The organism is Erwinia rhapontici (assembly GCF_012271765.1).
GTDB classification, from domain to species: Bacteria; Pseudomonadota; Gammaproteobacteria; order Enterobacterales; family Enterobacteriaceae; genus Erwinia; species Erwinia rhapontici.
The window spans coordinates 56302-113824 of sequence record NZ_VRKO01000007.1 but is presented as its reverse complement, the minus strand read 5'-3'; the positions used below and the strand labels follow the sequence as shown (position 1 = coordinate 113824).

Sequence of the window (57523 nt, the reverse complement as noted above, 5' to 3'; positions counted from 1 at the left end):
CGGCCGGAGTCCGCTCGACAGTGCCTGCGGCCACATCTTCGCCACCCAGCAGGCGCAGGCCGCGTAACAGACGGCTCTGGAAACTCACAAACGCCACCAGCTGTGACAGCGTCACGATAGCGGCGGCTGACCATCCTGCCTGCTCCAGCTCGCGCAGATGCTCAGGCTCTGCGGCTGCGGGTTTAAACGTCAGCCGCTCCGCGTGTGCCAGTGCGCTTTGCCACTTTGCTTCCGGCTGCGCCCCTGCCTGGCGTGCGGCGTAATGCTCTGCCAGGCGCGATTCGCCGTGCCAGTGGGCAACCTGCTGGGCAATCGCCAGCCGTGCGATCAGGGGGAAGTCATCGCCGTTGTGTGCAGAGAACAACACCTCGTAGCTGCCCTGAGTATGTTCAGTGGCGGCATCACGCGTCTGGCGTGCGGCGGCCAGTGCACTCTCCGGGGCGATCCCGGCCAGCTGTTGCAGTAAATCAATGGACTGTGTCATACGGTTTCCTTGTGGGAGAAGGCGTTAACAGGGGCGCGCCAGCCAAGCGCCGGGGCGACGTCAGTGGCCAGCAGCTCAATGGAGGCCAGGATCTGCTCGTGCGGTGGATCGATCGAATGCACCTGGAACGACACGTCAGTGACACGGGCCAGGGCGGTGTCGCGCTGCAGGGATGTGACCACCTGTTGCGGCGTGCCGAGATGTACATCGAAGGCGGCAATATAATCGTCCAGCGTATTCCCCGGCACCACATGGCCTGCTGCACGATGTTGCGCAGCCTGTGCCGTCAGGCCCGGCAGTGCCAGGCGGCCCGCTTCTGCCCCGTCGCGGCTGACGAAAGCCGTACGCGAGGCAAGAATGCGGGGTGTCGTCCCTACGGGGAGCGCCGCGAGATAGGCATCGATCATCGGATTCTGTATCTCATCCAGCGGCAGAAGAGGGGGGCCGACAGGCCGCGGCTGCGTGCGCGACAGCATCAGGCCATGCCCGGCTGCACCGGCGCGGGCGGCACCCGCCACGGAGAAGGTCGCCTGCCAGATGCGTTCTGCCAGCTGTGGTGCGGCCGGGTAGAGGCGGTTGTCGTCATGGCCCAGGGCATCACCGCCCCAGGCCTGCAGCAGGGTGTTCAGCCCGGTATTAAAGGCGGCGGCGCGCTCATCAAAGGTCAGCCCGAACGGCAGAAATGACGTGTGCGTTCCGCCGGAACCCAGCCCCAGCTCCAGACGCTGGTGGCTCAGCAGGTCGAGCACGGCGGCGTCTTCTGCCACGCGCAGGGCATTTTCCATCGGCAGAGTGATAATGGCCGTGCCCAGGCGGATACGCGAGGTCTGCGCCGCCACACTGGCAAGAAACAGCAGCGGAGAGGGCAGGCCGCCTTCGTTCTCATGAAAGTGGTGCTGGGCGATCCAGGCGGTATCATAGCCCCAGTGCTCCGCGTGCTGGATCTGCAGGGTGGCGAGACGATAGCGTTCTCCGGCACTGGTTTTATCCAGCAGGCGGGTGAAAAAACCAAGGCGTTTGGTGGTCATGCGGTGTCCTTAGCGCGTGTCAGCGCAGGGATGGCGGCGATCAGTTCACGGGTATAATCGCTGGCCGGAAGCGAGAAAATGTCGGCAGTATTGCCGCAGTCAACCTGTTGCCCGGCACGCAGTACCGAAACGCTGTGCGCCAGCTGGCGAACCGTGGCGAGATCGTGAGAAATAAACAGATAGGTCAGCCCCAGCTCCTGCTGCAACTGTTGCAGCAACGTGAGGATCTGCGCCTGAATGGTGACATCCAGCGCTGAGGTGGCTTCATCCAGCACCAGGATCTGCGGCCGCAGCACCAGCGCCCGGGCAATGGCCACGCGCTGGCGCTGGCCGCCGGACAGTTCATGAGGCTTACGATCCAGCAGGGCGAGAGGCAGCGCCACGCGGCTGGCCACCTCTTCCACTCGCTGGCGGCGTTCTTCCCGGCTGACCGGAGCAAAGTTCAGCAGCGGCTCTTCAATCACCCGAAACAGCGTCTGGGAGGGATCGAGTGAGGCAAACGGGTTCTGGTACACCAGCTGGATCTTCTGCCGCAGCTGGCGCAGGGCTTCACCGTGCAGTCCGCTGATATCAATGCCGTCCAGCACGATGCGCCCGCTGTCAGCCTGCTGGAAGCCCAGCAGAATGCGGGCAAGAGTGGTTTTACCCGAGCCGGACTCGCCTACCAGCGCATGAGTGGTGCCACGTGCCACGCTGAAGGACACGTTGTTCAGCGCCTGAAAACCTTCCTCTTTGCCCAGGGAAAAGTATTTGTTCAGGCCGCTGATCTCGATGGCGGGCTGGGAAAAACTGGCTTCAGGCGGCGTGGCGAGCGTACCGGAAAGCGCAGGTGCATCGGCAAACAGCTGGCGGGTATACGCATGCTGCGGGCGGTGGATAATCGCATCGGTGCTGCCCTGCTCCTGAATCTCCCCCTGGCGAAACACCAGAATGCGGTCGGCGCGTGCCGCCGCCACCGCCAGGTCATGGGTAACAAACAGCACCGCCGTGCCGGACTCGCGCCGTAGCTCGTCAATCAGATCAAGAATGCGTTTTTGTACCGTAACGTCCAGCGCACTGGTCGGTTCGTCAGCAATGATCAGGGCCGGTTTCAGCGCAATGGCGATGGCAATCAGTACCCGCTGTTTCATCCCGCCGGAAAGCTGGTGCGGATATTGCCGTGTGCGCTGTTCAGGGTGTGACAGGCCGACGCGGGCGAGCAGGGCGATCACCCGTGCTTCGCGTTCCCGGCGTGACAGTCGTTCATGCAGCAGCAGGATCTCACCCACCTGGTCGCCAATGGTTTTCACCGGGTTCAGTGAACTGCCAGGGTCCTGTGGGATCAGGCTGATGCTGGCACCGCGCAGGGCATCCAGACGTTTTTGCGACCAGTGGGTGATCTCGGTACCGTTGAGCCAGATTTTCCCGCTCTCGCGTTCACCGTTTTGCGTCAGCAGGCCGATAATCGCCTGCGCGGTGGTGGTTTTACCGGAGCCGGATTCCCCCACCAGCGCCACCACTTCTCCACGGTTCACCTGGAAGGAAACATTGTGAACCACGCGTTTATGCTGCTGGCCACTGCGGTAGGCGATGTTGAGGTTCTCGATTTTCAGTACCGGAGTGATGGATTCGCTCACCGGCGGCCTCCTGAATAGTGATGGCTGATACGGTTAGCGGCCAGTACCACTGCCACGACGATCACGCCGGGGAAGGTGGTCAGCCACCAGGCGGTGGAGATGTAATTACGGCCTTCGGCAATCAGCAGGCCCCATTCCGGGGTCGGCGGCGGTGTACCGTAGCCAAGGAAGCTCAGCGTTGAAATTGCCAGAATCGCGCTGCCGAACTGCAGCGCAGAGAACGCCAGCACCGGAGTCAGTGAGTTCGGCAGGATATGACGCCACAGCACGGCGATAAAAGTGCCCCCGCTGCCGCGGGCAGCTTCAACGTATTCTGAGTGACGTACGCGCACCACTTCCGAACGGGCCAGACGTGCGAAATTCGCCACTGAGGTGATACCCACGGCAATGGCGGCGTTGACCGTGCCAAAGCCGAGCAAAATAATAATACTTAATGACAGCAGCAGGCCGGGGATCGCCAGCAGAACGTCGACCAGGCGCATAATCACGCCCTCGCTACGGCCGCCCAGCGATCCGGCGGTTACGCCCAGTAAGGTGCCGACCGTCAGGCCCAGGGCCACGGCCACCAGTGCCCCGCTCAGTGAATGGGAGGCGCCCCATACGATGCGGGCATACACATCGCGGCCCAGCTGGTCCGTACCCAGCCAGTGACCGGCCTGCGGTGCCAGACGCTGCGCGCCGGCAACGCCTTCCGTGCTGCTCCAGTCGGTGAACCAGCCGGGCACCAGTGCCCAGAGGATCACCAGAATCATCACTGCCCATGCCAGCGTCAGGCCCGGGTTCAGGCGCTGATACCACCCGCTGCCTGCACGGCGATGGCGGGTTCCTGTGATGCTGTTCAAATCCACCAGGCTCATGATGTCGCCCTCGTAAAATGTTTCAGTCGCGGATCGAGCAGCGGTGAGAACAGATCGACCAGCAGATTAATCAGCACAAACCCGGTCGCTGAAATCATCACTACCGCCTGCAATACCGCCACATCCTGATTGTTGACCGCCTGCTGAGTCAGCTGGCCGAGGCCGCTGAGACCAAAGACCGTTTCGGTGATCAGTGCGCCGGCAATCAGTTCACCCAGCAGCAGCCCGGCGATGGTCAGTACCGGTAGCAGGGCGTTGCGCGCCACGTGATGCCAGAGTACGCGCCGCTGGCTGGCACCTTTGGCACGCGCGACCGCCACGAACGGCTGGGTCTGGACCTGGTCAATACTGCGGATCAGGATCTGCGCCAGCGGGGCGGAAATCGGTACCGCCAGCGTGATGACCGGCAGGATCAGTCCGACCCATTCGCCGGGGTTAATAATCGGGATCCAACGTAGCTGGAAGGAAAATACCTGGATCAGGGCAATCCCCAGCCAGAAGGTCGGCAGTGAGATAAACAGCGACGGTAGCGCCTGCAGGGCATTACGCAGCCAGCGCAGGCCCACCAGGCTGGATGAGAAGGCAATCAGCACCGCCAGCAGGGTAGCCAGCAGAAACCCCGGCACGGCCAGGCGCAGGGTGGCGGGGAAATTCTCCGCCAGAAGCTCACTGACCGGCACCCCGGCCTGCACGGAGAAACCAAAGTCACCGTGCAGCATGCTTGCGAGGGTATGCAGATACTGCTGCCAGAGTGGCGTACTGGCACCGTAGGCCTGACGCATCTCTTCGATCTGTGCCGGGCTGAGGCCAAGGTCAGGATTCTGAAACTTAATCAGGATCGCATCGCCGGGCAGTACCTGGAGCAGAATAAAAGAGACGGTAAACGCCGCCCACAGTACCAGCAGTGCCTGCCCCAGCCGCCGGGTAAGATAACCGGTCATGGTGGCTTACCCCCGTTTTTCCAGCCAGACAGCATAGAAGCTTGGTCGGCCGACGGCTTCAAACGTCAGACCTTTCAGCCACGGCGCGCCCGCAAACACCTGCGGTTCTTCGAAGATAGGAATGTTATAGGCGTTATCGATCAGATAGCGCTGAGCGTCGCCCGTGAGTTCCAGACGTTTTTTCGCATCGGTTTCGCTGGCGATGCCGTCCAGAATGGCGTTCAGTTTGTCGTCGCGGAAGTTTTTCACCAGGCTGCTGGAGCCGCCTTTCTGAAGCAGCGCATCACGCACGGTCGGATAGAACGAGCTTTTCACCACATCCGGGTCGGCGCGGCCCACTTCGGTCACATTGAGCGGGGTTTTCAGCGGATCAAGGCTGTCGACGGTTTTGCTGCCCGCATCGCCTGCACGCACAGTCAGGGTGACCCCCACCTGCTTCCACTGCTGAGCCACCAGCTGTAACACTTCTTTATTCTGCGGCTGTGGCAGGGACTCATACACCGCCAGTGCCAGCTTTTTACCGTCTTTCTCACGGATGCCGTCGCTGCCCGGTTTCCATCCTGCTTCATCCAGCAGTTTTTTCGCCAGTACCGGATCAAACGTCAGTCGATCGCTGAGGTCGACGAAGCCTGCGGCTGAAGTGGCCAGTACCGACTTCGCCTGTGGGTAATTTGGAGAGAACAGCGTATCAACGATCTGTTTGCTGTTGGTGGCATGTAACAGCGCTTTACGCACCTTCACATCGGCGACCAGCGGGTTATCCGGGCGGAAGCTCAGGCTGTCATTAACACCGCGTGTCGGAGCCGCATAAATCGGGAAGTTCTGCTGCTGTGCCTGTTTCTCATCATAAGCCTGCACCTGGCGGATGGCATCCGCCTGGCCTGCCAGCAGCGCGCCGATGCGCACACTGTCTTCCGGCGTCACGATAATTTTGATGCCATCGAGGTTCGCCCGCCCCTGCTGCGCGAGGTTTTTTGGCCCCCACTGATAGTCTTTGCGCACCGCCAGATCGACTTCACGCCCCAGCTTCTCGCCACTGACAACAAACGGCCCGGAACCGATGATGTGGCGGGCATCGCCCAGGGCATCAAAGTTACGTGCCAGCGTGCTGAGTGATACCAGACCGGAACCGATGGTGGCGGTACCCTGCAGGAAGCCAGGAGACGGCTTTTTAAAGAAGAATTTGACCGTCAGCGGGTCAACCACTTCGCTGTGATCGTAGTTATTGATCACCTCTGAAACGGGCAGACGCTGGGCTTTATTCCCCAGGCCGTAAGTATCAAAGTTTTTCGCTACTGCTGCGGCGTCCAGCGGTGTGCCATCGGAGAAGGTGACGCCCGGGCGGATTTTGAAGGTGTACTCGGTATTATCAGCGTTGTGCGTCCAGCTCTCTGCTATCCACGGCTCCACCTGCAGGGTTTCCGGGTTCTGCCAGGTCAGCTTATCGGTGATCTGGTTCAGAATCCCGCCGTTCGGATAGAAGCCCCCGGCCGGAGGATAAAGATTGGTGTGAGCCTGCTGCTCCAGATACACCAGGGTGCCGCCCTGTACAGGTTTGTCTGCGGCCGATGCGGCGGTGGCGTTCAGTAAGGCAATGGCTCCGGCAAGTGCCGTCAGGCGAAGAGCAACGCGCATGGTGAATTCCTTTATTGTCAGTGTGCTAAGTGGCTGACAATAAATATCAGGCCTGACAAGGGGTCAGGAGAACCAAGAAATTCATCTGGCTATTTGCGTTTTTTGCATAACGATCAGGCGTATTTTTGCACACAGGTCATTTCAGGGGTGATCGCATCTCCCTGCTGGTTGCACACCACCAGCGGTGCCAGCGGTTTACCGCTGGTGGTTTCCAGTAAATCGGAATGGGTTTCACCGGCAGCAAACAGATGCTGTTCCCCAAACTGTTGCAAAGAAACAATCAACGGAAACAGGTCCCCGGCGCGGTCGGTCAGCACATACTCCTGCCAGGCCGAGCCATCAGAGGCCGGTTGCACCCGCAGCAGTCCGGCTTCGACCAGCTTTTTCAGCCGATCGGCGAGAATATTGCGTGCCACCCCCAGGTTACGCTGAAACTCGCTGTAGCGGCGCACGCCGTCAAACGCATCGCGCAGGATCATCAGCAGCCAGCGATCGCCAATCAGATCAACACTGCGTGCGACCGGGCAGGACGACTGGCTGAGAGGTAAACGGTCAGTCATGATTTGTTCCTCGTCAATTTAGTTGCATTTTAAAACCACTTGCGGCAGGCTGCAAATGGTTTTAATTTGAAACTACTTAGGGAGGTGGAATGAATACGTTGGTAGCGAAGAGCACAGGCAGTGAAGGTTTATCGTCATTGCAGGTAAGTCTGTTTGCCTGCAGTAGCGGCCTGAGCGTGGCGAACGTCTATTATGCGCAGCCGCTGCTGGATGCGCTGGCGCACTCTTTTTCCATCTCCTCTGCGGCTGTCGGTGGGGTGATTTTTGCCACCCAGGTGGGTTGCGCACTGGCGTTGCTGCTGCTGGTTCCGCTGGGGGATGTGTTTAACCGGCGTCGACTGATGCGCTATCAGCTTGCCGGATTAATTCTGGCGCTGTTACTGGTCTCTGTGGCCACGCATGTGCTGATGTTACTGGCAGCGATGTTGCTAATCGGCCTGCTGGGAACGGCAATGACGCAGGGCATGATTGCCTATGCGGCCGCGGCGGCCAGCCCGGAAACGCGTGGGCGTGTGGTGGGTGCCGTTTCCGGTGGCGTGGTGATTGGATTACTGCTGGCGCGTGCGGCCGCGGGTCTGGTGTCAGATATTACCGGCTGGCGTGGCGTTTACGTCTGTTCTGCGCTGGTGATGCTGCTATTGGCGGCGATCCTGTGGCGCAGGCTGCCTGATTTACCTCAGGCTGCGCCTGTACGCTGGTCACAGGTAATGTTTTCTCTGTGGCGTCTGCTGCTTACTCACCGGGTATTGCAGGTGCGTGGTGTGCTGGCGTTACTGATGTTTGCCAGTTTCAATATTTTCTGGAGTGCGTTGGTATTACTGTTGCGTGCCCCGCCCTGGCAATTGACCCATGGACAGATTGGTGCACTGGGGCTGGTGGGCGCGATCAGTGCGCTTATCGCGGGTCGTGCCGGACGCTGGGCTGACAAAGGGCTGGCAGAACGCACCTCTTCGCTGGCGCTGGTGGTACTGCTGATGAGCTGGTTGCCACTGTGGCTGGGGGCAGGGTCATTGCTACTGCTGATGGCCGGGATCCTGCTGCTGGATGCAGCCGGGCAGGCATTACATGTCAGCAGTCAGAGCCTGATTTTTGCCAGTCAGCAGGAAACCGGAGGGCGGTTGATTGCGGGTTATATGCTGTTTTATTCCGCTGGCAGCGGCGCTGGAGCGCTGATTTCAACCCAGGCGTTTGCCTGGGGAGGGTGGGACGCGGTGTGCCTGTGCGGCGCTGCCGTCAGTCTGCTGGCGTTACTGTTTTGGGTGATGATGCGATTAATACGAGGTCAGTTATGAACGAACGGGAATTACTCTCTGCCGCAGATGCGCGTGCCCTGAGCTACAGCGCCTCGCTGGCTACCCGCCGGGTGTTTCCCGATGCTGCGGCGCTTGCCGGGCTGGCGCGTTTTGATGAAGCGCTGCCGGTGAACGGGTTACCCGCAGAGCAGACGCTGGCGTTGTTGGATGATGCCGGATCGCCCGCCACCACGGCATCCAACGGCCCGAACTATTATGGTTTTGTTATCGGTGCCTCACTGCCCGTGGCCGCGGCAGCCGAGCGGCTGATGATTGCCTGGGATCAGTGTGCTTCTGGCTGGGATAACTCACCCGTTTCCGCCACGCTGGAGCGGCTGGCCGGGCGCTGGCTGCTGGAGGTCCTCGACCTGCCACGTGACAGTACGGTAGGGTTTGGCACCAGCGCCACGGCCTGTACGCTGAGTTGCCTGGTGACGGCCCGGCGTGAGTTGTTACTGCGTCAGGGCTGGGATATTGACCATGACGGGCTGGCAGGCGCGCCGGAAATCAGGGTGGTTGTGTCCGAACTGACGCATATCACGGTGAAAAAAGCCCTGCGGGTTCTGGGCTTCGGACTGCGTCACCTGAACGTTGCGCCGGTGAACGGTCGGGGACAGATTGATGTGACGCGCCTGCCCGCCCTTGATCACCGCACGATTCTTTGTTTACAGGCTGGCGAGGTAAATACCGGCGAATTCGATGATTTCTCGGCGCTGATCCCGGCGGCGAATGCTGTCGGTGCCTGGGTACACGTCGATGGTGCCTTTGGTCTCTGGGCGCGCGCCTCAGCGCTGAAAGCGCTCACGGAGGGTGTTGAGAAAGCGGACAGCTGGACGACTGACGGACATAAGTGGCTGAATACCCCTTATGATTGCGCCATGGCGATCTGCCGTCATCCGGGTGCGCTTGCCTCGGCGATGAATGCTGATGCGGCCTATGCAGTGGCGGCACCGGATGCGCAAAAAAATCTGACGCTGGAGTTTTCCCGTCGCCCGCGGGGTATTCCAGTCTGGGCGGCATTGCGTACGCTGGGTCGTGAGGGCGTGGCCACCCTGGTTGAGCAGCATTGTGCGCTGGCGTGTCAGATTGCGTCAGGTCTGCAGGACGCCGGGTTCGAGATATTGAATCGGGTGATACTCAATCAGGTTTTATTTCGTGCACAGGACGATGAACATACTCAGCGCGTACGTGAAGCACTTCAGGGATCCGGAGACGCCTGGTTTTCAGGGACGTTGTGGCAGGGAAAAGCGGCATTACGCATCAGTGTGTGTTCATGGCGAACGCAGGAGGAACATGCGAAGAAGCTGGTGGTATTATTGAGGCAGTTGTTTGAGCAGACGCAGTCTGTCAGCTGAAAATGCATCCGGCCGCCTGTCAGGCGGCCGGTTGGCATTTACTTGATCAGGAAATCTTCAAGTTTTTTGCCGGCATCCAGTGCCTGCTTAATCACAGCCGGGGTACGCCCCTGGCCGGTCCATGATTTCTTCTCGCCATTTTCATCAGTATATGAATACTTGGCTGGGCGTGGAGCACGTTTAGCGCGAGTCTTACCCGTCGTATTATCGGCTGCAGTCAGTTCGCTTAAGTCGATACCGTCTTCCAGCAGCATCTGGCGGTATTTAGCCAGTTTCTCTTCTTTTTCTTTAATCTCAGAAGCAATAGCGGCTTCTGAGTCACGTCTTTCGTTCACTACCGCTTCAAGTTTTTCCAGCATCTCTTCCAGTTCAACTAAAGACACTTCACGAGACTGGGCACGAAGGGTGCGAATATTATTTAATACTTTCAGCGTTTCGCTCATAACGGAATCCGTAACCTGTAAGTTGGTTTAAATTAGTAACTATTGTGACAAGACTCAGTGTACAGACAAATGAAGAGTGAAAAAACACTAAACTAGAAAAATGTTAGTTCAAATGTTACCTGGATACCATTTTACTCTGCTATTGGGTAAGTCCGGGTGTTCTTATATTTACAACTTATGGGATAAATCTTAACAATTCTTTTGATTGAGGTGTTTACTTCTGAAAGTTTACCCCTATTCGCCACTGGTAAATCATACTATATTTTCCACAGTCATGCTCTTTGCAACGTGTTGTAATAAATGGATTTTATGTTTTCCAATATAATTTCTTTGAGGCGTTTTTTCACATCGTGTTAGTTACGGCATCACGCAATATGACTGAGTACCGTCAGACCGTCGTAAAGTCATTGTGTATTGCAGATTGGGAAATTGAGCGCGTTCATTCGGGAAGTAAAAAATCGATGTCAGTTCGACTGATTTTTATCCGTGTGATGAGGCAATTTATCCTGTGCTCCTATTTTCACCCTGGTTCGGGATGAACATGAATGTTGCGTCAGGTATTATCACTGTTGTTTGAGGGCGATCGTGACGGGGTAAAAGACAAAGGGGACGTGTTTTTTTTCGTGATTGGGAGTGACTTATAATTTTTTAGTTACAACATTCTAAGTGTGAAATATAACCTGACATGCGATTATCTTCAGCATATTCGCCTGGGTTTTTCAGGATAAAAACGGTGAGTTTCCTGACGAAACCTTGTTTCAGGGGTTAATGTATCTCCCCTCTTACCCCTATATCCTGGTCGTGCGTTCTGCTGTGTGGTGGCTGAATTAACATAACAGAGTGCGGTCACTCTGAATGAAATAGCCCAGTAAATGTCGATATTTCCTTTCTGTTGTCTACTTTTGGCTGGTCATTTCCTGCTCCGGTTATCCTGCAGCCGGATATTTCCTGTTATCTGTCCGGGGTACACAACATGCCATTCCTCTGTCTTATTATGGATTGCCGTCAATGGATAATTAAAGAGGCGCCATTCCCTCCGGAATACTGCTCAGATGGGGTATCCGATCTTTCCTGGGAAGAGTGAAAACAAGGTGGTCGGGCCTTATTTCTTTTCATGGCTATCTCCTTTACAAGAAACGGAAGTGAATGCGCTGCGTAATCTGTGTGACTCCAGACCTATTAAGTCTGGAGTCATATGCTTTTACACGGTAAAATCAACCTCTCTGTAGCGGTAAGCCCCGTTGGTAATGTCTCCGAAAGGTGAAGATGATAAAATCATATGATAAGAGAATCTCAGGATTACAGGATGTCTGAATCCCAGAATCCTGAGGTTCTTACTTCTCCGCATGTCGGGCGTCATGTGGTGTTGTGGCTGAACGCGGTAAGTACGTCATCCCTGACCGAGCTGGAAGCCAGCGGCGATGAAGGGTCTGTGGCGCAGGTGATGAAACTCTGGGTCAGGTTGTCGCTGCTGCAAACGCGCCGCCGCCCGGAGATTGCTATCTCATCCTTATTGAAACATGTGCTACCGGCAATAGGTGAACGACCCCTGTCATCCATTACACGACTTCAGCTTAACCGGTTGTTTAATATTCTGATCGCCGACGGCAAAAAAGAAGAGGCGCGGCGGGTGTTTGCGTTGTGCAAGCAGTTCTTTGCCTGGGCCGAAATGCAGGGCTATCTTGAACACTCCCCCCTCAGTGCGATGAAAAAACGTGATGTCGCGGGCAGAAGTGCGCCTCCGGGTAACCGTACGCTCAGCGATGCTGAAGTCTGGGTCTTCTGGCACGGCCTGGATGCCTGGGACCTCTCAGAACAGTGCCGCTGGGCGCTGCGCTTTTGTTTACTGACGGCCCGCAGGCCGGATGAAGTGGTGCAGGCGCGTAAAGACGAGTTCAATCTGACTTCCGGGATCTGGCGGCAGGGCACGCGTAACAAATCGCAGCGCGAACATATTCTTCCGCTGACTCCTCTGATGCGCGTCTGTATTCACGCGTTGATGCAGTCCAGTCCGGAAGAATCACCCTGGCTGGTGCCGTCCCCCGTGACGTTGTCACAGCCTTTATCACGCGGTGCCATTACACAGGCACTGCGTCGTATGATACGGGCTGACCGTGGTCTCGGAATTGCCCCCTTTACCACCCGTGATTTGCGGCGCAGCGCGCGTTCAAGGCTGGCCGCACTGAACACGCCGAATGATGTCGCCCGTAAGATCATGAATCATGCGCTGGAAGGGATTGACCGTGTTTATGACACCCACAATTATTTGCCGCAGATGCAACACGCGCTGAATGCGCTGTCTGACAGTATTGAACATATTATCGCCGCTGAGTCTTACCACCTGCTGGAACATCGCTATCCCGGGGAAAAACTTCAGCTCGACGAACGCGCACTGCTATACATGGAACCTTAACATGACCACATCACCGGTTTATCGTAATGAAAAGTTCATCCCACGCCATTTCACGGGCAGCATTGTAGAAAACACGCAGTTCATCAACTGCGATTTCTCGGGCTGCGACCTGACCGACACGCGTTTTCTTCACTGCCAGTTTTACGATCGGGAAAGTGAGCAGGGTTGTAACTTCAGCCGGGCAACATTGAAGGATGCCAGCTTTAAGCACTGTGATATCTCGATGAATAATTTTCGTTCTGTCAACGCGTTGGGCATTGAGATCAGTGAATGCCGAGCGCAAGGGGCTGACTTCCGCGGTGCCAGCTTTATGAACATGATCACGACAAAGAGCTGGTTCTGCAGCGCGTTTATCACCAAAACCAATCTGAGCTATGCCAACTTTTCCAAAGTGGTGCTGGAGAAATGTGAACTGTGGGAGAACCGCTGGGTGGGTACCCATGTGCTGGGGGCGACCTTCAGCGGTTCCGACCTCTCGGGTGGTGAATTCAGCACGTTTGACTGGCGTTCCGCTGACTTCACCCACTGTGATTTGACACGTTCCATCACCAGTGAACTCGACCTTCGCAGCACTGACCTGGAGGGGGTAAAGCTGGACAGCGCTCAGGTCAGCATTCTGGTTGAAAGGCTTGGGATTATGGTCGTGGATTAACCGTCTTCAGCGGCAGGAAACCCGTGCTGTCGCGCCGACAATATGATCAGCCACGTCAGGATAAGTAACACCAGTAAAACCGGTGAGAAAAGGGTGGGACCAAAGCCGTTCAGTATCGCGGCACCCGCCAACCCACCGCCGGCAATCGCCATATTCCATGCGGTGACCAGCATCGACTGCGCAACGTCAGCGGCATCCCCGGCGCTGTTTGCCAGCGCGGTCTGAAACAGGGCCGGGGCACCTCCGAAGGCCAGCCCCCAGACGCCTGTTGCAAGATAAATCACCAGTGGATTTCCCGACGTCAATGCCAGTGCTGACAGTGCGAAAAGCGCGGTAGCCAGCAAAGACAGCCCTCTCAGCCCGCCGTCCACTCGCGTCCCGACAACCCCTATCCCCAACAGTGACGTCAGGCCAAACACCAGCAGGATCAGGCTGATGCTGTTGCCCATCCCTGCATGCTGGAGAAACGGTGAGATATAGGTGTAAAGGATGTTATGCGCCAGCACGAATATCAGGGTAACCAGCAGGATGGGGCGCACCCCCGGAAGTCGAAGAACATTCAGCAAGCGCTGACGTTTTGCCGCTGCCTGACCGGGGAAATCAGGCACGCTAATCATTATCCATCCCGCCAGGACCAGAGTCAGCACGCTGATCGCCAGGAAACAGCTCCGCCAGCCGATGATCTCACTCACCCAGGTGCCCAGTGGAATGCCTATTGATAACGCCAGCGGCGTGCCGACCATCGCCAGGGCAATGGCGCGTCCTTTGATGGACTCGTGCACCATTCTGGCGGCATAACCGGCAATCAGTGCCCACAATAATCCCGCCGAAACACCGGCAATGAAGCGTGCGACCAGCGTCAGCGCATAGTGGTGGGAAAGTGCCGTGAGGGTATTAGCGACAGCAAACCCGGCAATGGCGCTTAACAGCAGAGGCCGGCGTCTCAGCGTTTGCGTAGCGAGCGTTAATGGAATGGCGGCCAGAAGAGAACCGATGGCGTACACCGTGACCAGTTGCCCGGCCAGCGCTGGTGTAATCAGCAGGCTGCCACCGATCTGTGATAACAGACCCGCCGGAAGGGCTTCGGTGAGAATGGTAATAAATCCCGCCGTGGCCAGCGCGAGCAGGGCGGAGACAGGCAGTTTTGAGGATACATCCATCATTTTCATACGCCGTACACCGTATCACGTTGCTCGTCGATGGCTTGCTGTACCACGGTTTGGAAGGCCGCCGGGAGGTCATCAGGGCGGGCCAGTGAAGATAAAAGGGTGTGCATCAACAGAGTCTCATCATCAGTAAGGGGATCGTCATCACACCTTAATCGACACCTCATTAAAGAAAAACCAGGGTATAGTTCAGTTAACTACGGAATAAAATTCTTGAATGGAGTAATGATGGACAGTCTCAGTGGATTTAGCGTCTTTGTGCAGGTGGCTGATACCCGTAGCTTTGTGAGCGCCGGTCGTCAGCTGGGTCTGTCGCCTTCAGCGGTGGGGAAAAATGTGGCGCGGCTGGAAGAAAAACTCGGTGTACGTCTCTTCCACCGCAGTACCCGCAGCATCACCCTCACGGCGGAAGGGGCACTGTTTCTGGAGCGCTGCCGTCGTATTCTGGCGGAGGTTGAGGCCGCGCAGCTGGAGCTGTCTCAGGCGAGCGGAAAACCCACTGGTCGCCTGCGTATCAGCCTGCCGATGGTGAGTACGCTGATGCTGCCGGTGCTCGGTGATTTTATGCGCCAGTATCCGGATATTGCGCTGGACCTGGATTTTACCGACCAGTTAGTGGAGGTCATTGAAGAGGGATTCGATGCCGTGATCAGAACCGGTGAACCGGCTGATTCGCGCTTATCGGCCAGGCATCTGGGCTACTTCAGCGCTTTGCTGGTTGCCTCTCCGGCGTATCTGGCAGAGAAGGGAACGCCTCAGGCTCCTGGCGATCTGCTCCGACATCACTGCCTGCATTATCGTTTTCCGCATACCGGTAAGCTGGAAAAATGGCCGCTGCGCGGGGCGGCCGACCTGGCGATCCCCACCTCAATGGTTTGCAATAATATCGAAACGCGCGTCTGCTTTGCACTGCGTGGACTGGGGATTGCCTGTCTGCCGGATTTTGCCTGTCGTCATCTGGTGGCTGACGGCAGTCTGGTGCCGATCCTCGGAGACTTTGTCGAATGGCAGGGGACGTTTCATATCCTGTGGCCCGCCAGCCGCCATGCTTCACCGAAAATCCGTGCGCTGGTTGATTTTCTTGCTGCCAGAGTGTTTCCGTCATGAGAGCGGGGCAGGTTAGTGCGCCGGGTACCCGGCTTTATGGTAAATTAACCCGTTTTTTGTGAGCCGAAGAGGGAAAATGAATACTCCGTTAAACCGCACCACCCGTGAAATGCGCAAAAATAATGTTGCGCGGGTCGTTCGTACGCTGAAATCACTGGGCCCGGCGACCAAAGGTGACGTGGCAGCCCAGACAGGGCTGAGTGCGGCCACCTGCGGAGCCGTGCTTAACGAATTGACGCTCAGCGGAGAAGTGCTGGCGCTGGAACATGAGGCTTCCCGTGGCGGCAGGCCTGCACAGCGTTATGCCTGTAATCCTGATTTTTTCTCTGTCCTCAGCCTCTACGCGGCAGGCAGTGATGATGACGCTGAACTGGTCTGGTCGTTAACCTCTGCCACCGGCGGCCTGCTGGCAAGCGGCGACCGTCCCTTTTTGCCGCTAACCGCAGAGACGTTTTATCAACTCATCGATACACTGCTGTCTGAGTTCCCTGGCGTACAGACCATTGGCCTAGGTCTGCCCGGGGTGATCGTCGATGGTGTGGTCACGTCCTGCGATATTTCACTGTTTACCGACAGGCATATTGTTGAGGAAATCCGTTTAAAGTCAGGTTGTTTCACTGAAGTCGGCAACGATATCAACTTCACTGCCTGGGGCTTTTACCGCAGCAGCTGCGCGGGAGTCAGCGCACCGGTTGCCTATATCTACAAACCGGAAGTCCCCTGCACGGGATGTGGGATTGTGATCAACGGGCAGGTGCTGGCCGGCGCGAATAATTTTGCGGGGGAAGTGTCCCGGCTGCCCTTTTCTGCCACCGCGTTAACGCTGACGCAGGAACTGGCTAATATTGTTGTCTCGCTGGCGGCGCTGATCAATCCTGTGACGGTCGCGCTGTCAGGGCCTCGTCTGTGCGAAGCAGATTTGCCCGACATCATGCAAATCTGCCAGCAATCTATTCCGCAGAAACATCTTCCTGCGCTGATCTATCGCCCCTCGATTCGTCAGGACTATCTGCAAGGTATTGCGGAGCTGACGCTGGAAAACTACAACTTCCATCGCTTGTTTATCGGGTAGATCCTGCTCTTCACCCCTCGGGTTCTGTGTTAAACCTTTCCGTCGCCGATTGACATCCTTTTCGCTCACGCTTTATACTTTTACTTATTAAATGTCTTTTAATAAGTAATTAAAGAAAAGGATAAATTGCCGATGACAGTCAAAAACGACCCGCAAGAGACAGGAAGCCCCGCCCGGTGTAGGGCTACCCGGGCCATTTTTTTTGTCACGGGTATGGCAATGGGGTTATGGGCCGCACTGGTGCCTTATGCTCAGATGCGAACCCATGCCGAAGCGGGTCAGCTGGGCCTGTTGTTACTGTGTCTGGGCGGCGGATCGCTGATAGCGATGCTCGGATCAGGACGTATTATTGGCCTGGCAGGGTGCCGCCGGGTGATTATTGCGGCGGTGATAGTGTATTGCCTGATGCTGCCGCTGCTGGCCACGCTCAGTGATATCCGTTTACTGGCCATCAGTCTGTTTGTTTTTGGCATGGGCATCGGGCTGGCAGATGTGGCGATGAATGTGCAGGGGACCCTGGTCGAGCAGGCCGCCGATAAACCCCTGATGTCCGGGTTTCACTGTCTGTGGAGCGTGGGAGGGATTGCCGGAGCCGGTGGTGGAGCCATGCTGCTGAGTGCCGGTCTGACGCCGCAGGCCACGTCATTCTGGGCGATTGCGCTGGTTGTGCTGGTGACCGCCTGCTCTTTTCCTGCCTTACTTGCTGCCAGTGGCGAAACCTCGCAACAGGAGAAGGGGAACGCCGGCCGACCCAATTTCCGTCTGGTGTTGATGGCGATTATGGCGATGATCTGTTTTATGGCCGAAGGCGCGATTCTCGACTGGAGCGGTATTTTCATCACGCAGGATCGCCAGATGACGGTTGAACATGCCGGATGGGGGTTTGCCACCTTTGCGATTGCGATGTCGCTGATGCGTTTTATTGGTGACCGCGTGGTGAAGGTACTGGGGCGTAAGCGCGTGCTGATGTCGGGTGGAATACTGGGTATTGCGGGTTACCTGATTGTTGTGCTGTTACCGGGATGGGGATCTTCCTTGTTCGGCTTTGCCCTGGTCGGTATCGGTGTTGCCAACATTGTCCCTGTCCTGATCACCCTGGCAGGGCAGGAGAAAGCGATGCCGGTGCATCGATCCGTGGCGATGGTCGCTACGCTGGGCTATTTCGGGGTGCTGGGCGGCCCGGCCGTGATTGGCTGGATTGCCCATCTGGCCAATCTCTATGTGGCCTTCTCTCTGGTCGCGATGGCATTTGTGGTGATCGTTCTCGGTGCCTCTAAGCTGAAATACGCATAAATTAACGAGGAGTGGTAATGAGCATCAAACTGATTGCGGTGGATATGGATGGCACGTTTCTGAATAGCCAGGGTGACTATGCACGCGCCCGTTTTGCTGACCAGTATCAGCAGATGAAGCAACAGGGGATTAAATTTGTGGTCGCCAGCGGTAACCAGTATTACCAGCTGAAAAGCTTCTTCCCGGAGATTGATGCTGACATTGCCTATGTGGCGGAGAATGGGGGTTACATTGTTGACAGACAGCAGGAGGTCTATTGTGGCCGGCTGGCACCCGATGACGTCAACAGAGTGATCGCGACGATTGGGGCGATGACCGGCGTCCGTTTTCTGGTCTGCGGTAAAAAGGGCGCGTATATGCTGTCCAGCGCGGGTGAAGATTTCTTTGCCGATATGCGTGTTTTTTATCATCACCTCGACAGGGTTGATGATTATGCAGAGATTGACGATACCGTTTTTAAGTTTGCCCTGGGTTTTCATCAGCCCGATGTCAGTGAGCTGATGGTGAATATTGAGCGAGAACTGGGCGATATTGTTGTACCCGTTTCCAGTGGTCATGGCTCTGTCGATTTGATTATCCCCGGAAATCATAAAGCCAATGGGGTGAAACGCATCCAGCAGCGTTACGGTATCGAAGATAATGAGGTACTGGCATTTGGTGACGGTGGAAACGACCTGGAAATGCTGCGCCATGCGGGCTTTGGTTTTGCCATGAGTAACGGATCAGAAGCAGCAAAAGCGGCCGCTGGCTATCTGGCACCGTCGAATGATGAAGAGGGGGTGCTTCAGGTTATTGAGCGCTGCTTGTCTGGAGAAGGTCTTTTTACGACGAACGTATAAAGTGAATGTTGCTGAATCGGTTATCGATGCTTAATGTATCGATAACTGACTCAGTGATATGTATGTTGTAACTATAATGCGTTACTTGCTCAACCAACCCGCCTCTCTTCCGTCTTTATCGCAAACTGGTTCTCAGGCTCACTCAACCCCAGTTGTTCACGCAGAGTATTGCCTTCATAGTCGTGACGGTACAGGCCGCGCTGTTGCAGGATCGGGATCACCTGATCGACAAAATCATCAAACGCCGTTGGCGTTCCGCCGCGTACGATAAAACCATCGGCCGCGCCACGGGTAAACCACTGTTCCAGACCATCCGCGACCTGTGCTGCCGTGCCGGAAAAAGTCGGGCGCGGAGTGGCCGCTTCCAGCGCAGCCTGACGCAGGGTTAAACCACGGTCGAGCGCCTCTTTCTTGATGGTATCGGTGGTACTGCGAAAGCTGTTCTGCCCCAGATCACCAATATCCGGGAACGGTGCATCCAGCTCATGCTGGCTGAAATCGTAATGTTCGAAGTAACGGCCAAGGTAGTCCAGCGCTTTTTCCGGCGTGACCAGCTGTGCCGTTTGCTGATAACGACGCTCGGCATCGACACTGTCGTCACCGATAATGACACTGATGCCCTGGAAAACGCGGATATCATCGGCATTGCGCCCACGCGCCACCAGTTGGCGGCGCACATCTTCACGAAACGCCCGGGCAAGCTCCGGGGTTTCCTGGCGGGTATAAATGGCATCGGCGGTTTCGGCGGCAAACGCTTTACCGGCCTCAGACGCTCCCGCCTGGAAGATCACCGGACGCCCCTGCGGCGAACGGCCAACGTTCAGCGGCCCCTGCACAGAGAAGTAATGACCTTTATGGTTCAGCGTATGCAGCTTCTCCGGCGCAAAGAACTCGCCGCTCTGTTTATTACGCACAAAGGCATCTTCCTCCCATGAATCCCAAAGACCTTTGGTGACCTGTAAATATTCGCTGGCGATACGATAGCGTTCGCTGTGCTCAGGATGCTGGTCACGGGAAAAGTTCTTCGCCGACCCTTCCAGTGGCGAAGTCACCACATTCCATCCGGCACGTCCGCCACTCAGCTGATCAAGGCTGGCAAACTGGCGAGCGACGGTAAACGGCTCGCTGTAAGAGGTGGACAGCGTCGCCACCAGGCCAATTTTCTGCGTGACCAGCGCCAGCGCTGACAACAGCGTGACAGGTTCAAAACGGTTGAGGAAGTGTGGGATCGATTTGGCATTGATGTACAAGCCATCCGCCACGAACAGGAAATCAAATTTTGCCCGTTCTGCCTGCTGCGCCAGCGCGGTGACATATGCAACGTTGATACTGGCATTGCTGACCGCATCAGGGTGACGCCAGGCCGACATATTGCCGGATGGCCCCTGGATAATGGCGCCCAGACGGATGCGGGTTTGAGTCTGACTCATGATAGAACTCCTTTCAGGGATAGCTCAGGCAGCGCGGCCGGGCAGTGCCGGTAGCGCTTCCAGTAATTGTCGGGTCCAGGGATGAACAGGGCGGTTAAACACCTGTCCGACCTCACCGCTCTCCACCACACGGCCTTCTTTCATCACCAGTACCCGATCGGCAACGTGGTGGATCACGCCGAGATCATGTGAAATAAACAGCAGTGCCGTCCGGTGTTCGGCCTGCATATCGGCCAGAAGATCGAGGATCTGCGCCTGCACAGAGACATCGAGTGCGCTGACGGGCTCGTCGGCCACCAGCAGTGCCGGATTAGGCGCAAAGGCACGGGCGATGGCCACGCGCTGACGCTGACCGCCGGAAAGCTCGCGCGGGTAGCGCGTCAAAAGGCTGCGGCTCAGACTGACTTCATCCAGCAGGTGTATCACCCGCTGCCGGCGGGCTTCGCCATACACCCCTGCGGCATCCAGGCTCTCACCGATCAGCCGCTCCACGTTGTAACGCGGATCAAACGAGCTGAGCGGGTCTTGCGCAATCAGCTGGATCTGCTGACGGCGTGCACGGCGCTGCGTTTCCGGCTGGTGACTCCAGCGCTGCCCGCCAAGGGTGATCTCACCGCGTTGCGGCTCCATCAGCCCCAGCACCAGCCGGGCCAGCGAGCTTTTGCCGGAACCCGATTCACCCACCACACCCAGGGTTTCCCCGGCACGCAGTTCAAACGACACATTGTTCACCACATGCCGGTCGTCATAGTATTTGTGCACGCCATTGACGTTAATCAGCACGTCACCGGGAGGCGCTTTCTCCGGTAATCGCTGTGGTTCGGGCGAGGCCAGCCGCAGGCCACGGTTCTGTGGTCGTGGGATAGCCTGCAACAGACGGCGGGTCCAGGGATGCTGTGGCTCCGTCAACAGCGCGTGGGTCGGACCACTCTCCACCACTTCACCTTCACGCATCACCAGCACACGATCAGCGAGCTCGGCCACCACCGCCAGATCGTGACTGATAAGCAACAGTGCCTGACCATGTTCACGCCGTTTGCGCAGTAAGGTGAGGATCTGCTGTTGCACCGTCATGTCCAGCGCTGTGGTCGGTTCGTCCGCCACCAGCAGGGCCGGTTGCCCGGCCAGCGCACAGGCAATCAGCACCCGCTGACGCAGGCCACCGGAAAGCTGATGCGGATAAACCGACAGCCGCTGTTGCGCATCAGCCATACCTGCTTCATGCAGCAGTTGCAGGCTGCGCGCCTTAATCGCTTCAGGCGGAGTTTGCCGGGCAGCCCACAATGCATCGGCCAGCTGTTGCCCGACGGTACGCAGGGGATCGAGTGACACCAGCGCATCCTGTAGCACATAGCCGATTTGTCTCCCGCGCACCCTGCGCCACTGACGCTCAGAATGGTTCAGAGCCGGTTGCCCCATAAGGCTAAACGTCTCAGCGCTGAGCCTGGCCTCCGCGGCCTGTAACCCCAGCAGCGCCCGCGCCGTCACCGTTTTACCCGAACCGGACTCCCCCACCAGCGCAACCGACTCACCGGGTTGCAGGGTCAGGCTGAAATCGCGCACCGCGTGATGGTGGCCAAAATGGATATTAAGGTTGTGAATATCAATCAGTGCCGTCACAGTCGTTTCCCTTCAAAATGCGCCTGCCAGTGGCGGCCGAGAGTATTGACCGCCACCACGGTCAGCGTGATGGCGACACCCGGCCAGACGCCGGTCCACCAGGCGTTGCGCAGATAGTTACGCCCTTCCGCCAGCATCAACCCCCACTCCGCTGTCGGCGGCTGTGGCCCCATGCCGAGGAAGCTCAACCCGGCTGTACCGATAATGGCCGTTCCCAGCCCCAGCGTTGCCAGCGCAGGCACCTGGGCTATCGCATGGGGCAGCACATGGCGCCATACCAGCACCCGCCAGGGCAGGCCAAAGGTACGGGCCTGTTCCACGTAGCCCGAACGCGCCACCATGAACGTCTGCGCCCTGACCACGCGCGCAAAGCGCGGCACCGATGCCACGCCCAGCGCAATGATCAGGTTGGTTGTCCCGGGTCCGGTAAAGGCAATCAGCATCAGCGCCAGCAGCAGATCCGGGAAGGCTGAAATCACATCCAGCGTGCGGCCAATGGCTTCATCGAGAACACCCCGCGCCAGCCCCGCCAGCAATCCCAGCAGACAGCCACCCAGTACCGCCAGCATCATCGCGGCAACGGAAATCAGCAGTGAATAACGACTGCCGTAAATCACACGGCTTAGTAGATCGCGCCCCAGTTGATCGGTCCCTAACCAGTGCTGCCAGGAGGGGGCCTGCATGGCGTTAACCGGGTCAGCCAGCAGCGGGTCGTCCGGTGCCAGCCAGCCGGGGAAGCAGGCTGCCAGCGTCAGAACGGTAAGAAACAGCAGTGACAGCACCAGCCCAACGGGCAGGCGCAGCGGTACGCGTAAACTGGCGATATCCGACATTTTTTACTCCTGTGCCTGATGGCGTAAGCGGGGATCCAGTAACAGATAGAGAATGTCCACCAGCGTGCTCATCACCACATAAATCAATGCGGACAGGATCGCCACGGCCAGCACTACCGGCAGGTCTTTCCCCAGTACCGCGTCCACCGTCACTTTGCCCAGACCGGGACGGCTGAACACCTGTTCGGTGATCACCGCGCCACTGAGCAGACCGCCAACCAGCCAGCCTGTGAGGGTGACCGCAGGCAGGGCAGCATGACGCAGGGCATGGCGCAGACGTATCTGCAGATTACCGATGCCCCAGGCACGCAGCGTCAGCGAAAACGGCTGATCGAGCGCATCTTCCAGACCGCGACGCAACACCTGAGACACGACGGCCCCCTGGGCCAGCCCGAGCGACAGCGCCGGCAAAACCAGCGCGGAGAAATTGCGATCCCCGGCCACCGGAAACCAGCGCAACGTAAAGCTGAAAACAAACAGCAGAACAATGCCCAGCCAGAACGACGGGGTGGAAGCCAGTACCAGCTCCAGCCCGCTCGCCAGCCGGCGTCCCCAGCGACGATGCGCCGTGGTCACGGCGACGACCAGTGCAAAGATCACGCTGACCACCAGCGCTGCACCGGTCAGTTTCAGCGTGGGCAATAACTGTGATCCCACCAGCGGTCCCACATCGACGTTCAGCAGATAGGAACGACCAAAATCACCATGAGCAATTCGCCACAGATAGCTCAGATACTGCTGCCACAGCGGTTGATCCAGCCCCCACTCGGCGCGGATAGCCGCTTCGATGGCCGGTGTACGTACCTGCTCACCCACCAGCAGGCTGACAATGTCACCCGGTGCCAGCCAGACGCCAACAAACGACAGACTGACCGCCGCCCACAGCACCAGAACACCACCGCCAATGCGGCCGCTAATACGCCACCACAATGTGGTGGCAGGGGCCGGACGTGACCGCACGACATGTTTAAGGAGGGGCGTGGTTTCGCTGCTCATGATGTTTGCCTTTAGTGATCGCTTAACCAGATGTCGTACGCATTTTCCGGCATCTGTTTGAAGGGACGGAAGCCGGCACCCTGCACGTAGCTGGCGGCGGCAATCTGATCTTCCGGCTCGTATAACGGGATGGCCACCGCCTGCTGCACAATCGCAAACTGTTGCAGCTGGCCATAGAAGCCGCGACGCGCAGAGGTATCGAGCGTGGAGGAGGCGGCTTTCAGCCACGGCAGCAGTTCAGGTGCCGATGTGCGGCTGTAGTTAATTGCCCCTCCCGCCTTCACCGGCAGGTAGTGGTTTTCAATATCGATCCCGTCGGTTTCGGTATTGGAGTTGGCAATCGACCCAAACTGCCCGCTGTTACGCAGCTCGCTGTAGGTGCCGGAGTCGACATAACGCAGCTTCAGCTCAACGCCCAGTCGCTGGCGCGCCTGGGCCTGAATGGCCTGCAACAGCACGTCACGCTGATCGCGCACCGTGGCCTGCGCCTGAATAATTTCAATGCTCAGTCGCTGACCGTTCTTCGTACGGAACCCTTCCGCATCCCGCGATGTCCAGCCCGCTTCGTCCAGCAACTGGTTACCCAGCGTCGGGTTATTGCCGTATTTGCCTTCCAGACCTGCGTCATACAGCGGATCAACCGGTGAGGTGATGCCCCAGACGCGGGTGCGTTCGCCGCGATAGATCGACTTCAGGATCGGATCAATATCCAGGCCCTGTAGCAGCGCCTGACGCACTTTCTGCTCGCGGGTCGGGCCATATTCCACATTCAGGAAGAGCGAGTAAGGCGTGCCGGCATTCAGCGCATGCTGATAGCTGAAGTCAGGGTTATCTTTAAATTCAGCCGCATCGTTCCCGGAAACCCCTTCAACCAGATCCACCTGACCTGATAACAACGCCCCGGTACGCACTGAAGATTCAGGCAGGAAACGGTAGGTCACACCATCAAGCCAGGCCGGCCCCTGATGCGCCGCGTTGGCCGATGCCCAGCGATAATCTTTGTTTTTCACATAGACAATCTGCTGGCCTTTTTCGTAGCGCTGGAGAATAAACGGCCCCGTTCCGGCGAGATCGGTTCCGCCTGATTTCAACTGCGGCGACTGCCAGGATTTTGGCGAAATCAACTTCAGCCCGGCAGCAAAGGAGAGGAAGGGCGAATACGCGTCTTTCAGTGTAATCACCAGCGTACTGTCATCCGGGGTTTCCACCGTGGCGATATGGCCGCCCAGTGCACACAGGCTTGAGCCTGCGCAGTAGGCCGGATCCTGAATATGGCGGAAGTTTTCCGCCACCGCATGGGCGTTGAACTTTTCACCATCGGAAAAGTGCACATCCTTACGCAGGGTGAAGTGCAGGCGTTTCCCGCCGTCTTCAACGCGGTAGCGCTCGGCCAGCCACGGAACGAAGCTGCCATCGGCCTTACGTGCCAGCAGGGACTCATAGGCCACGCGCAGGATCAGTTCGGCCTTTGACTGGCCATTGAGCTGAGGGTTGAGCGTATTAGGCTCGGTTTCCACACCCCAGGTTAAAGTGCCTCCGGAACGCGGTTTATCAGCAGCAAAAGAAGAGGCAATAGAGATCGACAGCAATGACAACGTGGCCATCATGGCCACTTTATTATTTAAGCGCATAGTTTTCCCAGATAAGTCATCAACGCGCTCAGGCGGTGAGTGAGGTTTCAATAAAGTCGTGCACGTATTCTTTTATTTTGGCGTTTTGATATCGCTGCTGATCGAGCACCTTGGTTAAATACACCAGTTCCACGCCCAGTGGATTAATTGCCCGGTGAAAAGGTTGATAGCCGCGGCGTAAATAGAGATCGGTCAGCCAGGGATGTTTAATGGCGGTGGCTAAATAAACGGCAGGCGATTTTAAGGTGTCGCGCAGAAAACTTTCTTCGACATAGCGGATAATCCGGCTGCCTTGCCCCTGGCCTTTGTGAGCCGGATCAACGGCAAACCAGTGCAGGAACGGCCACGGCGCCAGCTGCCGCCTGGTCTCAGTCCACGGGAAGCGTGCCGTCAGCGTGGCCACCGGTTGTCCGTTCTGTTCCAGGACGAAGGTGGATTCACTGGCAATGACGGCGGCAACATCCGCCACCGAGGCCTGGGTAATGGTGAAATGAATACCCTGCGTTAATAACGGTGCATAGGCACGTTGTAACAGATCATGCAGTAATTCAGCGTCTTCCGGTTTAGCTAAACGAATACGTTCAGTCATGATCGCTCCACCTTTGTGGCGTTAAGGTGAGACAATTATTAACAGCATGATGAATAACTGTGAAAGATAAATATATGATAACGATGCGTAGTTAAAAGCTTACTCTCAGGCAGGAAAGAAAAATAGGTACTGATAGGATAAAAACACAGTTCGGGGCACTGACGTGCCCCGGAATAATTAATGGCTTAACTGAGTGGTATAATTTGCCGCCACCCAACGGTAGCCGCTGCCGTCACGTTTGACATGACCGAATCCCGGGAAAGCAATATGTGCGGCCGCTACCCAGTCACCTTCCTGCGCCATCTGCGCCAGTACCGCTTCACGCGTCCGCACGGCCTGCTGCTGATTCACATCAAAGTGAATCGCCACATGGGGATCCGGCATCTGCACCGTTTTCGCATGAATGATATCGCCCCACAGTACCAGCGTCTGCCCTTCACTTTCCACACGATAGACCACACTGCCCGGTGTGTGTCCTGCTGTCGGAACCGCCCGGATGCCAGCGAATACCGTAGCCGGCGCAGCGAAGGTCGTCAGGCGACCGGCATCAATTACCGGGCGCAGCGTACGTTCAGACTCGGCAAAGGTATGCGCCTGGCTGGTTTCCACCTTGCTGGTGTTAGCAGAATTGAGCCAGAAATCCGCATCTTTCTTTTCCACATACACCTGCGCATTGGGGAACGCCGGCCTGCCGCTGCGTGAAACACCCCCAGAGTGATCGGCATGGATATGCGTTAACAGCACCGCATTGATGGTCTCTGCCGGATAGCCTGCTGCCGCCAGATTTTCCAGCAGATGCCCGCCGTTGTCGCCGAACAGATCCCCGGCTCCCGCATCCACCAGTACCCGCTGCTGGCCATTATCAATCACAAAGGCATTGATCGAGGTCTCCACCTGCGGAGTCATGGCATCGGCGGCCAACCGTTCACGCAACTGCTGCGGGGAGATATGAGTCAGTAATTTGTCCAGCGGAATCGTGACCGTGCCGTCAGACACGGCGGTGATGCGCAGCTTGCCCAGCGTCATACGGTAATAGCCCGGAGCCTGAGTTTCCAGCGGAGCTGGCGCTGTCGCCGCCAGGGCAGTGCCGGAAAGGGCCAGGCTGGCGATCAGCATTTTCAGAAGCGTCATGATAGTCTCACTTAGTCGTGTTGTTTTGGCGTGGATGACAGTATCCTGACCGCCTCATCATCATTCAAATCGATTAAAATAATGAGCAACATCAGAGAAAATGATTTTAGTCGCATTGACCTGAACCTGTTGACGGTGCTGCTGGTGCTGCACCGGGAGGGGAGCGTATCCCGTACGGCTGAGCGGCTGCATCTGGGGCAACCTGCCGTCAGCGGCGCGCTGGCGCGGCTGCGCACCATGTTTAACGATCCGCTGTTTGTGCGCACGGCAAAAGGCATGGCGCCGACGCCGCGTGCGGAGGCGCTGGTCGCCTCACTGCTGCCGATGATGGAACAGATGCAGCAGGTGCTGTTTCAGCCGCCCACATTTAACCCGACAACGGACGAGCACACTTTCCGCCTGGGGATGAGTGACTGGGTGGAACGCTGGCTGATGCCGGGGCTGCTGGCGACACTCGCCAGCGAGGCACCCGGAATCCAACTGCAGACGACGGCCAGCGATCCGTTTCTCGACGAAGAGCTGGTGCAGCGCGATAAGGTTGATGTGGCGATCTCTGTCGGGCAGGGGGCGCCTGCGGATGTCATCCGTGAGCCTGTCGTTCGCATGGGGTTTTGTACGCTCTGGCACCCCCACCAGTTAGCACTTACTTCGCCGCTAACCATTGAAGAATATCTCTCTCACGATCACCTTCTGGTTTCTTATCGGGGAGCCAGCCACAGCCAGATAGACGAACAGCTGGGCCGCCAGAATCTCACTCGCCGGGTACGCTATGTGACGCCGCATTTCTCGTCACTGCCGTTAATGCTGAAGCAGATCCCCGCGCTGACCACCGTTCCCACCGGGCTGGCCAGCGGCTGGGTTGACCATTATGGTTTATGCCGTAGCGCCGTTCCGGTCAGCGCCCCGGACTTTACGCTCTCCCTGATGTGGAACACCCGCCGCAGTCACGACCCGGCATTGCTGTGGCTACTGGAAAAACTGCGGGGGGAGATGGGTAAAACGGGTGAGGATGAAACGACAGCCAGCGCGGATTGGATGTCTGAGCGAGACCAACCGACATGCCAGGAACGAGAGGATTTTTAATGTGAAGGCAGAAACGGAGTACGCCAGTGAAGACGTACTCCAGGCGGTAAGGCTTTATCCGTTTTATCAGGCTGTTTAATCGCATCCCGGTTCGGATTCATCGCCCATGGCATAAGTACACTCGAAAGGGTCATACCATTTGTTGTCTTTGTGAAAAAAATAGATGGCCTCTTTGTTCCCGAAGTTACCCGAAGTGAATCCACTTGACTGTAGTGTAAAGCTCACTGAATTTCCGTCTTCGAAGGTAACTTTTCCTACTGTTATGCACGGTGAATAATACTGATGCCCTACTGAGCCACCTTCGTCCATTTTATCAGCCTGATTAAAGTAGTCAGTAAGTTGTTCCTTAGTAGGTCTGAACAATGCACACCCTTCCTGCTCAACCTTACTGCGCCCTTCATCGACGATGTCATATTTGAGGTTCTCAATATTTTTGACCTCCTTTGAATATGAAAAACCTGAAAATAAATAAATGATAAAAAATGCCATTAACTTTATATTGACCATTTTTCAGTTCTCGCTGCTGTACGTGTCTTCAAACGGATCTGTCCATTGATAGTCATCATAAAATAATGTTGCCACATCTCCAGTATCCCAGAGCAAGGTTCCCCCGCCACTGGAGGATATTTTCCACTCGCCTCGTGTGTTATCGCTAAACTTAACTTCACCTCTGGAAAAGCAGGGAGAATAGCGATCGTGAACATTGAATTTTAATGGAACTGGATAAGATTTTGAAAAAAAGGATCTTACATCCACCTCTGTAATGACGAATGTCCGACAGCCACTTTTAACATTTTCCGATGCATCTTCGCTTTTACCCACTTCATTGATTTTTATCTCAACAATTTTCCTGGACGGTACATGTGTTGCAAAAGCTACAGGGATGGCGAATACCAATAATAATATAAAATAGCCGTACCTTACCATTTTGCAGTGCCTGCCTCAGTCTTAACTTTGTATGACACTTCCGGATGTCTAAACACCTCAGACATTGATATTTTCAACGTATCCGACAATTCATAAACAAGCCATTTTAATGCACTGTTTTGTGCATCATTGACTGTTTCATAAATGGCATTTTCTCCCTCACCGGAAACAGGTTTACCCACAACTTCAATGCCTAATGAGTCGAAATTCGCTGGATACCTTTCAGGATATGATTTCTTCTGTTCTAAATGAGAAAGTTTTTTATATTTATTTAAAAATGGTCTTATTGTGGAAATCTCAGATGGAGTGCATTTTTTCTCCATGTAACACCTGGATCTTATATTTCCAACATGATTTGTCACTTTAAACAATGACGCGGTTTGATAGATCTTACCTTCTTTATCTATCAAGAAATGAGCGCCGTTTGCACCTGCACTTTGGTAGCTATTGAAAGCACTCTCAGCAGTTGAACCACCGGTCTGATGCACCACAATCCCATTCACTTGATCCATATCCCCACGTTCTATCGTACGGAATCGTTTTACACTAATACGTGTTGCATCTACTAAACCATTTTTATCCACAAATAACATATTTACCCTTCCTTGTGTTCAGCTTACTTAAATGATGGCATTCGCTTTAATGTCGAACCCTGTAGAAATCGTACCCGCAGATGTCCCTTCCGCATTCTGTAGAACATAATCAACCTTTACGCGTGAGAAAGAGAGTGCGACCTCCTCTCTGGCGGCAGGCATGGTGTTATAACCGACAGACTCAACCCCGGTAATAATAATTTCCTGAAGCGTGATACGCAGATATTCCAGTGGAGAACCGCCTGCTTTGCGCATGATCAGTACCGCCTCCGGGATATGTTTTCCGGTCAGGCAATACTGCAGAAGGTTTGGGCTGGCTTTATCGAAATAATGTTCAAAACGAAGATCCCCGACAATGCATTTCCCCGCACCGCCACCACTGCCAGAGTGCATATAACCCGTACCGCATGACGGGCAGCCTAAATAAAATAACGATCTGTTTGTGCCTGTCAGATCACACTATCCTCATAATGGACAAAAAATGACCTGATCTACTTCACTTTAAGACTGCTGTTCCGCTATCGCCTGTTGCAATACGCGGTAAACACGGGCATTCAGATGCGCCACGTTGAAACGCAAATATGCTGTCGCTGACTGGGAAACGCTGAACACATTCCCCGGGGCAAGTACGACACCCTCTTCCCGGCAACGCTGGGCGATCAGTGCAGAGTCAACGCCCTCCGGCAGGCGACACCAGAGGTAGAAACCGCCGCGTGGCACCATCCACGGAGTAATCCCCAGCGCGCTCAGGCGTTCGGTGGCCTCTTTTCTGGCGCGATCCAATCGCGTGATGACGTCAGCCAGATGTTTACGATAGCTTCCCCCGGCCAGTACGCTGGCGATCAGCTCGCTGGATAATGGGCTGGGGCCACCGAAGTTGGTGGCAATTTGCAGGTCAATCAGTCCTTCAATCCACTCTGCGCGACAGGCGATATAGCCACAGCGCACGGAAGCCGAGAGCGTTTTCGAGAAGCTGCCCGTGCGGATAACACGATCAAGCCCATCGGGGATTGCCAGCCGAGGGGAAGGATCGGGTTCGAAGTCGGCAAAGATATCATCCTCAATAATCAGGGTGTCGTTTGCCGCGGCGGCACTCAGCACCCGATAGGCGGTTTGCGCGGAAAGACAGGCGCCGGTGGGATTATGCAGCGCGGAGTTGGTGATATACAGGCGGGGACGCACCGTCGCGAGGACCTGTTCAAACACCGCGATATCCGGCCCGGTTGGGGTATAGGTCACGCCAACAATATTCACCTGATGGGCACGCAGCAGCGCCTGAAAATTGAAGTAGCAGGGATCGTCCACCACCACGCTGTCACCCGGACGCAGCAGAAACCGGCAGAGTAAATCCAGCGCCTGGCTACCCGACCCGGTCAGCATCAGTTGTTCCATTGACGCCGACAGCCCTTCCTGGGCAAAGCGTGCCAGCAGCAGACGCCGTAAGACGATTGAACCGCGTGAACTGCCGTAGTCCGTCAGCAGGGTATCGGGTGAACGCGTTAGCTGGCGCAGGCCTTTTCGCAACGCCTCATCAGGCATCCAGTCGGCAGGCAACCATCCACAGCCGGGCGTCAGCTCATCCGCACTGGCATCCAGCGACTGACGTGAAACCCAGAACGGATCGACTTCACGGCGACGTGCACTGCGGGTATCCGCCAGGCTACGCGTCACCAGCGGGGTGCTGGAAACGTAAAAACCGGACCCGCGACGCGCACGGATCAGCCCTTCGGCTGCCAGCCGATCATAAGCTTCCACCACCGTAGAAGGTGACACGGTCATCATAGCGGCATAGCGACGTACCGATGCCAGCCGCTCGCCGGGGGCCAGCGCGCCTGTCACGATCCTGCGGCGGATATCATCAATCAGAGTTTCTGTGCGGGTCATCGGTTTTTCAGCCATCAACTGTATGGGTAGTGTAAGCCATACAGAACAACGAAATTGTATGGCAGTGTATCTTCGAACTGCACGCGATGCGCTCTACTATCAGCGGGAGTTTACCGTTTATATTCATAGCAGAGGACATATGGCGCGAGCAACAGCAGGGTGGTGGAGTGGGCTTTCCGGGGTGATCATTTTCAGCGGGTCACTGCCTGCGACCAGGGTAGCGATCGGGGGATTCTCGCCGCTGTTTCTGACCTCTGCCCGCGCGGTCATTGCAGCGTTACTGGCCGGGGGATTATTACTGCTATTACGTCAGAAACGTCCTGCGCGCAGTGATGCCCTGTCGCTGTTAATTGTCGCCACTGGCGTCGTCGTGGGTTTTCCGCTGCTGACCGCGCTTGCCCTGCGAGAGATGACTGCGGCGCATTCGCTGGTGTTTATCGGTCTGTTACCGCTTTCCACCGCCATTTTTGGCGTACTCAGAGGCGGTGAACGCCCCCGCCCGGCATTCTGGCTGTTCTCCCTGCTGGGTGCAGGCATCGTTGCGGGATTTGCCATCGCAAGCGACCAGGCGGGATCGTTAACCGGGGATCTGCTGATGGTGGCCGCTATTCTGCTGTGCGGTCTGGGCTACGCAGAAGGGGCAGGGCTATCGCGGCGGCTTGGTGGCTGGCAGGTGATCAGCTGGGCACTGCTGCTGGCGCTGCCGGTGATGGCGGTGACAGGTCTGATCAATTTACCGCACAGCTGGCAGGGCATCAGCGTTCCCGCCTGGCTCAGCCTCGGCTACGTCTCTCTGTTCAGCATGCTGATTGGGTTTATATTCTGGTATCGCGGGCTGGCACTGGGGGGCATTGCCGGGGTAGGGCAGCTCCAGCTTCTGCAACCTTTTTTCGGGCTGCTGCTCAGCGCCCTGTTCCTTCATGAACCCGTAGCCCTCGGAATGGTGGCCTGTGCGGGCGCGATTATTCTCTGCGTGGCGGGGGCGAAACGCTTCGCCTGAAAGGCGGTACCCGGAAGAAACCGGGTATCAAAACTCAATCAGTCGCTGATACAAAAGCTGCACAATATCCTGTCGTTGAGACAGTACCGCGTGTGCCCGAATCCGAAACCCGTCGACGGAGTAAAGTACCCGGTAATCCTTCTGCGTATTGCATTCGCGATAGCGGTCAGAACCAATTTTTAGCAATTCAGGGCACAGCTGGCAGCCCACAGGAAAAGCGGACACTTTGCTTTCGAACTCATCAATAATGCACTCAATGACGGGAAAAGGCGCAACGCCGCAGGCGATAAGATGATTTCTCAACTGCAATAATGTGCTTCTTGCCGTCCCGGTGTATTCAATCGTGACATCTGCCATTCCGGTTAGTTATCCAGACTGGCTAACAGTTGATCGCGTGAGTAAACCTTACCCTCAGCCGCATCTTTTTCCGATAACGTCATCAGTTTCAGCAACGCAACGGCACTGTCGCGAGCCTGCCTGTCAGCATAGGATTCGATAACGTAGGCCGGGATACCATTCTGCGTCACGATGATAGGCTCGGAGACGTCGAGCGTGGCGGCATTTTTTTTAATGTGGCTGATCGTTTCTACTCTCACTGGATTCTCCCGTTGAACGTGTTGCGCAACCGGTCTGAATATAGACCATTAAAAGATGATTATCCCCGTTTGATGCAAAAAAAACCAGACCGGAGTCTGGTTTTTATACCCGTTACGCTTCGGGGAAAGGCATGGCGTTACCCGGCGCTTCCCGGTGAATATGCAGGAAGGTCAGGTGCCGTTCATACTGGTCGAGAATGTCATTGATGATCTGCTCACGGGTGTAGTCCATCAAATCGTTGCCCTGTGTCCCCTCCAGCAGGAAGGTCTCCAGACGGAAGTAGTCCGATTTCCCACTGCGTGCACGATAAGTAAACGCCGGAACCGAATAACGCTGCGGCCAAATCTGGTAGAGGAAGCTCTGCTCATCAGCCATATCCACCAGCAGTTCCAGATGGTTCAGACGCTCGTCATCCACGGCGGGCAGCTCATTCACCTGCACTTTCGCCCCTCGGCGCTCCAGCTCACGTCCCACCTCTTCCATGGCAGGGCGGCAGACCTCATCCAGCATTTTACGCGTATGAGTCGTGCCCGGATAGTTCATCACACGCGAGATACGCTGTTTCCAGTTAAGGCGATCGTCGCGCGATACCGGTACCGGTGGCGTGTTCACTGTTGCACTGGCACGGCGATGATCTTCCACGCGCAATGATTTATACAGACCGGCCATCACAAAGAAGATCACAAAGCTGAACGGCAGCCCCATGATCACCGTGGTTTTCTGTAATGCTGTGACGCCGTTCACCATCAGCATCCCCAGCGTCAGCACACCAATGGCAACCGACCAGAAGATACGCAGCCAGTTGGGCGCATCATTATTGATGTCGGCCAGACGCGAGGTAAAGTTACCCAGCACCAGGGAGCCGGAGTCAGCGGAGGTAACATAGAACAGCAGTCCGGTAATGGTGGCCACCGAGGCACTGAAGGTAAAGCCAGGATACTGCGCCAGCAGACTGTAGAAACCCCGCTCCGGATGCGCCATGGTCTCCTCAGCGAAAGCCATATTGCCGTGAATGATCTCATACAGTGCGCTGTTACCGAAGATCGACAACCACAGCAGGGTGAAGATAAACGGAATGGTCAGCGTTCCCACCACAAACTGACGAATGGTACGTCCACGGGAGATACGTGCGAGGAACAGACCGACAAACGGCGACCAGGCAACCCACCAGGCCCAGAAGAACAGCGTCCAGTTGTTCATCCATTCGGTCGGACGGTCAAAGGCGAAACTGTTCAGCGTCATGCCCATAAAGCGGTTGATATAATCCCCGACGTTGAGCACCAGCGCGTTCAGCAGGAAGCTGGTATCGCCAACAAACAGCACGAACAGGATCAGACCAAAGGCCAGTAACACGTTGAGTTCCGACAGGAAGCGAATGCCTTTATTCACCCCGGAGGTCACAGAGATGGTGGCCATGATCACCGACAGGACAATCAGCCCGGCCTGCGCTGTCAGCCCTTCCGGTACGTCAAACAGCACCTTCAGCCCGTAGTTAAGCTGTACCACGCCAATACCGAGCGTGGTGGCAATACCAAAGATGGTCCCCAGCACGGCAGCGATATCCACGGTATGACCAATGGGCCCGTTAATGCGCTTACCAAAAATAGGGTAGAGCGCCGAACGGATAGTGAGCGGCAGGCCATAACGGTAGCTGAAGTAGCCGAGGGCGATGCCCATCAGGGCATACATGGACCAGCCAGTCAGACCGTAGTGGAACAACGTCCAGACCATCGCCTGACGCGCCGCTTCCATCGTCTGGCCCTGGCCTTCCGGTGGCATCATATACTGGGTGACCGGTTCCGCCACCGAGAAGAACATCAGGTCGATACCGATACCCGCAGCGAACAGCATGGCCGCCCAGCTCATCAGACTGAATTCAGGTTTCGACTGTTCAGGACCGAGCTTGATGGAGCCAAAGCGTGAGCAGGCCATGAAAATCACGAACACGATGTACAGCGTGGCCGCCAGCAGGTAGTACCAGCCGAAGGTGTTGGATACCCAGTCGAGGGTGCGATTAATCCAGCGGTCGGAAAAATCAGTGAACAGGATAGTGGTAAAGGAGAACAGCAGGATAAGCGCTGCTGAGGTATAGAAAACCACGGGATTAATACGATCTTTTTGAGGTTTTCCTGGTATTTCAGTCGTCGGCATAATGTCTCCGCAAAAAATGCTCAAGAAAATAACCTGAAGTCCGCTCTGCGAAGCGCGCATTAGCGCATACTGGGTAACATCCGCCGTATATCCGCTAATTACACTGGGAGAACCATCAGGGTGATTATCAGGTGTAATATATTGATTAATCGTTAGTGTTTTTGATCTACGTCGCCCCCTGAAAGTAAATTTTGTGTAAACAAGAACAGGAATGATAGTTTTTATTGATTGAGCATTCAATTAAAAAAAATTTCACCGTCTCATTTTACATAGCTTTTTTCGTACGAAAACCTCATGTCACTTGACGATTGTCACCCGGTAAAATACAACTAGTCCCTGTCAGGGGAGTCTCGCCAGAGAGACTGAGAGGCTAATGAGCGATTTTTCGCGGCTTAGCGACCCTTAGAACCTGACCCAGTTGATACTGGCGTAGGAAGACGCGTACCCGATGGCGAACAGTATCGCCGCCAGGGTACCTGCCACGTGGGCTGGTTTCTGATCATCCCCGTCTTTTCCTTACTCTGTATCACGGGTCTCCGCATCGATTGAGAGGCTAACGTGAAACCCTTTATTCCCCCCTTTATTTGTACCGGAAACCGCACATCATGAGCCGCTGGTCGGTGATCGGTGATGGCGTCGCCGGGCTTTGTGTTGCCACGTTACTTGCTGAACGGGGTGAATCCGTTGAAGTGATCACCGCAGAGCAGCACTGTGCCGCATCGCACTGGGCGGGCGGTATGCTCGCCCCCTGGTGCGAAGGTGAAAGTGCCCCCGAAGAGGTGATCGCACTGGGTCAGCGTTCCGCGCCCTGGTGGTCGGCCCGCATTCAGGGAGTGGAACATCACGGCACTCTGGTGGTGGCACCCGCACGTGATACCCCCGAACTCAGCCGTTTTGCCCGCATGACGCGGGCGCATCAGTGGGTAGAGCCGGCATCGCTGGAACCCGCGCTGGAAGGGCGTTTTGCCCGTGGGCTGTTCTTTGCCGGGGAAGCACACCTTGATCCACGCAGTGCGCTGCACCAGCTACGGGCGACCCTGCAACGCAGGGGTATTCCTTTTCATACGGGCAATCCCGGCGGGACAGTCATTGACTGCCGGGGGATTCATGCAGCCCCTGATCTGCCTGAGCTACGCGCCGTACGCGGGGAGATGCTGATCCTGCACAGTGAAGAGGTGCAGTTCTCACGCCCCATCCGCCTGCTGCATCCCCGTTTTCCCTGCTATCTGGTGCCGCGTGCCGGAGGGCGCTTTATGCTGGGTGCAACGATGGTGGAAAGCGACGATAACAGCCCGATCAGCGCACGCGCCATGATGGAACTGCTCAGCGCCGCCTGGGCTATCCACCCTGCGCTGGCTGAAGCGCGGATACTGGAAAGCGGCACCGGGTTGCGCCCCGCTTATCACAATAATATCCCCGCCATTCGCTACCAGAACGGCGTCTGGTCCCTGAACGGCATGTATCGCCACGGCTTTCTTCTCGCGCCAGTCATGGCGGAAAAACTGATGCTGCAACTGCAGCAGGAAAACCTGATATGAAAATCCAGCTTAACGGCCTCCCGATCGACACCACCGCCCGCACGCTGGCGGAACTTTTGCGTGAACAGCAGATGGATGCGGGCTGCGTGGCCAGCGCCCTTAACGGCGAGTTCGTCCCACGCTCGCGCTATGAAACACAGCCACTGACCGCAGGCTGTGAGCTTGAAGTGTTATCACCGATGCAGGGAGGGTAAAACATGTTTTACGATTTTATTCCGCAGTCACGTTTTTTGCTCGGCACTGCCGGGTATCCCTCTCCGGCGATCCTGCAACAGGCGATTGAGGCCTCCGGCAGCGAAATCATTACCGTCAGTCTGCGCCGTGAAGGGCGGCAGGGTGCGGCATTTCGCGACCTGCTAACCGGGCTGAACAAGCGGGTGCTGCCCAATACCGCAGGATGTCATAGTGTAAAAGAGGCGGTGACCACGGCGCATATGGCGCGCGAAGTCTTTAATACCCGCTGGATAAAACTGGAGGTGATTGGTCACGCTGATACGCTGCAACCCGACCCCTTTGCCCTGGTGGAAGCCGCCCGCATCCTGTGCGCTGAGGGATTCCAGGTGTTTCCCTATACCACGGAAGATCTGATCCTCGGCGAAAAGCTGATTGAAGCGGGCTGTGAGCTGCTGATGCCGTGGGGCGCGCCGATTGGCTCCGGCCAGGGGTTACGCAACATTGAGGGGCTGCGTTCAATGCGTGCCTGGTTTAAAGGCATTCCACTGATTATCGATGCCGGGATCGGCGCACCCAGCCAGGCTGCACAGGCAATGGAAATGGGCTTTGACGGTATCCTGCTGAATACGGCCGTGGCCAAAGCACAGGATCCGGTACGCATGGCCGGGGCGTTTTCTGCCGCTATCCACGCCGGTCACGATGCCTGTCATGCCGGCCTGGTAGAGCGCCGTGATATGGCCAGCGCCTCCACGCCGATTTTTGGTATGGCGCAATTTCTCTCACGGGAGCCATAACGGATGGACCGATATCAACGACAAACCATGCTGCCTGAGATCGGCGAGGCAGGGCAACAGGCCCTGCTGCAAGCCCGCGTGCTGGTGATCGGTGCTGGCGGGCTGGGTGCCACACTGCTGCCACTGCTGGCCGGGGCCGGGGTGGGCTACATCAGGGTGTATGACGGGGACCGGGTAGAGGAGCACAACCTGCACCGCCAGACGCTGTACAGTATGCAGGACTGCGGGAAGCGTAAAGTCGACTGCGCGCAGCGTGCACTCAATGCACGTAACCCGGACTGCGTAGTCGATGCACGGCCGCAGGCACTGAGTGCCAGCATGATGGCCGACGCGCTGGACGGTATCGATCTGGCGATCGATGCCGCCGATAATTTTGCCGTCACCTATCTGCTTTCCGATACCTGTCAACCGCGTCATATTCCGCTGGTCAGCGCCTCGGTACTCGGTCGTCAGGGCTATGTTGGGGGCTTCTGTGGCACTGCCCCGAGTTATCGTGCCCTGTTCCCACAACTTCCGGGCAGCGCGGCGAACTGTAACACGGCAGGTGTCATGGGCCCGGCGGTGGCCACGCTGGGTGCCATGCAGGCGCAGATGACCCTCAGTATTCTGCTCGGGCTGACGCCTTCACCGCTGGGCTGTCTGATCAATTGCGATTTCACCACGTGGCATTTCCGCCCGTTCCGTTTTGACGGTGCCGGTGAGCCTGACCAACCTGTCGTGCCGTTTATCGATCGCCACCTGCTGAACAGTGAAGACTGTATTGTTGAACTGCGTAGCCGCGAGGAAGCCCCCGACAGCGTGGCGAGTCACGTTCACCGGGTGCTGCCTGAGGAACTCAATCACTGGCAGCCCCCTGCGGATTGCCGCATCGTTCTGGTGTGCGCCAGCGGGATCCGCGCGGCAAAAGCGGCGAAGGACCTGCAACTCCGGGGCATCACTCAGCTGGCGATTATGGCGGCAAACCGATAGAAAAATAAAAGACACCCTGTGGAAGGTAAGGGATGACAGCTTCAATTGTTATGTTATAACATAACAATAATGTTTATGCGGATGGCCCGGTACTGCCCGGCGCAAACACGCTGTCAACGCCTGAGAGGATGTCATGATGCAAGAAAAATACGCTTTACCCGGTAACGATACCCGCCTGCCCGTAACCGTTTTGTCGGGTTTTCTCGGGGCCGGGAAAACGACACTGCTTAACCATATCCTGAACAACCGTGAAGGGCGCCGCGTGGCGGTGATCGTCAACGATATGTCGGAAGTGAATATTGATGCGTCACTGGTGCGCGACGGGGGTGCAGAGCTGTCGCGCACCGACGAGAAGCTGGTGGAGATGAGCAACGGTTGCATCTGCTGCACATTGCGCGAAGATCTGCTGCTTGAAGTAAACCGCCTGGCACGCGAAGGACGCTTCGATCAGCTGGTGATCGAATCGACCGGCATTTCAGAACCCCTGCCAGTCGCGGAAACCTTTACGTTCGAAGATGAAACCGGGGAGAGCCTGTCCGCCGTGGCACGCCTGGATACCATGGTGACCGTTGTCGATGGCTACAATTTCCTGCACGACTATGAATCCCGTGACAGCATCCGTTCACGCGGTGAGTCGCTGGGTGAGGGCGATGAACGCTCGGTCGTCGATCTGCTGATTGAGCAGATTGAATTCTGCGACGTACTGATACTGAACAAAATCGATCTCATCAACCCCGATCAGCGCACACGGTTATTTGCCATCCTGCGCAGCCTCAACCCCCGCGCACGCATTGAATGTGCCCGTTTTGGTGAAGTTCCGCTGGACCGGGTACTGAGTACCGGTCTGTTTGACTTTGACGAGGCGGCACAGGCTCCGGGCTGGATGCAGGAGTTACGCGGCACCCATGTCCCGGAAACCGAAGAGTACGGTATCAGCAACTTTGTCTGGCGCGCCCGTCGCCCGTTTCACCCCGAGCGTTTCTGGGCATTATTTTCCGCAACACTGCCAGGCGTCGTGCGTTCGAAAGGCTATTTCTGGCTGGCATCACGGCCTGGTTATGCCGGCAACTGGTCGCAGGCTGGGGGCGTGGCACGTCAGGGGATGGCGGGTAGCTGGTGGGTCAGCGTGCCACGCGAACGCTGGCCACAGGATGAGGAGTCCCTGCTGGACATTATGCACCACTGGCAGGAAGGCATCGGGGATGCCCGACAGGAACTGGTATTTATCGGCATAGAGATGGATGAAGCCAGGCTGCGTCAGCAGTTGGATAACGCACTGCTGACGGAGAGTGAGATGGCGGCTGGCCCGCAGAGCTGGGCCAGATTGCACGACCCGGTTCCCGCCTGGTTTAACTGATCACCCCTGCCAGGGACGGCAGGTACCCGGTTAATTATTGCATCTGGCGTTGGCGCTCAGTATCGTGTGCGCAATTTCTTCAGACTCGCCGGACACCACAATGACCTCTCATACCCCAAAAGATCCTTTGCATGGCCTGACGCTGGAAGCCCTGTTAACTGCGCTGCAAGCGCGTTATGGCTGGGAGGCGCTGGCGAAGCGCGTCAATATCAACTGTTTCAAAAGCGATCCGAGCATTAAATCCAGCCTGAAATTCCTGCGCCGCACTCCATGGGCGCGTAAAGAAGTCGAAGAGTTGTACATTGCTTCACTGGATGAGGTGGAAGAAGCCCCGGCAGACGGCCCCTGGGGCAACTGGCAGGGGAAGAAATAGTCGCCTGATCGCGCGCTGATGGTGCAACACATTTTATAAGTGGCACACATTATGCTTAATACGCTTATCCAATTTCATCGCTGGAGAGCGTCTAATGCGTGCCACCACACCTTCACCGCTTATGTACCTGACAGCATCGCGACAGTGTGAAATTGCTAATCTGCGTAATTTGCTCCATACCGGCCATCTGACAGCCATCATCAGCCAGCTTATCCATGAACTGCAGCGCGAACGCGGTGCCAGCAATATCTGGCTCTGTTCTAAGGGACGGATGTTTGGCGACGAACTCCCCCAGCGTGCACGCCAGGTCAGCCAGATCATCGCCAGTATGATGGCAAAACTGCCCGCCATTCCCTCTCCGGAGAACGCATCACAGGGCAGCAGCCGGGTATTCAGCAGGATTGCCTCTGCGATCTACGCGCTGAGCGAGCTGCCCGCGCTGCGGGATGCCATCCGCCAGTTCACGCTTAGCCACGCCCAGGCCATGGCACAGTTCAATCACATTATCCGGCAGTTGCTGAACCTCGCTTTTGAAATGATCGATACCGCTTCTGACCCTGAAGTATCCCGCGCCCTGATTGCTATGTTCAGCTTTATTCAGGGGAAAGAGCTGGCAGGGCAAGAAAGAGCCACCGGATCTGCCGGTTACGCCGCGGGTGAATTCAGCCAGGAGCAGAGCGAGAGGATGGTGGCGCTGATCGGTGCACAGGAGCGCTGTTTTTCCAGCTTCAGCCAGTTTGCCGATGAGGAAAACCTGCAACGCTGGCGCAGCATTGCCACCTGCGACAGTGATGTCGAACGGCTGCGGCGCATTGCCTGCACACGCACAACGCCGGAAGCCGGAGGGACAGAGATGGCCCTGCGCTGGTATCAGCTGATGACCCGTCGTATCGACGGCCTGAAGGTGATCGAAGATGGCCTGGCGCACCACCTGACCCGCTGCTGTCACGACAGCATACGCCGTGCTGAAACCCGGCGCGAGGAGCAGGAAGAGGATATCCATCAGGCGGTCAGCGGGCTTGAAAATCGCTCAGCGTACAGCGTTTATGTGGCAGGGCGCGACGGGTTTCAGCAAGAGGTACAGCAACTGGATAGCGGGGGACTGACACCGCAGTTGGGACGTTCAGTACTGGAGCTGGTTCAGGCCCAGTCCGAGAGGTTACAGGCCCAGGACAACGAGCTGGCTGCGATGCGTGCCACGCTGAATGAACGTAAACAGATTGACCAGGCCAAGGTGTTGCTGATGCGTCACCACAACTATAACGAAGAGCAGGCCTGGCAGACCCTGCGTAAGATGGCGATGGACCAGAACAGACGTATTGCCGATGTTGCCATCGCACTGCTCTCCGTGGCCGCCGCTTTTACGTCACGCGCAGAGTAATACTTGCACAAACAGTGGGCACTCTGTGCTTCGCAATGGGGCACGGGTCGTTCGCTGTGAACTTCTCAACAGGATAATCCGCACGGCAAACGCCTGACACCATGCGGTTATTCCTTCCTCTCCTGACCTGGCACATCGCTTGCATGACTAAAAAAACATAATGACGCATTTTTGCACCAATGGCGGTGTAAGAGTGCTTTGGATAAAGGCGTCCAACCGCATGCTCAGGCATGTCGGTAGGACGCCTTTTTTTATGCTTTTTTTCAGGAAGCCAGACGATGAGCAAACCGATTTTTCCGCTATCCAGACGTCAATTTCTCACGGGTAGCGCCCTTCTGGGCGGCAGCTACCTTGTTCCCGGGCTGATGAACAGCGTCTGGGCTGCCGGCTCCGATGCCCCGGAGAAAACCAATATTCGGGTAGGCTTCATTCCCTTAACGGACTGTGCCCCTGTCGTTATGGCGGCGGTAAAAGGCTTCGACAAAAAATATGGCATCACCCTGACTCCGACCAAAGAAGCGAGCTGGGCTGCCGTGCGCGACAAACTCACCTCGGGAGAGCTGGATGCTGCACATGTGCTGTACGGCATGATCTATGGCTTGCAGCTGGGTGTCGCCGGGCCACAGCATGATATGGCGAACCTGATGACACTGAATCAAAACGGCCAGGCAATCACGCTATCAAATCAGTTGAAAGAAGCAGGCGTCACTACGGCGGAGGGGCTGAAAAAGACCATTGCAGCTCAACCCGCAGGCAGCTACACCTTTGCTCACACCTTTCCCACCAGCACCCATGCCATGTGGCTTTATTACTGGCTGGCCAATGCCGGTATCGACCCTTTTGCCGATGTCCGTACCGTCGTGGTACCGCCGCCACAGATGGTGATGAACATGAAAATCGGCAATATGAGCGGCTACTGCGTAGGCGAGCCATGGAACCAGCGTGCCATCAGCGACAACATCGGTTTTACCGCCGAAACCACCCAGAATATCTGGCCCGATCATCCGGAAAAAATCCTGGGCACCCGTGCAGCATGGGTGAACGAGAACCCTAACAGCGCGCGGGCACTCACCGCCGCCGTGCTGGAGGCCGCACGCTGGATCGATGCCTCTGACGACAACCGCCGTGAAACCGCGCAGGTGATCGCCAGCCGCGCCTACCTCAACACCAAACCTGAAACCATTGAGGGCCGCATGCTGGGCCACTACGACAACGGTCTGGGAAAACGCTGGCAGGATGCACACCCGATGCGTTTCTTCAACGACGGGCAGGTCAACTACCCCTGGCTGTCTGACGGAATGTGGTTCCTCACGCAGCAAAAACGCTGGGGTCTGCTGAAACAGGAGCCGGATTATCTGGCCGTGGCAAAGCAGGTTAACCGCATTGATATCTACACACAGGCAGCCAGCGCGGCAGGCAGCATCTCACTCCCGCAGAGCGGGATGCGCAGCAGCACCCTGATCGACGGCAAAGTCTGGGATGGCAGCAATCCGGCAGAGTATGCCGCCAGTTTCGCCCTCAAAGCAGGAGGTCAGTCATGAAAAATCAGGCAACCGTCATACCGCTGGTGAACGAAACCACCACGCAGCATGCACAAATCATCCCGCTGAATAACCACCCTGCACCTAAAACGCGGCGACGCTATACGCTGCGCCCGCTGTTCCAGCGCATCATTCCTGGCGTATGTGGGATGATCCTGCTGCTGGGCATGTGGCAGATTGCCGCACTCTACAGCACCGGTTTTCCCGGACCGCTCTCCACCTGGCAGGCGGCAGTCACGCTGTTCGCCGATCCCTTCTACAACGCCGGGCCCAACGACCAGGGTATTGGCTGGAACGTCCTGGCTTCGCTGCAGCGTGTCGCTATCGGGTTTGGCCTGGCGGCACTGGTCGGGATCCCGGCGGGCTTTCTGCTGGGAAGATTTCTGTTTTTAGGGCGCATGTTCAGCCCGATTATTGCCCTGCTGCGCCCCGTCAGCCCGCTGGCCTGGCTGCCCATTGGTTTGCTGCTGTTCCAGCGCGCAGAACCGGCTTCCAACTGGACTATTTTCATCTGTTCCATCTGGCCAATGGTGATCAATACGGCAGAAGGCGTGCAGAGAATTCCCCGGGACTACCTCAACGTTGCGCGGGTGCTCAACCTCTCCGAATTCACCATTATGCGCAAAATCCTGTTCCCGGCGGTGCTGCCCGCGGTACTGACCGGCGTACGCCTCTCCATTGGCATTGCCTGGCTGGTCATCGTCGCCGCCGAGATGCTCACCGGAGGCCTGGGCATCGGATTCTGGATCTGGAACGAGTGGAACAACCTCAACGTGGAAAACATTCTTATCGCCATTGCGATTATCGGTGTGGTCGGTCTGCTGCTGGAACAGGTGCTGATGCTGCTCGCTCGCCGCTTTTCCTGGCATGACAGCCAGCAGGAGAACAAATAATGCCGAACATTATTGATGTACAGCAAGTCAGCCAGCGCTTTAACACCGCCCAGGGCGATTTCCTCGCGCTGGATAACGTCAGCTTCAGCATCCGCAAAGGCGAAACCCTGAGCCTGATCGGGCATTCCGGCTGCGGGAAATCGACGCTGCTGAATCTGATCGCCGGACTGACGCTGCCCAGCGAAGGCGGTCTGCTGTGTGATAACCGGGAGATCGCCGGGCCGGGACCAGAGAGAGCGGTGGTGTTTCAGAACCACTCGCTGCTGCCATGGCTGACCACCTACGACAACGTGGCGCTGGCGGTAAACCAGGTCTTTAAAGGCAGTATGAGCAAGGCAGAACGACACGAATGGATCCTGGAAAATCTTGAACAGGTGCAGATGGGGCATGCCCGTGATAAACGGCCGGGCGAGCTCTCCGGCGGCATGAAACAGCGCGTCGGTATTGCCCGCGCGCTGGCCATGAAACCCAAAGTGCTGCTGATGGATGAGCCTTTTGGGGCTCTGGATGCGCTGACCCGCGCCCGTCTGCAGGACGCCGTGATGAGTATTCAGCAAAAACTGAATACCACCATCGTGCTGATCACCCATGACGTCGACGAAGCGGTGCTGCTCTCCGACCGCGTGATGATGATGACTAACGGCCCGGCGGCAAAAATTGGCGAGATCATGAATGTAACACTGCCCCGTCCCCGTTCCCGGGTGGCGCTGGCGGATGACCCGCAGTATCACCAGTTGCGTCAGCGCGTGCTGCATTTCCTCTACGAAAAACAGTCAGCGGCATAAGGGGCACATCATGGCGGAACATCTGGTGGTGATCGGCAATGGGATGGCAGGCATGCGTATGGTGGAAACCCTGTGCCAACTGGTGCCTGGCCGTTACCGCATCACAGTGATTGGCCGTGAACCGCTGGGCAACTACAACCGCATCATGCTTTCTCCGGTACTGGGCGGTGAAAAAGCCTTCGAGGAGACACTGCTGCATACGCCCGACTGGTACCACCAGCACGGCATCACGCTGTACAGCGGAGAAACCGTGACATCACTGGACTCGCACCGACAAACGCTGACCACCGGACAGCGGACCCTGAAGTGGGATCAGCTGGTGCTGGCCACCGGCTCGCTGCCGGTTTTTCCTGAGATCCCCGGTATCCGGCTGCCGCATGTTCAGGGATTTCGCACCCTGGCAGATGTCGAACAGATGCTCAACAGCACGGGCCCTGTGGTCGTACTGGGCGGCGGACTGCTGGGTATCGAAGCTGCCGCGGCCCTGCGCCTGCGCGGACGCGCGGTCACGCTGATCCATCGAAACAGCTGGCTGATGGATCGGCAGCTTGATCCAGAAACCGGTGGTCTGCTGGCCGCCACACTGGCGCAGCGGGGTATCGACTGCCGCCTCGACACCGCGCTGAGCCGTGTCGATCCGACCAGGGTAACGCTGCGTGACGGCACCCGGCTTCCCGCCACCTGCGTGCTTATCGCTATCGGCGTGATACCCGACACCGCGCTGGCACGTGAAGCCGGGATCCCCTGCCAGCGCGGCGTGGTGGTAGATCGTCAGTGTCGTACCGCCCTGGCAGGTATCAGCGCGCTCGGTGAGTGCTGTGAAATCGAGGGTGAAACCTTTGGTCTGGTCGCCCCCTGTTTCGCCCAGGCAAAGGTGCTGGCACAGCGGCTGGCGGGCATGCCCGTTGCGGACTATGTCAGTGAAGACAATGGCACTCGCCTGAAAGTCAGCGGCATTGAGATGTTCAGCGCCGGGGATATCTCCTCACGACAAAACCGGCACAGCGCCAGCGCCTTTGATCCCATTGCGGGTCACTACCGGCGCCTGTTTTTTCGACAGCAACAGCTTGTGGGGATCCTGCTTTACGGGGATACCGGCGACAGCGCCACCCTGCTTGCCCACCTGCAGAACGCGACCCCACAGAGTCCGCACCTGCTGCTTAACCCGGAACACACAACGCAGTCACAGGCTGCAGGACATCATCAGATGAGCAAACCGACCCTTGTTGTTATTGGCCACGGCATGGTAGGCCACCATTTCCTTGAGCAGCTGGTTAACCGACAGCTGCATCAGCAGTTTCATATTGTGGTGTACGGTGAAGAGCGCCATATGGCCTACGACCGGGTACATCTTTCGGAATATTTTGCCGGTAAGGGTCACGCCGAGCTGTCGATGGTGAGTGACCATTTTTTTGACGACTATGGCATCGAACTACGCACCCACTGTGCGGTAACGGAAATTGACCGCCAGCGCCGCTGTGTTCGTGATACCCGCGGTCACGAGATGGCATGGGACAAACTGGTACTGGCCACCGGATCCTGGCCTTTTGTGCCGCCCATCCCCGGAGGGGACAGCGACAGCTGCTTTGTCTATCGCACGCTGGATGACCTTGATGGCATCGCCGCTAAAGCACAGAGCGCGCGGCACGGCGTGGTGATTGGTGGTGGCCTGCTAGGCCTGGAAGCGGCCAATGCGTTGAAGCAGCTCGGTCTGGAAACGGCAGTGGTGGAGTTTGCCCCGCGCCTGATGGCCGTACAACTGGATGAGGGCGGGGCGGCCATGCTGCGGCACAAAATCGATGCGCTGGGGGTACAGGTGCTCACCGGTAAATCCACCCAGGAGATCGTCCGTCAGCAGGATGGCCGCTTACAGCTCCGCTTCGCGGATGGCAGCCAGATCGACACGGACCTGGTGCTGTTCTCAGCGGGTATACGCCCGCGTGACCAGCTGGCTGCCGCTGCCGGGCTGACCCTCGGACCCCGTGGCGGTATCGATATCAATAGCAGCTGTATCACTTCCGATGACGATATTCTGGCCATTGGCGAATGTGCACTGTGGAACGGGCAAATTTTTGGGCTGGTGGCACCAGGCTATCAGATGGCACGCGTGGCTGCGGCGGTACTGGCCGGGGAAGAAGCCGCATTTACCGGTGCCGATATGAGCACAAAGCTGAAACTGCTGGGCGTGGAGGTAGCATCGTTTGGCGATGCCCACGGCCGCACGCCTGGCAGCAAGAGCTACTACTGGAACAATGAACCGCAGGAAATCTTTAAAAAAATTGTCGTCTCTGCCGATGGCAAACAGCTGCTGGGTGGGATCCTGGTGGGCGACAGCAGCGAGTACAGCACGCTGCTGCAAATGATGCTGAACGGTATGCCGCTGCCTGCCGCTCCCGAACATCTGATCCTGCCGCAGCGGGAAGGCGGGGCGGTAAAAGCGCTTGGCGTGGCAGCGCTGCCGGACAGTGCCCAGGTCTGCTCCTGTCATAACGTCAGCAAAGGCGATATCTGTGCAGCGGTATCCGGCGGCTGTGGCGATATGGCTTCGTTAAAAAGCTGTACCAAAGCCGCTACCGGCTGCGGCGGTTGCACAGCGCTGGTAAAACAGGTGATGGAGTATCAGCTGGCCAGTCAGGGCGTGGAGGTGAAAAAGGATATCTGCGAACACTTTGCCCACTCACGCCAGGAGTTGCATCACCTGATACGCGTCGGAGAGATCAAGAGTTTCGATGCGTTGCTGGCGAAGCATGGCCGCGGGCTGGGCTGTGAGATCTGCAAACCTCTGGTGGGATCACTGCTGGCATCGGTATGGAATGAGTACCTGCTTAAACCCCAGCATCTGCCGTTACAGGACACTAACGATCGCTACTTTGCCAATATTCAGAAGGATGGCACCTACTCAGTGGTACCACGGGTCCCGGCGGGTGAAATCACCGCACGTGGCCTGATTGCCATTGGCGAGGTCGCAGAGCGCTATAATCTCTACAGCAAAATTACCGGCGGGCAGCGCATCGACCTGTTCGGTGCCCGCCTCGAACAACTGCCGGATATCTGGGAGACGCTGCTGGCCGCAGGATTTGAGACCGGGCACGCCTACGGAAAATCACTGCGCACGGTGAAATCCTGTGTGGGCTCCACCTGGTGCCGCTACGGTGTTCAGGACTCCACGGGTTTCGCGATTGCGCTGGAAAATCGCTATAAGGGGCTGCGCGCGCCGCACAAAATCAAAATGGCGGTCTCTGGCTGTACCCGTGAGTGTGCGGAGGCACAGAGCAAAGATATCGGCGTGATCGCCACCGAGAAGGGCTGGAATCTTTACGTCTGCGGTAACGGCGGTATGAAACCCCGCCACGCTGACCTGTTTGCCAGCGATCTTGATGACGCCACGCTAATCCGCTACGTCGACCGCCTGCTGATGTTTTACATCCGCACCGGTGACCGGCTACAGAGAACCAGCGTCTGGATGGACAATCTGGAAGGAGGGCTGGATTACCTGCGCCAGGTCGTCATTGACGACTCGCTCGGCATTGCTCATGAGCTGGAACAGGAGATGGCCCGGGTGGTAGACAGCTACCAGTGTGAATGGCGTACCACGCTGGAAAGCCCGGACCGTCTGGCTCTGTTCCGTTCAACACTCAACAGCAGCCTGCCTGATGAAACCGTGCAGTGGCAGCAGGAACGCGGGCAGATACGTCCGTCCGATGCGCCTCTGGCGATTGTGCAGGATGCCACCCCTCTTCCCTGGACCGATATCTGCCGACTGGATGAAATTCCGGCGCAGGCCGGGATTGGCGCGCGCATCGGAACCCAGCGCATTGCACTGTTCCGCCTGAACGATCGGGTTTTCGTGCTGGATGATAACGAACCTGGCACGCGGGCCAGCGTCTTGTCACGCGGCATACTGGGCGATGCAGGCGGCGAACCGATGGTCATTTCACCGCTGTATAAGCAGCGTTTCCGCCTGAGTGATGGTCAGGCGCTTGACGGTAGCGGGCTCGCCGTACGTTGCTGGCCGGTGAAAATCGAACAGGACCGGGTCTGGGTAGCCAGTGAGGAGATGGCGCAGGTTCAGGTGGTAGCCTCATGAACACCACCTGTCCCTACTGTGGTGTCGGCTGCGGAGTGACCATCACCCGCGATGACAGTGACAGGGTGCAGGTCAGCGGTGATAAACAGCACCCGGCCAATCTGGGCCGCCTCTGCGTCAAAGGGGCGGCACTGGGCGAAACACTCGGCCATCAGGGCCGCCTGCTGCATCCGCAGGTCAACGGTGAGCGCGTAAGCTGGGAAAGCGCACTGGACACGGTGGCAGACCGCCTACAGACGGTGATCGGCGAATACGGCCCGCAAGCCGTGGCCTTTTACGCCTCAGGGCAGCTTCTGACCGAAGATTACTATGTGGCTAACAAGCTGATGAAAGGCTTTCTCGGCGTGGCCAATATTGATACTAATTCCCGGCTCTGCATGGCCTCGGCAGTGGTCGGCTACAAACGGGCACTGGGTGCAGATGCCGTCCCCTGTTGCTATGACGACCTGAACCATACCGATCTGGTGATCCTGGCGGGTTCCAATACCGCCTGGGCGCACCCGGTGGCGTTCCAACGCCTGGTTCAGGCCCGTAAAGAGAATCCCCGCCTGCGCGTAGTGGTGATTGACCCACGGCGTACCGCCACCTGCGATATTGCCGACCTGCATCTGGCGCTGAAGCCGGGCAGCGATGCCGCGTTGTTCACCGGTTTGCTGAACTGGCTGGCGCAGTATGGCGGTATCGATAACGAGATGCGTGCGGTCGTTAACGGGCTGGATGAGACGTCAGAATCCGCATCCGCATGGAGCAGCGAAGCGGTAGCGGACTTCTGCCAGTTGCCACAGGAGAAGGTGGAAACGTTCTTCCAGCTGTTCCTTCACGCCAGCAACGCACTGACGCTCTACTGTATGGGCATCAACCAGTCGAGCAGCGGCAGTGACAAATGTAACGCCATTATCAATGTCCACCTTGCCAGCGGAAAAATCGGCCGGGCAGGCAGCGGGCCATTTTCACTGACCGGGCAGCCCAATGCGATGGGGGGCCGCGAAGTGGGCGGTCTGGCCAACCAGCTGGCGGCGCATATGGGGTTCAGCGCGCAGGAGGTGGATCGGGTGGCACGATTCTGGCACAGCCCGGGGGTAGCCGATAAACCCGGTCTGATGGCCGTCGATCTGTTTCACGCTATCGGCTGCGGGAAAATCAAAGCCGTGTGGATTATGGGCACCAACCCGGCAGTGTCACTGCCGGATGGTCTGACGGTGACGCAGGCGCTGAAGCGCTGTCCGCTGGTTATCGTATCGGACGTCTGTGCACAGACGGACACCACTGCACTGGCCGACATACTGTTACCCGCCCAGGGATGGGGGGAAAAGAACGGCACGGTGACCAACTCTGAACGCCGGATTTCACGTCAGCGTGGTTTTGTTGCACCGGCAGGCGACTCACGCCCGGACTGGTGGATCCTCGCCAGGGTCGCACAGCGTATGGGGTTTCCTGAAGCGTTTAACTGGCAGCATCCTGCAGACATTTTCCGGGAGCACGCGGCACTCTCGGGCTTTGAGAACCAGGGCACCCGGGCCTTTGATATCAGCGCACTGGCGGATATCACTAACGCGCAGTGGGATACGTTGAAACCGATACAGTGGCCGGTTAACGCAGCACATCCCGCAGGGTGTACACGCCTGTTCAGCGATCGCCGTTTCTTCCACCCTGATGGCAAAGCCCGCATGCTCCCGGTGGTGCCCACGTTGCCCGTCGCACAGCAAAATGAGCGCTGGCCGCTGCTGCTGAATACCGGCCGCATCCGCGACCAGTGGCACACCATGACACGCACCGGCAACGTGCCGCGGCTGATGCAGCACATCAGCGAACCCTTCTGTGAGCTGCATCCGCAGGATGCCGCCCGGTATCATCTGCGAGAAGGTGATCTGGTACGCGTTCAGTCAAAAAATGGCTGGATAGTGTGCCGTGCGTGCCTCAGCGAAGACCAGCAACCGGGTTCCCTCTTTGTACCGATGCACTGGAATCGGCAGTTCTCCAGCCACGGTAACGTGGATGCGCTTATCGCTGCCAACGTCTGTCCGCACTCCGGGCAGCCGGAGAGTAAGCAGACGGCAGTGCGCGTACGACGCTGGCAAAGTGACTGGCAGGCTGTACTCTGTCTGCCTGGTGACTGGCAGCCCGGCGCAGGGGTCTGGTGGTCACGCATTGCGGAAAACGGCGTTACACGCTGGCTGCTGGCCGGGCAGGGTGACGCGCAAAGCTGGCTGCATCAGCAGGGTTTATTACATGAGATGGCGCTGCAAACCGCTCAGGCTGAGGGCGAATACTTTCATCTGCTGGGCTGGCAACAAGGCAGGCTGGCACTGGCGTTCTGGAGTGCCGCAGAGAGGCCGGCGATCGACGCCCCCGCGGTGGTTGCCGCCTTCAGCGAGCCCCCCACTGATGCTGCCGGACGCTTTGCATTACTGGCAGGAAGGCAGCGGGGAGGTGAGGCACGTGGAAAAACGGTTTGCAGCTGTTTTGGCATCGGAGAAAATCAGATCCTGAACGCCATTGCCGGAGGATGCGGCACCCCAGCCGCACTGGGTACAGCGCTGAAATGCGGCACCAACTGTGGTTCATGCCTTCCTGAGCTGGCCCAGCTGATCGCGCTAACGGCTAACGATAAACGACATAGCTAGCGGCTCAGCTGTATCCAGCGCCGCCCGGTCAGCACTGTCAGCAACACAATGGTCGCACCTGCGGCCAGGTGCATCGTAAAATCAAGCCTGTGCAGGTGAACTTCGTGGCACAGCGACAGCAGCGTCGATGACATAAAAGCGATGCCCGACCCCGCCAGCGCCAGGCTTTGTCGTGGATAAAGAGAGCGGGTGCGGTTAAGGCAGACAATCGAAATCACCATCATCGGCAGGCTGGCCGAAAGCATAAACAGATAGCAGTGAATACCTTCGCCAAAACGCCCGGCGCCGGCAGTCGCGGCAGCAGAGGCCGTGTTCAGCAGGTTGATCGCCAGCCAGACCACGGCCAGCAATGCGGCCCACCTCAGCCTGAGCGGTTTTAGGCCGGCAATACTCAACGTAAACGCCCCGGCCATCGCACTGACCCCTATGCCAAACGCCAGCACCAGGGTGAGCAGCGCCAGCCCCGCCCCCGGTTGGGACCAGTCGGTGAAACGGCTGTGCCATGCCCAACTGCTCAGCATGCCACAGGGCAGCACGGTGATAATCCAGGCCACCACACGCCAGCCGACGGGCCAGGTACGTTTTACGGGCCGGGCTGACTGGCTGAGTGTGTCGATCAGTTGGTCATGATTTTTCATCATTCCCCCGTCCATATTTACGCAGGTTGAGCATCGCGCGATGCAACAGTGATTTCACGGCAGACACTGACAGATGGCTGGCGGCAGCGGCCTGCGCCAGGCTCTGCTCGCGCAGATGCACACTCTCCACCATCTCGCGCTGACGTGCAGGCAGACTGCCCAGATATCCGGCTAATTCATCCTGAACGGCCCGTTCTCTGTTTTCAGCGCCGTCGCTTTCAGCAGCCTGGTTCAGTAAGGCATCATCATCCTGAACTTCCGGGCGACGTCCGCGCTGGCGTAACGCATCAATGGCCCGCGCCGACGTTATCGCAGCCACCCAGGGCAGGATCGGCCGCTGCGGATCGTAGGTCTGCCGCACACGATGGATCGCCAGCAGTGACTCCTGAACCACATCTTCCACCAGCGCTTCATCACGGATTTTTTGGCGTGCAAAGGCCCGGATGGCAGGCACCATCGCTTTCAGCAGTTGGTTATAGGCGTTCTGATCTCCCGCCTGCGCACTGGCCATCAGATGCGGCCACGTCTGCGCCCGGGTATCCGTTTCAGCCATTCACTGCCCTGATATTCAGCGCAGCGTCAGAAGACATTGCGCTGGCATTCACACACAGATCGCATTAGGTTTTTTTCCCGGTTTCTGTTGCATGGTCGAGCGCGTCGATCACGATACGCGGCGTCAGCACCTGCGGCAGCACCACAGGTTTGCCACAATCGGCGGGGTACACCACATAGAGCGGCAGACCACCGCGTCCAAAATCACTGAGCGCCTGTTCCACATCTGGATTGTATTTTGTCGAATCCGCGACCATATAAATCGTACTGGTACGCGCCATCGCGGCTTTGACCGCCTGCGTTGAGAGCGATGTCCGATCGTTCACCTGGCACGTGATGCACCATGAGGCAGTAAAGTTCACCAGAATCGGTTTACCCTGTCCTTTGATGGCATCAACGTTCTGCGGTGACCAGGCCACCGCAGCGGCGGCATCCGTACCCTCGTCCGCCTCCGTCTGTGAAGAAAGTGAGGTCAGACTGGCCAGCGGCGGCACCACCAGCAGCACAAACAGCGCTGTGGCAAGGTGTTGCGGCCAGTGGCGGCGTCCCATCATACGGCGTTTCTGCGCGATGCCATACAGCCAGGCGGCAAAACTCAGCACGAGGCAGCAGGCCAGAATCAGCGCCAGCGCCGCAGAGCCAGCCTGCCGCTCGAGGACCCAGATAAGCCAGGCGACGGCGCCCAACATGGGAAATGCCAGTGCATGTTTCAGCGTCACCATCCAGGCGCCCGGCGCAGGCAACACGCGTGCCAGCAACGGGAAGAAGGAGACCAGGGTAAACGGCGCGGCAAACCCGAGCGCCAGTGCGGTAAAGATAGCCAGACTGACCAGCGGCGGCTGCGTCAGCGCATAGCCAACGGCACTGGCCATAAACGGTGCACTGCAGGGCGTGGCAACGATAATCGCCAGTGCCCCGGTGAGCGCGGATCCCGTTAAGCCGCCGCGCCCGCTGCCCACTTCCCCCACACGCTGTACCGAGAGCCCCACTTCAAACAGCCCAAACAGATTCAGCGCTGACGCCAGCATGACCAGAATCAGCAGGGCAATCACCAGCGGTGACTGGAGCTGAAAGCCCCAGCCAACGGCTGACCCACCCGCACGGGCCAGCAATAATGCGCCGGCCAGCAGCAGCATGGTGATCACCACCCCGCCGAGAAATGCCAGCCCTTCCGTACGGGCCTGAGCGGGTTGGTCGTGATGGCGGATCAGACTCAGTGCTTTCAGTGAAATCACCGGAAACACGCACGGCATCAGATTCAGGATCATGCCGCCCAGAAAGGCGGCTGCGATGGCAGTCAGCATACTTTACCTGCTTAAGTGAACAAGGTTATGCCGGGTTGGCCTGACGGTATTTTTTCACAGCATCCATCGCTTTCTGGATATGCGCATCCGGGTTCTTATCGGTATAACTCAGCAGGATTTTGCCGTCCGGCGCGATGACATAGGAGGTACGGTCAGACAACGTCTGCCCCTTCATCTGCATGGTGCTCTGATACTCGCCGGCAACTTTCGCGCCCGGATCGGCGGCAACGGTAAATTTGTCGCGGCACTCCAGCTGGGAAAATTTGGCAATCTGATCCACATTCCCTGCGGTCACACCAATCACCGTCGCACCCTGTTGGGTAAATTCGTCGGTGGCTTCAGCGAAGTCGTGGGCTTCCAGCGTACAACCGGCACTAAAGGCGGCGGGGAAGAAGTACAACACTACAGGGCCCTTTTTCAGTGCCTGCTGGAGTGAGAAGGTGGTCGGTTTCCCGGCCAGGGCCGCTTTAAGCTCGAAGTCAGGGGCTTTTTCACCGACCGGCAGGGCGGCAAAAGCGGATGTAACAGGCAGCGCCAGGCCAAGAACGGCGGCAACAGCCAGGGTGCTCAGGGTGTTTTTCATACGCATGATGATCTCTCCAGTGTGAGGACAGGCGACAGCGCCTGATAACCTTAACCAGAGGTTCGCCCGACCGCAGGCAAAAGTTGCGGTCGGGCGAAAATATTTTTCAGATGCAATCCTGTTGATTGCTTAACGGTTCTCGGGAGGGTCTGTTGGCGACAGGGAAACCCTGCTTTGAACGCACAACAACCGTTATCGCAACCATTAACACCACGAGGAGAGCCCAGGGAAAAGATCCGGTTCCGTAATGTTCCAGCAGTAAACCACCTGAAATGCCCCCCAACGCAATAGCGCTGTTCCACGTCACCACGTTCATCGACAACGCCACATCGGCATGCTCAACCGCAGCATCTGCCAGCGCTGTCTGAAGCAGTGTTGCCGCTCCGCCGAACGTCAGTCCCCATAGGGCTATGCCGATATAAATCACTGCCGGGTTGCTCGCATCCACACCAAAAACGAGCGACACTGCCGCAAAAACTGACAGTGACAGCAGCACTGCTTTGCGCAGATGGGTATCAATGATTCTGCCGGTGATAAAAATGCCGCACAGGGCGGTAATACCAAAGACCAGCAATACCAAATCAATCCTTCCGGCCAGACCCGCAGGCGCAATAAACGGCGCAATAAAGGTGTAAAGAATGTTGTGTGCCAGCATCCACGCCAGCACCACACCCAGCACTGACCGTACGCCGGGGAGACGCAACACGGAACCCAACTGCACTTTTTTTGTGTCTGGCTCACCCGGATAATTTGGCACTGCAAGCAGTATCCAGCCAATGAGGATGACCGACAGCCCTGACATCACAGCAAAAGTCAGGCGCCATCCGAGAAATGCCCCCATCCATGTGCCTGCCGGCACCCCGAGAGACAAAGCAATCGGGGTGCCAACCATTGCCAGTGCCAGCGCACGTCCATGAAGCGAGGGAACGACCATTCTTCGCGCATATCCGGCGATCAGGCTCCATGCCAGGCCCGCTGAAGCGCCAGCAAGGAACCGGGCGATTAAAATGACGGCGATGTGAGAAGAGATCGCCGTCAGCGTGTTGAAAATCAGAAATCCGCCAACCGTGCTGAGAAGAACGGTTCGGCGTGACCAGGTTCGGGTCATCAGCGTAAGGGGAATGGCGGCCAGTAACGACCCCACTGCATACGCCGTCACCAGTTGTCCGGCCAGCGACGGTGAGATATGGAGTCCGGTACTCATTTGCGGCAACAATCCGGCAGGGATTGTCTCGGTCAGTATGCAGATAAAGCCGGCCATCGCCAGGGCAAGCAGGGCAAAGACGGGCAATTGCTGAGCTTCTCTGTTGTGTTGCTGTGTTTTCATTATTCAGCCTGTTAAGTCAATTCAGGGCCTGCCGCTATCGCTTCAGGCGACGGAGGCAATATCGCGATAAATACATACCGATCGATACATATGTTGCATTGTCGCTCTCAGCGTTGTCAATTAAATATGTATCGATTAGTATAAATCGCGGAGGAAGCGATAATGAAAACAGGTCGACCAAGACAGTTTGATCGGGATGAAGCAGTGATAAGAGCCATGCACCTTTTTTGGGAAAATGGTTACGATTCAACCTCTCTCGCCATGCTGAAAGCATCAATAGGCAGAGGGATTACGGCCCCCAGCTTCTATGCCGCCTTTGGGTCAAAAGAGGCGCTGTTTAATGAAGCCGTGAACTGCTATCTGAAAACACATGCACAGGTAACAGAACCGCTGTGGGACAGTGAGCTGCCTGCCCGGCAGGCACTGGAGACCGCACTGACTAATTCAGCCCGGATGCAGTATGGGCCTGAACATCCCAGGGGATGTATGGTCGCGCTCAGTGCCATGTTTACCTGCCCGGCGGAAAACAGGCACATCCTCCAGCCGCTGGAGGAGTCCCGTCGCCGTACCCGTGAAGGAATAATGCATTGCGTAAAAAGGGGCATCAGCAGCGGTGAGTTAGCGGATAATGAGGACACACTGGCACTGGCTGTCAGCGTCGATAGTTTCCTGCTGGGGATATCGACACTTGCGCGGGATAATGTGCCGCTGGCAGGCGTAGAACGGGCCATTATTCACATGATGGGATTATGGGATGCTGCCCGTGTGATAGCAGAAGAATGCTAATGTTTAACGCATTGCGAAACGACCAGCCTGCGGGCGAAAACTACTTTTGCATGCGTGCAATATTGTCATCAATACGCCCCTGAAGGGTATGCAGCGTCTCAGCGGTGATGCGTCCGGGAAACAGCTCGTCCGCTTTGCCAGCAAAACCAGAGGCAATGGTGCAATATTTTTCCAGCATGGCATCCACCTGCGGGGCGGTCAGTTCCGCTTCCTGTTCACCTAACGCGAGCAGATGTTCGCGACCAATATCCAGCGCTTCTCCCATCACATCCATTTGATGATAGCCGCCCGGGCCTTCGCAGTACGTCACATCATATGCAGGGGCCAGCGCCCACTCGCCACTTGCCGACATGCAATACGCGAAGTTCTTCGGATGATCGTCGCGATTGTTGAACACCACGTTGAACACCACCCGTTCAAATGCCAGCACTTTCTGCCTGACGTCATTGGTGCAGAGCTGAGTAGCACGCAGGAAGTTGGTGTAGTCCAGCACGCCCGCCACCTGGTAATTGGCCCCGGTGTAAGCCGCAAGACTCTGCATCGGTACACGCAGGCCGTTTTGCCGATCAAATCGCCGCGAAGCAAAAGCAGCCTGTCCG

52 protein-coding genes, 1 pseudogene and 1 riboswitch (2 of these 54 running past the window's edge) are annotated in these 57523 nt (G+C 57.2%); of the genes and pseudogenes, 23 read left to right on the top strand and 30 right to left on the bottom strand.

Features of this window, described 5'->3' with window-relative positions; all coding sequences use genetic code 11:
* The 7 genes from FVB43_RS05300 to FVB43_RS05270 form a co-directional block, all read right to left on the bottom strand.
* Positions 1-484, bottom strand: partial view of an alkylhydroperoxidase domain protein gene (locus FVB43_RS05300; RefSeq protein ID WP_167863532.1) — the start only. Its footprint begins 620 nt before the window's first position; 484 of the gene's 1104 nt are visible here — the first part of the coding sequence; its start codon is at positions 482-484; its stop codon lies beyond the left edge, outside the window.
* The gene (locus FVB43_RS05295; RefSeq protein WP_167863531.1) at positions 481-1512 is read right to left on the bottom strand and encodes a putative FMN-dependent luciferase-like monooxygenase; all 1032 of its coding nucleotides are present in this window, start codon (positions 1510-1512) and stop codon (positions 481-483) included. The genes FVB43_RS05300 and FVB43_RS05295 overlap by 4 nt, the downstream gene beginning before the upstream one ends.
* Positions 1509-3128, bottom strand: a complete 1620-nt coding sequence (locus FVB43_RS05290; protein ID WP_242462109.1) for a dipeptide ABC transporter ATP-binding protein — start codon at positions 3126-3128, stop codon at positions 1509-1511. The genes FVB43_RS05295 and FVB43_RS05290 overlap by 4 nt, the downstream gene beginning before the upstream one ends.
* Positions 3125-3985, bottom strand: coding sequence for an ABC transporter permease (locus tag FVB43_RS05285; RefSeq protein WP_133846796.1), 861 nt, complete (start codon positions 3983-3985; stop codon positions 3125-3127). The genes FVB43_RS05290 and FVB43_RS05285 overlap by 4 nt, the downstream gene beginning before the upstream one ends.
* A complete protein-coding gene (locus tag FVB43_RS05280) occupies positions 3982-4926 on the bottom strand; it encodes an ABC transporter permease (RefSeq protein WP_167863530.1) in 945 nt (314 codons plus the stop codon). Before FVB43_RS05280 ends, FVB43_RS05285 begins: the two co-directional genes overlap by 4 nt.
* A gap of 6 nt (positions 4927-4932) precedes the next feature.
* A complete protein-coding gene (locus FVB43_RS05275; protein WP_133846794.1) occupies positions 4933-6561 on the bottom strand; it encodes a TIGR04028 family ABC transporter substrate-binding protein in 1629 nt (542 codons plus the stop codon).
* Between the two features lie 113 nt (positions 6562-6674).
* Entirely contained in the window at positions 6675-7121 is a 447-nt protein-coding gene (locus FVB43_RS05270; protein WP_167863529.1) for a winged helix-turn-helix transcriptional regulator, read from the bottom strand.
* 89 nt (positions 7122-7210) lie between these two features.
* On the opposite strand from FVB43_RS05270, the gene FVB43_RS05265 reads away from it, so the two are divergent.
* Both FVB43_RS05265 and FVB43_RS05260 read left to right on the top strand, forming a co-directional pair.
* Complete coding sequence (locus FVB43_RS05265; protein WP_167863528.1) at positions 7211-8413, top strand: MFS transporter; 1203 nt, start codon at positions 7211-7213, stop codon at positions 8411-8413.
* The gene (locus tag FVB43_RS05260) at positions 8410-9768 is read left to right on the top strand and encodes a pyridoxal phosphate-dependent decarboxylase family protein (protein WP_133846791.1); all 1359 of its coding nucleotides are present in this window, start codon (positions 8410-8412) and stop codon (positions 9766-9768) included. Before FVB43_RS05265 ends, FVB43_RS05260 begins: the two co-directional genes overlap by 4 nt.
* Positions 9769-9806: 38 nt before the next feature.
* Here the strand turns inward: FVB43_RS05260 and FVB43_RS05255 are convergent, their stop codons facing one another.
* A complete protein-coding gene (locus FVB43_RS05255; RefSeq protein ID WP_159338394.1) occupies positions 9807-10211 on the bottom strand; it encodes an H-NS family histone-like protein in 405 nt (134 codons plus the stop codon).
* 1306 nt (positions 10212-11517) lie between these two features.
* On the opposite strand from FVB43_RS05255, the gene FVB43_RS05250 reads away from it, so the two are divergent.
* Positions 11518-12624 (top strand): tyrosine-type recombinase/integrase, encoded by a 1107-nt coding sequence (locus FVB43_RS05250; protein WP_133846789.1) that lies wholly within the window; start codon positions 11518-11520, stop codon positions 12622-12624.
* A 1-nt stretch (position 12625) separates the two neighbouring features.
* Positions 12626-13276 (top strand): Qnr family pentapeptide repeat protein, encoded by a 651-nt coding sequence (locus tag FVB43_RS05245; RefSeq protein ID WP_133846788.1) that lies wholly within the window; start codon positions 12626-12628, stop codon positions 13274-13276.
* Here the strand turns inward: FVB43_RS05245 and FVB43_RS05240 are convergent.
* The gene (locus tag FVB43_RS05240; RefSeq protein WP_133846787.1) at positions 13273-14439 is read right to left on the bottom strand and encodes an MFS transporter; all 1167 of its coding nucleotides are present in this window, start codon (positions 14437-14439) and stop codon (positions 13273-13275) included. The two genes, FVB43_RS05245 and FVB43_RS05240, sit on opposite strands and share 4 nt — an antisense overlap.
* A gap of 231 nt (positions 14440-14670) precedes the next feature.
* On the opposite strand from FVB43_RS05240, the gene FVB43_RS05235 reads away from it, so the two are divergent.
* The 4 genes from FVB43_RS05235 to FVB43_RS05220 all read left to right on the top strand — a co-directional run bounded on the left by FVB43_RS05235 (position 14671) and on the right by FVB43_RS05220 (position 18753).
* Positions 14671-15549 carry a LysR family transcriptional regulator gene (locus tag FVB43_RS05235; RefSeq protein ID WP_133846809.1) on the top strand — a complete coding sequence of 293 codons (879 nt, stop codon included), beginning with the start codon at positions 14671-14673 and terminating at the stop codon, positions 15547-15549.
* 76 nt (positions 15550-15625) lie between these two features.
* Entirely contained in the window at positions 15626-16621 is a 996-nt protein-coding gene (locus FVB43_RS05230) for an ROK family transcriptional regulator (RefSeq protein ID WP_167863527.1), read from the top strand.
* Between the two features lie 219 nt (positions 16622-16840).
* The gene (locus FVB43_RS05225; protein ID WP_167863526.1) at positions 16841-17914 is read left to right on the top strand and encodes an MFS transporter; all 1074 of its coding nucleotides are present in this window, start codon (positions 16841-16843) and stop codon (positions 17912-17914) included.
* 17 nt (positions 17915-17931) lie between these two features.
* Positions 17932-18753 carry a Cof-type HAD-IIB family hydrolase gene (locus tag FVB43_RS05220; protein ID WP_133846785.1) on the top strand — a complete coding sequence of 274 codons (822 nt, stop codon included), beginning with the start codon at positions 17932-17934 and terminating at the stop codon, positions 18751-18753.
* A gap of 89 nt (positions 18754-18842) precedes the next feature.
* Here the strand turns inward: FVB43_RS05220 and FVB43_RS05215 are convergent, their stop codons facing one another.
* From FVB43_RS05215 to FVB43_RS05185, 7 genes are all read right to left on the bottom strand, one after another.
* Positions 18843-20183, bottom strand: coding sequence for an LLM class flavin-dependent oxidoreductase (locus FVB43_RS05215; protein ID WP_167863525.1), 1341 nt, complete (start codon positions 20181-20183; stop codon positions 18843-18845).
* Between the two features lie 24 nt (positions 20184-20207).
* A complete protein-coding gene (locus FVB43_RS05210; protein WP_167863524.1) occupies positions 20208-21803 on the bottom strand; it encodes a dipeptide ABC transporter ATP-binding protein in 1596 nt (531 codons plus the stop codon).
* On the bottom strand, positions 21800-22636 hold the full coding sequence (locus tag FVB43_RS05205) for an ABC transporter permease (RefSeq protein ID WP_167863523.1): 837 nt from the start codon (positions 22634-22636) through the stop codon (positions 21800-21802). The genes FVB43_RS05210 and FVB43_RS05205 overlap by 4 nt, the downstream gene beginning before the upstream one ends.
* Positions 22637-22639: 3 nt before the next feature.
* Positions 22640-23632: an ABC transporter permease gene (locus FVB43_RS05200; RefSeq protein ID WP_167863522.1), complete on the bottom strand. Its 993-nt coding sequence runs from the start codon at positions 23630-23632 to the stop codon at positions 22640-22642.
* A gap of 11 nt (positions 23633-23643) precedes the next feature.
* Positions 23644-25263, bottom strand: a complete 1620-nt coding sequence (locus tag FVB43_RS05195; protein WP_167863521.1) for an ABC transporter substrate-binding protein — start codon at positions 25261-25263, stop codon at positions 23644-23646.
* Positions 25264-25291: 28 nt separating this feature from the next.
* Positions 25292-25852, bottom strand: a complete 561-nt coding sequence (locus FVB43_RS05190) for a GNAT family N-acetyltransferase (protein ID WP_167863520.1) — start codon at positions 25850-25852, stop codon at positions 25292-25294.
* 177 nt (positions 25853-26029) lie between these two features.
* On the bottom strand, positions 26030-26983 hold the full coding sequence (locus FVB43_RS05185; protein WP_159338401.1) for an MBL fold metallo-hydrolase: 954 nt from the start codon (positions 26981-26983) through the stop codon (positions 26030-26032).
* An 81-nt stretch (positions 26984-27064) separates the two neighbouring features.
* Here FVB43_RS05185 and FVB43_RS05180 point away from each other — a divergent pair, with 81 nt between their 5' ends.
* Entirely contained in the window at positions 27065-28066 is a 1002-nt protein-coding gene (locus FVB43_RS05180; protein WP_167863519.1) for a LysR substrate-binding domain-containing protein, read from the top strand.
* 75 nt (positions 28067-28141) lie between these two features.
* Here FVB43_RS05180 and FVB43_RS05175 read toward each other — a convergent pair whose 3' ends face one another.
* The 5 genes and pseudogenes from FVB43_RS05175 to FVB43_RS05155 all read right to left on the bottom strand — a co-directional run bounded on the left by FVB43_RS05175 (position 28142) and on the right by FVB43_RS05155 (position 31470).
* Positions 28142-28573, bottom strand: coding sequence for a hypothetical protein (locus FVB43_RS05175; protein ID WP_133846776.1), 432 nt, complete (start codon positions 28571-28573; stop codon positions 28142-28144).
* 3 nt (positions 28574-28576) lie between these two features.
* Positions 28577-28993, bottom strand: coding sequence for a hypothetical protein (locus tag FVB43_RS05170; protein WP_133846775.1), 417 nt, complete (start codon positions 28991-28993; stop codon positions 28577-28579).
* Positions 28987-29586 (bottom strand): peptidoglycan recognition protein family protein, encoded by a 600-nt coding sequence (locus FVB43_RS05165; RefSeq protein ID WP_167863518.1) that lies wholly within the window; start codon positions 29584-29586, stop codon positions 28987-28989. The genes FVB43_RS05170 and FVB43_RS05165 overlap by 7 nt, the downstream gene beginning before the upstream one ends.
* A gap of 27 nt (positions 29587-29613) precedes the next feature.
* A pseudogene (locus FVB43_RS05160) lies at positions 29614-29979 on the bottom strand (Hcp family type VI secretion system effector); the annotation flags it as partial.
* A 108-nt stretch (positions 29980-30087) separates the two neighbouring features.
* Positions 30088-31470: an aminotransferase-like domain-containing protein gene (locus tag FVB43_RS05155; RefSeq protein WP_242462108.1), complete on the bottom strand. Its 1383-nt coding sequence runs from the start codon at positions 31468-31470 to the stop codon at positions 30088-30090.
* Positions 31471-31609: 139 nt separating this feature from the next.
* On the opposite strand from FVB43_RS05155, the gene FVB43_RS05150 reads away from it, so the two are divergent.
* Complete coding sequence (locus tag FVB43_RS05150) at positions 31610-32470, top strand: DMT family transporter (RefSeq protein WP_167863547.1); 861 nt, start codon at positions 31610-31612, stop codon at positions 32468-32470.
* A gap of 27 nt (positions 32471-32497) precedes the next feature.
* On the opposite strand, the gene FVB43_RS05145 is transcribed toward FVB43_RS05150, so the two are convergent.
* The 3 genes from FVB43_RS05145 to FVB43_RS05135 form a co-directional block, all read right to left on the bottom strand.
* Positions 32498-32827: a type II toxin-antitoxin system RelE/ParE family toxin gene (locus tag FVB43_RS05145; RefSeq protein ID WP_133846772.1), complete on the bottom strand. Its 330-nt coding sequence runs from the start codon at positions 32825-32827 to the stop codon at positions 32498-32500.
* 5 nt (positions 32828-32832) lie between these two features.
* Positions 32833-33066 carry a type II toxin-antitoxin system Phd/YefM family antitoxin gene (locus FVB43_RS05140; RefSeq protein WP_133846771.1) on the bottom strand — a complete coding sequence of 78 codons (234 nt, stop codon included), beginning with the start codon at positions 33064-33066 and terminating at the stop codon, positions 32833-32835.
* 112 nt (positions 33067-33178) lie between these two features.
* Complete coding sequence (locus FVB43_RS05135) at positions 33179-35218, bottom strand: choline transporter (protein ID WP_133846770.1); 2040 nt, start codon at positions 35216-35218, stop codon at positions 33179-33181.
* A 331-nt stretch (positions 35219-35549) separates the two neighbouring features.
* Positions 35550-35671: riboswitch (TPP riboswitch) on the top strand.
* Positions 35672-35823: 152 nt separating this feature from the next.
* Here FVB43_RS05135 and FVB43_RS05130 point away from each other — a divergent pair.
* The 12 genes from FVB43_RS05130 (at position 35824) to FVB43_RS05075 (ending at position 51734) form a co-directional block, all read left to right on the top strand.
* Complete coding sequence (locus FVB43_RS05130; protein WP_167863515.1) at positions 35824-36756, top strand: FAD-dependent oxidoreductase; 933 nt, start codon at positions 35824-35826, stop codon at positions 36754-36756.
* Positions 36753-36950 carry a sulfur carrier protein ThiS gene (gene thiS, locus FVB43_RS05125; RefSeq protein WP_133846768.1) on the top strand — a complete coding sequence of 66 codons (198 nt, stop codon included), beginning with the start codon at positions 36753-36755 and terminating at the stop codon, positions 36948-36950. Before FVB43_RS05130 ends, thiS begins: the two co-directional genes overlap by 4 nt.
* Before the next feature lie 3 nt (positions 36951-36953).
* A complete protein-coding gene (locus FVB43_RS05120) occupies positions 36954-37724 on the top strand; it encodes a thiazole synthase (RefSeq protein ID WP_133846767.1) in 771 nt (256 codons plus the stop codon).
* 3 nt (positions 37725-37727) lie between these two features.
* Positions 37728-38693 carry a HesA/MoeB/ThiF family protein gene (locus FVB43_RS05115; protein WP_167863514.1) on the top strand — a complete coding sequence of 322 codons (966 nt, stop codon included), beginning with the start codon at positions 37728-37730 and terminating at the stop codon, positions 38691-38693.
* A gap of 136 nt (positions 38694-38829) precedes the next feature.
* Positions 38830-40050, top strand: coding sequence for a zinc metallochaperone GTPase ZigA (zigA, locus tag FVB43_RS05110; RefSeq protein ID WP_133846806.1), 1221 nt, complete (start codon positions 38830-38832; stop codon positions 40048-40050).
* 100 nt (positions 40051-40150) lie between these two features.
* On the top strand, positions 40151-40423 hold the full coding sequence (locus FVB43_RS05105; RefSeq protein ID WP_159338407.1) for a VF530 family protein: 273 nt from the start codon (positions 40151-40153) through the stop codon (positions 40421-40423).
* A 94-nt stretch (positions 40424-40517) separates the two neighbouring features.
* Positions 40518-41804, top strand: a complete 1287-nt coding sequence (locus FVB43_RS05100) for a nitrate regulatory protein (RefSeq protein ID WP_167863513.1) — start codon at positions 40518-40520, stop codon at positions 41802-41804.
* A 278-nt stretch (positions 41805-42082) separates the two neighbouring features.
* Positions 42083-43345, top strand: coding sequence for a CmpA/NrtA family ABC transporter substrate-binding protein (locus FVB43_RS05095; RefSeq protein WP_133846763.1), 1263 nt, complete (start codon positions 42083-42085; stop codon positions 43343-43345).
* Entirely contained in the window at positions 43342-44238 is an 897-nt protein-coding gene (ntrB, locus tag FVB43_RS05090) for a nitrate ABC transporter permease (RefSeq protein ID WP_167863512.1), read from the top strand. Before FVB43_RS05095 ends, ntrB begins: the two co-directional genes overlap by 4 nt.
* Positions 44238-45023 (top strand): ABC transporter ATP-binding protein, encoded by a 786-nt coding sequence (locus tag FVB43_RS05085; protein WP_133846761.1) that lies wholly within the window; start codon positions 44238-44240, stop codon positions 45021-45023. Before ntrB ends, FVB43_RS05085 begins: the two co-directional genes overlap by 1 nt.
* A gap of 10 nt (positions 45024-45033) precedes the next feature.
* The gene (nirB, locus tag FVB43_RS05080) at positions 45034-49110 is read left to right on the top strand and encodes a nitrite reductase large subunit NirB (RefSeq protein WP_167863511.1); all 4077 of its coding nucleotides are present in this window, start codon (positions 45034-45036) and stop codon (positions 49108-49110) included.
* Positions 49107-51734 (top strand): nitrate reductase, encoded by a 2628-nt coding sequence (locus FVB43_RS05075; protein ID WP_167863510.1) that lies wholly within the window; start codon positions 49107-49109, stop codon positions 51732-51734. Before nirB ends, FVB43_RS05075 begins: the two co-directional genes overlap by 4 nt.
* Here the strand turns inward: FVB43_RS05075 and FVB43_RS05070 are convergent.
* The 5 genes from FVB43_RS05070 to FVB43_RS05050 all read right to left on the bottom strand — a co-directional run bounded on the left by FVB43_RS05070 (position 51731) and on the right by FVB43_RS05050 (position 56138).
* Positions 51731-52372, bottom strand: coding sequence for a DUF1109 domain-containing protein (locus tag FVB43_RS05070; protein WP_167863546.1), 642 nt, complete (start codon positions 52370-52372; stop codon positions 51731-51733). The two genes, FVB43_RS05075 and FVB43_RS05070, sit on opposite strands and share 4 nt — an antisense overlap.
* Positions 52359-52925: a sigma-70 family RNA polymerase sigma factor gene (locus FVB43_RS05065; protein ID WP_133846758.1), complete on the bottom strand. Its 567-nt coding sequence runs from the start codon at positions 52923-52925 to the stop codon at positions 52359-52361. The genes FVB43_RS05070 and FVB43_RS05065 overlap by 14 nt, the downstream gene beginning before the upstream one ends.
* 64 nt (positions 52926-52989) lie before the next feature.
* Positions 52990-54228, bottom strand: a complete 1239-nt coding sequence (locus tag FVB43_RS05060) for a protein-disulfide reductase DsbD family protein (protein WP_167863509.1) — start codon at positions 54226-54228, stop codon at positions 52990-52992.
* Positions 54229-54253: 25 nt separating this feature from the next.
* Positions 54254-54817 (bottom strand): peroxiredoxin, encoded by a 564-nt coding sequence (locus tag FVB43_RS05055; RefSeq protein WP_167863508.1) that lies wholly within the window; start codon positions 54815-54817, stop codon positions 54254-54256.
* A 100-nt stretch (positions 54818-54917) separates the two neighbouring features.
* Entirely contained in the window at positions 54918-56138 is a 1221-nt protein-coding gene (locus FVB43_RS05050) for an MFS transporter (RefSeq protein WP_167863507.1), read from the bottom strand.
* A gap of 159 nt (positions 56139-56297) precedes the next feature.
* Between FVB43_RS05050 and FVB43_RS05045 the strand changes: the two genes are divergently transcribed.
* Positions 56298-56924, top strand: coding sequence for a TetR/AcrR family transcriptional regulator (locus tag FVB43_RS05045; protein ID WP_167863545.1), 627 nt, complete (start codon positions 56298-56300; stop codon positions 56922-56924).
* A gap of 40 nt (positions 56925-56964) precedes the next feature.
* Here the strand turns inward: FVB43_RS05045 and FVB43_RS05040 are convergent, their stop codons facing one another.
* Positions 56965-57523: the 3' portion of a type II toxin-antitoxin system HipA family toxin gene (locus FVB43_RS05040; protein WP_167863506.1), read on the bottom strand. It continues 707 nt past the right edge of the window; only the last 559 of its 1266 coding nucleotides appear in the window; its start codon lies off the right edge, out of view; it ends in the stop codon at positions 56965-56967.

Excerpts from the sequence above, each read along its gene's own strand:
- FVB43_RS05295 (WP_167863531.1), bottom strand. The coding sequence starts at position 1,512 with ATGACCACCAAACGCCTTGGTTTTTTCACCCGCCTGCTGGATAAAACC.
- FVB43_RS05285 (WP_133846796.1), bottom strand. The coding sequence starts at position 3,985 with ATGAGCCTGGTGGATTTGAACAGCATCACAGGAACCCGCCATCGCCGT.
- FVB43_RS05280 (WP_167863530.1), bottom strand. The coding sequence starts at position 4,926 with ATGACCGGTTATCTTACCCGGCGGCTGGGGCAGGCACTGCTGGTACTG.
- FVB43_RS05275 (WP_133846794.1), bottom strand. The coding sequence starts at position 6,561 with ATGCGCGTTGCTCTTCGCCTGACGGCACTTGCCGGAGCCATTGCCTTA.
- FVB43_RS05270 (WP_167863529.1), bottom strand. The coding sequence starts at position 7,121 with ATGACTGACCGTTTACCTCTCAGCCAGTCGTCCTGCCCGGTCGCACGC.
- FVB43_RS05265 (WP_167863528.1), top strand. The coding sequence starts at position 7,211 with ATGAATACGTTGGTAGCGAAGAGCACAGGCAGTGAAGGTTTATCGTCA.
- FVB43_RS05260 (WP_133846791.1), top strand. The coding sequence starts at position 8,410 with ATGAACGAACGGGAATTACTCTCTGCCGCAGATGCGCGTGCCCTGAGC.
- FVB43_RS05255 (WP_159338394.1), bottom strand. The coding sequence starts at position 10,211 with ATGAGCGAAACGCTGAAAGTATTAAATAATATTCGCACCCTTCGTGCC.
- FVB43_RS05250 (WP_133846789.1), top strand. The coding sequence starts at position 11,518 with ATGTCTGAATCCCAGAATCCTGAGGTTCTTACTTCTCCGCATGTCGGG.
- FVB43_RS05245 (WP_133846788.1), top strand. The coding sequence starts at position 12,626 with ATGACCACATCACCGGTTTATCGTAATGAAAAGTTCATCCCACGCCAT.
- FVB43_RS05240 (WP_133846787.1), bottom strand. The coding sequence starts at position 14,439 with ATGATGGATGTATCCTCAAAACTGCCTGTCTCCGCCCTGCTCGCGCTG.
- FVB43_RS05235 (WP_133846809.1), top strand. The coding sequence starts at position 14,671 with ATGGACAGTCTCAGTGGATTTAGCGTCTTTGTGCAGGTGGCTGATACC.
- FVB43_RS05230 (WP_167863527.1), top strand. The coding sequence starts at position 15,626 with ATGAATACTCCGTTAAACCGCACCACCCGTGAAATGCGCAAAAATAAT.
- FVB43_RS05225 (WP_167863526.1), top strand. The coding sequence starts at position 16,841 with ATGGGGTTATGGGCCGCACTGGTGCCTTATGCTCAGATGCGAACCCAT.
- FVB43_RS05220 (WP_133846785.1), top strand. The coding sequence starts at position 17,932 with ATGAGCATCAAACTGATTGCGGTGGATATGGATGGCACGTTTCTGAAT.
- FVB43_RS05215 (WP_167863525.1), bottom strand. The coding sequence starts at position 20,183 with ATGAGTCAGACTCAAACCCGCATCCGTCTGGGCGCCATTATCCAGGGG.
- FVB43_RS05205 (WP_167863523.1), bottom strand. The coding sequence starts at position 22,636 with ATGTCGGATATCGCCAGTTTACGCGTACCGCTGCGCCTGCCCGTTGGG.
- FVB43_RS05200 (WP_167863522.1), bottom strand. The coding sequence starts at position 23,632 with ATGAGCAGCGAAACCACGCCCCTCCTTAAACATGTCGTGCGGTCACGT.
- FVB43_RS05195 (WP_167863521.1), bottom strand. The coding sequence starts at position 25,263 with ATGCGCTTAAATAATAAAGTGGCCATGATGGCCACGTTGTCATTGCTG.
- FVB43_RS05190 (WP_167863520.1), bottom strand. The coding sequence starts at position 25,852 with ATGACTGAACGTATTCGTTTAGCTAAACCGGAAGACGCTGAATTACTG.
- FVB43_RS05185 (WP_159338401.1), bottom strand. The coding sequence starts at position 26,983 with ATGACGCTTCTGAAAATGCTGATCGCCAGCCTGGCCCTTTCCGGCACT.
- FVB43_RS05180 (WP_167863519.1), top strand. The coding sequence starts at position 27,065 with ATGAGCAACATCAGAGAAAATGATTTTAGTCGCATTGACCTGAACCTG.
- FVB43_RS05175 (WP_133846776.1), bottom strand. The coding sequence starts at position 28,573 with ATGGTCAATATAAAGTTAATGGCATTTTTTATCATTTATTTATTTTCA.
- FVB43_RS05170 (WP_133846775.1), bottom strand. The coding sequence starts at position 28,993 with ATGGTAAGGTACGGCTATTTTATATTATTATTGGTATTCGCCATCCCT.
- FVB43_RS05165 (WP_167863518.1), bottom strand. The coding sequence starts at position 29,586 with ATGTTATTTGTGGATAAAAATGGTTTAGTAGATGCAACACGTATTAGT.
- FVB43_RS05155 (WP_242462108.1), bottom strand. The coding sequence starts at position 31,470 with ATGACCCGCACAGAAACTCTGATTGATGATATCCGCCGCAGGATCGTG.
- FVB43_RS05150 (WP_167863547.1), top strand. The coding sequence starts at position 31,610 with ATGGCGCGAGCAACAGCAGGGTGGTGGAGTGGGCTTTCCGGGGTGATC.
- FVB43_RS05145 (WP_133846772.1), bottom strand. The coding sequence starts at position 32,827 with ATGGCAGATGTCACGATTGAATACACCGGGACGGCAAGAAGCACATTA.
- FVB43_RS05135 (WP_133846770.1), bottom strand. The coding sequence starts at position 35,218 with ATGCCGACGACTGAAATACCAGGAAAACCTCAAAAAGATCGTATTAAT.
- FVB43_RS05130 (WP_167863515.1), top strand. The coding sequence starts at position 35,824 with ATGAGCCGCTGGTCGGTGATCGGTGATGGCGTCGCCGGGCTTTGTGTT.
- thiS (WP_133846768.1), top strand. The coding sequence starts at position 36,753 with ATGAAAATCCAGCTTAACGGCCTCCCGATCGACACCACCGCCCGCACG.
- FVB43_RS05120 (WP_133846767.1), top strand. The coding sequence starts at position 36,954 with ATGTTTTACGATTTTATTCCGCAGTCACGTTTTTTGCTCGGCACTGCC.
- FVB43_RS05115 (WP_167863514.1), top strand. The coding sequence starts at position 37,728 with ATGGACCGATATCAACGACAAACCATGCTGCCTGAGATCGGCGAGGCA.
- zigA (WP_133846806.1), top strand. The coding sequence starts at position 38,830 with ATGCAAGAAAAATACGCTTTACCCGGTAACGATACCCGCCTGCCCGTA.
- FVB43_RS05105 (WP_159338407.1), top strand. The coding sequence starts at position 40,151 with ATGACCTCTCATACCCCAAAAGATCCTTTGCATGGCCTGACGCTGGAA.
- FVB43_RS05100 (WP_167863513.1), top strand. The coding sequence starts at position 40,518 with ATGCGTGCCACCACACCTTCACCGCTTATGTACCTGACAGCATCGCGA.
- FVB43_RS05095 (WP_133846763.1), top strand. The coding sequence starts at position 42,083 with ATGAGCAAACCGATTTTTCCGCTATCCAGACGTCAATTTCTCACGGGT.
- ntrB (WP_167863512.1), top strand. The coding sequence starts at position 43,342 with ATGAAAAATCAGGCAACCGTCATACCGCTGGTGAACGAAACCACCACG.
- FVB43_RS05085 (WP_133846761.1), top strand. The coding sequence starts at position 44,238 with ATGCCGAACATTATTGATGTACAGCAAGTCAGCCAGCGCTTTAACACC.
- nirB (WP_167863511.1), top strand. The coding sequence starts at position 45,034 with ATGGCGGAACATCTGGTGGTGATCGGCAATGGGATGGCAGGCATGCGT.
- FVB43_RS05075 (WP_167863510.1), top strand. The coding sequence starts at position 49,107 with ATGAACACCACCTGTCCCTACTGTGGTGTCGGCTGCGGAGTGACCATC.
- FVB43_RS05070 (WP_167863546.1), bottom strand. The coding sequence starts at position 52,372 with ATGAAAAATCATGACCAACTGATCGACACACTCAGCCAGTCAGCCCGG.
- FVB43_RS05065 (WP_133846758.1), bottom strand. The coding sequence starts at position 52,925 with ATGGCTGAAACGGATACCCGGGCGCAGACGTGGCCGCATCTGATGGCC.
- FVB43_RS05060 (WP_167863509.1), bottom strand. The coding sequence starts at position 54,228 with ATGCTGACTGCCATCGCAGCCGCCTTTCTGGGCGGCATGATCCTGAAT.
- FVB43_RS05055 (WP_167863508.1), bottom strand. The coding sequence starts at position 54,817 with ATGCGTATGAAAAACACCCTGAGCACCCTGGCTGTTGCCGCCGTTCTT.
- FVB43_RS05050 (WP_167863507.1), bottom strand. The coding sequence starts at position 56,138 with ATGAAAACACAGCAACACAACAGAGAAGCTCAGCAATTGCCCGTCTTT.